Annotated in this window: 56 protein-coding genes and 2 riboswitches (2 of these 58 running past the window's edge); of the genes, 30 read left to right on the forward strand and 26 right to left on the reverse strand. The window is 59.7% G+C overall.

Going from position 1 to position 55,839, the window contains the following annotated elements; genetic code table 11:
- The 3 genes in view from UB48_RS14885 to UB48_RS14895 are tightly spaced (at most 11 nt apart) and all read right to left on the reverse strand, a layout consistent with a single transcriptional unit that may run on beyond the window.
- Window positions 1-325, reverse strand: partial view of a cobalamin biosynthesis protein gene (locus tag UB48_RS14885; RefSeq protein WP_045198322.1) — the 5' portion only. It extends 74 nt beyond the left edge of the window; only the first 325 of its 399 coding nucleotides appear in the window; it begins with the start codon at window positions 323-325; its stop codon lies off the left edge, out of view.
- Between the two features lie 2 nt (window positions 326-327).
- The gene (locus tag UB48_RS14890; RefSeq protein ID WP_045198325.1) at window positions 328-1,020 is read right to left on the reverse strand and encodes a CbtA family protein; all 693 of its coding nucleotides are present in this window, start codon (window positions 1,018-1,020) and stop codon (window positions 328-330) included.
- 11 nt (window positions 1,021-1,031) lie between these two features.
- Window positions 1,032-1,217 (reverse strand): CbtB domain-containing protein, encoded by a 186-nt coding sequence (locus UB48_RS14895; protein WP_036995824.1) that lies wholly within the window; start codon window positions 1,215-1,217, stop codon window positions 1,032-1,034.
- Between the two features lie 97 nt (window positions 1,218-1,314).
- Window positions 1,315-1,541, reverse strand: a riboswitch (cobalamin riboswitch).
- Window positions 1,542-1,601: 60 nt separating this feature from the next.
- A riboswitch (cobalamin riboswitch) is annotated at window positions 1,602-1,801 on the forward strand.
- Window positions 1,802-1,896: 95 nt separating this feature from the next.
- Here UB48_RS14895 and cobW point away from each other — a divergent pair.
- From cobW to UB48_RS14915, 4 genes are read left to right on the forward strand one after another with little or no spacing between them, the layout of a single operon-like run.
- Window positions 1,897-2,964, forward strand: a complete 1,068-nt coding sequence (gene cobW / locus UB48_RS14900) for a cobalamin biosynthesis protein CobW (RefSeq protein ID WP_045198466.1) — start codon at window positions 1,897-1,899, stop codon at window positions 2,962-2,964.
- Window positions 2,965-2,967: 3 nt separating this feature from the next.
- Window positions 2,968-6,726 carry a cobaltochelatase subunit CobN gene (gene cobN, locus UB48_RS14905; RefSeq protein WP_045198327.1) on the forward strand — a complete coding sequence of 1,253 codons (3,759 nt, stop codon included), beginning with the start codon at window positions 2,968-2,970 and terminating at the stop codon, window positions 6,724-6,726.
- A gap of 1 nt (window position 6,727) precedes the next feature.
- A complete protein-coding gene (locus tag UB48_RS14910) occupies window positions 6,728-7,729 on the forward strand; it encodes an ATP-binding protein (protein ID WP_045198329.1) in 1,002 nt (333 codons plus the stop codon).
- A complete protein-coding gene (locus UB48_RS14915) occupies window positions 7,654-8,394 on the forward strand; it encodes a VWA domain-containing protein (RefSeq protein ID WP_082075448.1) in 741 nt (246 codons plus the stop codon). The genes UB48_RS14910 and UB48_RS14915 overlap by 76 nt, the downstream gene beginning before the upstream one ends.
- A 110-nt stretch (window positions 8,395-8,504) precedes the next feature.
- Here UB48_RS14915 and UB48_RS14920 read toward each other — a convergent pair whose 3' ends face one another.
- Window positions 8,505-8,771, reverse strand: coding sequence for a hypothetical protein (locus UB48_RS14920; RefSeq protein WP_045198333.1), 267 nt, complete (start codon window positions 8,769-8,771; stop codon window positions 8,505-8,507).
- A gap of 280 nt (window positions 8,772-9,051) precedes the next feature.
- On the opposite strand from UB48_RS14920, the gene UB48_RS14925 reads away from it, so the two are divergent.
- The 4 genes from UB48_RS14925 (at window position 9,052) to UB48_RS14935 (ending at window position 17,464) form a co-directional block, all read left to right on the forward strand.
- Window positions 9,052-12,240 carry a hypothetical protein gene (locus UB48_RS14925; protein ID WP_045198336.1) on the forward strand — a complete coding sequence of 1,063 codons (3,189 nt, stop codon included), beginning with the start codon at window positions 9,052-9,054 and terminating at the stop codon, window positions 12,238-12,240.
- A gap of 138 nt (window positions 12,241-12,378) precedes the next feature.
- Window positions 12,379-15,501, forward strand: a complete 3,123-nt coding sequence (locus tag UB48_RS14930; protein ID WP_045198337.1) for a hypothetical protein — start codon at window positions 12,379-12,381, stop codon at window positions 15,499-15,501.
- 43 nt (window positions 15,502-15,544) lie between these two features.
- Window positions 15,545-15,904 (forward strand): chitin binding peritrophin-A domain-containing protein, encoded by a 360-nt coding sequence (locus UB48_RS28445; RefSeq protein ID WP_082075449.1) that lies wholly within the window; start codon window positions 15,545-15,547, stop codon window positions 15,902-15,904.
- Window positions 15,905-16,138: 234 nt separating this feature from the next.
- Complete coding sequence (locus tag UB48_RS14935; RefSeq protein ID WP_045198338.1) at window positions 16,139-17,464, forward strand: sigma-54 dependent transcriptional regulator; 1,326 nt, start codon at window positions 16,139-16,141, stop codon at window positions 17,462-17,464.
- 59 nt (window positions 17,465-17,523) lie between these two features.
- Here the strand turns inward: UB48_RS14935 and UB48_RS14940 are convergent, their stop codons facing one another.
- From UB48_RS14940 to UB48_RS14965, 6 genes are all read right to left on the reverse strand, one after another.
- Window positions 17,524-18,804 (reverse strand): hypothetical protein, encoded by a 1,281-nt coding sequence (locus UB48_RS14940; RefSeq protein ID WP_045198339.1) that lies wholly within the window; start codon window positions 18,802-18,804, stop codon window positions 17,524-17,526.
- A 46-nt stretch (window positions 18,805-18,850) separates the two neighbouring features.
- Window positions 18,851-19,603, reverse strand: a complete 753-nt coding sequence (locus tag UB48_RS14945; protein ID WP_045198340.1) for a hypothetical protein — start codon at window positions 19,601-19,603, stop codon at window positions 18,851-18,853.
- A gap of 33 nt (window positions 19,604-19,636) precedes the next feature.
- The gene (locus tag UB48_RS14950; RefSeq protein ID WP_045198341.1) at window positions 19,637-20,317 is read right to left on the reverse strand and encodes a C39 family peptidase; all 681 of its coding nucleotides are present in this window, start codon (window positions 20,315-20,317) and stop codon (window positions 19,637-19,639) included.
- A gap of 63 nt (window positions 20,318-20,380) precedes the next feature.
- The gene (locus UB48_RS14955) at window positions 20,381-21,697 is read right to left on the reverse strand and encodes a hypothetical protein (RefSeq protein ID WP_045198342.1); all 1,317 of its coding nucleotides are present in this window, start codon (window positions 21,695-21,697) and stop codon (window positions 20,381-20,383) included.
- Between the two features lie 52 nt (window positions 21,698-21,749).
- The gene (locus tag UB48_RS14960; protein WP_045198343.1) at window positions 21,750-22,322 is read right to left on the reverse strand and encodes a hypothetical protein; all 573 of its coding nucleotides are present in this window, start codon (window positions 22,320-22,322) and stop codon (window positions 21,750-21,752) included.
- A 1-nt stretch (window position 22,323) separates the two neighbouring features.
- Window positions 22,324-22,767, reverse strand: a complete 444-nt coding sequence (locus tag UB48_RS14965) for a hypothetical protein (RefSeq protein ID WP_045198345.1) — start codon at window positions 22,765-22,767, stop codon at window positions 22,324-22,326.
- Here UB48_RS14965 and UB48_RS27705 point away from each other — a divergent pair.
- Window positions 22,745-22,939 (forward strand): hypothetical protein, encoded by a 195-nt coding sequence (locus tag UB48_RS27705; RefSeq protein WP_156160209.1) that lies wholly within the window; start codon window positions 22,745-22,747, stop codon window positions 22,937-22,939. The two genes, UB48_RS14965 and UB48_RS27705, sit on opposite strands and share 23 nt — an antisense overlap.
- Before the next feature lie 151 nt (window positions 22,940-23,090).
- Here the strand turns inward: UB48_RS27705 and UB48_RS14970 are convergent, their stop codons facing one another.
- The 3 genes from UB48_RS14970 to UB48_RS14980 all read right to left on the reverse strand — a co-directional run bounded on the left by UB48_RS14970 (window position 23,091) and on the right by UB48_RS14980 (window position 25,925).
- Entirely contained in the window at window positions 23,091-23,615 is a 525-nt protein-coding gene (locus tag UB48_RS14970) for an AAA family ATPase (protein ID WP_045198351.1), read from the reverse strand.
- Window positions 23,612-24,178 (reverse strand): nicotinamide riboside transporter PnuC, encoded by a 567-nt coding sequence (gene pnuC, locus UB48_RS14975; RefSeq protein WP_045198353.1) that lies wholly within the window; start codon window positions 24,176-24,178, stop codon window positions 23,612-23,614. The genes UB48_RS14970 and pnuC overlap by 4 nt, the downstream gene beginning before the upstream one ends.
- Window positions 24,179-24,290: 112 nt before the next feature.
- On the reverse strand, window positions 24,291-25,925 hold the full coding sequence (locus tag UB48_RS14980) for a methyl-accepting chemotaxis protein (RefSeq protein WP_045198354.1): 1,635 nt from the start codon (window positions 25,923-25,925) through the stop codon (window positions 24,291-24,293).
- A 302-nt stretch (window positions 25,926-26,227) separates the two neighbouring features.
- On the opposite strand from UB48_RS14980, the gene UB48_RS14985 reads away from it, so the two are divergent.
- Both UB48_RS14985 and UB48_RS14990 read left to right on the forward strand, forming a co-directional pair.
- A complete protein-coding gene (locus UB48_RS14985; RefSeq protein ID WP_045198355.1) occupies window positions 26,228-27,058 on the forward strand; it encodes an undecaprenyl-diphosphate phosphatase in 831 nt (276 codons plus the stop codon).
- Window position 27,059: 1 nt separating this feature from the next.
- Complete coding sequence (locus tag UB48_RS14990) at window positions 27,060-27,506, forward strand: DUF1294 domain-containing protein (protein ID WP_045198356.1); 447 nt, start codon at window positions 27,060-27,062, stop codon at window positions 27,504-27,506.
- Here UB48_RS14990 and UB48_RS14995 read toward each other — a convergent pair.
- The gene (locus UB48_RS14995) at window positions 27,499-27,858 is read right to left on the reverse strand and encodes an MmcQ/YjbR family DNA-binding protein (protein WP_045198357.1); all 360 of its coding nucleotides are present in this window, start codon (window positions 27,856-27,858) and stop codon (window positions 27,499-27,501) included. The two genes, UB48_RS14990 and UB48_RS14995, sit on opposite strands and share 8 nt — an antisense overlap.
- Entirely contained in the window at window positions 27,851-28,759 is a 909-nt protein-coding gene (locus tag UB48_RS15000; protein WP_045198359.1) for a LysR substrate-binding domain-containing protein, read from the reverse strand. Before UB48_RS15000 ends, UB48_RS14995 begins: the two co-directional genes overlap by 8 nt.
- A gap of 128 nt (window positions 28,760-28,887) precedes the next feature.
- Here UB48_RS15000 and UB48_RS15005 point away from each other — a divergent pair, with 128 nt between their 5' ends.
- Both UB48_RS15005 and UB48_RS15010 read left to right on the forward strand, forming a co-directional pair.
- Entirely contained in the window at window positions 28,888-29,499 is a 612-nt protein-coding gene (locus tag UB48_RS15005) for an FMN-dependent NADH-azoreductase (protein WP_045198361.1), read from the forward strand.
- Between the two features lie 140 nt (window positions 29,500-29,639).
- Window positions 29,640-30,671, forward strand: a complete 1,032-nt coding sequence (locus tag UB48_RS15010; protein WP_045198363.1) for a dienelactone hydrolase — start codon at window positions 29,640-29,642, stop codon at window positions 30,669-30,671.
- On the opposite strand, the gene UB48_RS15015 is transcribed toward UB48_RS15010, so the two are convergent.
- The 3 genes from UB48_RS15015 to UB48_RS15025 all read right to left on the reverse strand — a co-directional run bounded on the left by UB48_RS15015 (window position 30,665) and on the right by UB48_RS15025 (window position 34,806).
- Window positions 30,665-31,855, reverse strand: coding sequence for an MFS transporter (locus tag UB48_RS15015; RefSeq protein ID WP_045198366.1), 1,191 nt, complete (start codon window positions 31,853-31,855; stop codon window positions 30,665-30,667). The two genes, UB48_RS15010 and UB48_RS15015, sit on opposite strands and share 7 nt — an antisense overlap.
- A gap of 150 nt (window positions 31,856-32,005) precedes the next feature.
- Entirely contained in the window at window positions 32,006-33,592 is a 1,587-nt protein-coding gene (locus UB48_RS15020; protein WP_010226270.1) for an ABC-F family ATPase, read from the reverse strand.
- A gap of 20 nt (window positions 33,593-33,612) precedes the next feature.
- Window positions 33,613-34,806: a tyrosine-type recombinase/integrase gene (locus UB48_RS15025; protein WP_045198367.1), complete on the reverse strand. Its 1,194-nt coding sequence runs from the start codon at window positions 34,804-34,806 to the stop codon at window positions 33,613-33,615.
- A 588-nt stretch (window positions 34,807-35,394) separates the two neighbouring features.
- Between UB48_RS15025 and UB48_RS15030 the strand changes: the two genes are divergently transcribed.
- The 3 genes from UB48_RS15030 to UB48_RS15035 all read left to right on the forward strand — a co-directional run bounded on the left by UB48_RS15030 (window position 35,395) and on the right by UB48_RS15035 (window position 37,988).
- Window positions 35,395-36,657 (forward strand): ATP-binding protein, encoded by a 1,263-nt coding sequence (locus UB48_RS15030; RefSeq protein ID WP_045198372.1) that lies wholly within the window; start codon window positions 35,395-35,397, stop codon window positions 36,655-36,657.
- Complete coding sequence (locus UB48_RS27315) at window positions 36,644-37,489, forward strand: DUF4435 domain-containing protein (protein ID WP_082075450.1); 846 nt, start codon at window positions 36,644-36,646, stop codon at window positions 37,487-37,489. The genes UB48_RS15030 and UB48_RS27315 overlap by 14 nt, the downstream gene beginning before the upstream one ends.
- 244 nt (window positions 37,490-37,733) lie before the next feature.
- The gene (locus UB48_RS15035; protein WP_045198374.1) at window positions 37,734-37,988 is read left to right on the forward strand and encodes a hypothetical protein; all 255 of its coding nucleotides are present in this window, start codon (window positions 37,734-37,736) and stop codon (window positions 37,986-37,988) included.
- Between the two features lie 100 nt (window positions 37,989-38,088).
- Here UB48_RS15035 and UB48_RS15040 read toward each other — a convergent pair whose 3' ends face one another.
- The 7 genes from UB48_RS15040 to UB48_RS15070 form a co-directional block, all read right to left on the reverse strand.
- A complete protein-coding gene (locus tag UB48_RS15040) occupies window positions 38,089-38,904 on the reverse strand; it encodes a DUF2303 family protein (RefSeq protein WP_045198376.1) in 816 nt (271 codons plus the stop codon).
- A gap of 21 nt (window positions 38,905-38,925) precedes the next feature.
- The gene (locus UB48_RS15045) at window positions 38,926-39,273 is read right to left on the reverse strand and encodes a hypothetical protein (RefSeq protein ID WP_045198378.1); all 348 of its coding nucleotides are present in this window, start codon (window positions 39,271-39,273) and stop codon (window positions 38,926-38,928) included.
- Between the two features lie 88 nt (window positions 39,274-39,361).
- Window positions 39,362-39,823 (reverse strand): hypothetical protein, encoded by a 462-nt coding sequence (locus UB48_RS15050; protein ID WP_045198380.1) that lies wholly within the window; start codon window positions 39,821-39,823, stop codon window positions 39,362-39,364.
- Window positions 39,820-40,089: a hypothetical protein gene (locus tag UB48_RS15055; RefSeq protein WP_045198381.1), complete on the reverse strand. Its 270-nt coding sequence runs from the start codon at window positions 40,087-40,089 to the stop codon at window positions 39,820-39,822. The genes UB48_RS15050 and UB48_RS15055 overlap by 4 nt, the downstream gene beginning before the upstream one ends.
- 22 nt (window positions 40,090-40,111) lie before the next feature.
- Entirely contained in the window at window positions 40,112-40,498 is a 387-nt protein-coding gene (locus UB48_RS15060; RefSeq protein WP_045198383.1) for a response regulator transcription factor, read from the reverse strand.
- A gap of 158 nt (window positions 40,499-40,656) precedes the next feature.
- Window positions 40,657-40,845: a carbon storage regulator CsrA gene (csrA, locus tag UB48_RS15065; protein ID WP_045198385.1), complete on the reverse strand. Its 189-nt coding sequence runs from the start codon at window positions 40,843-40,845 to the stop codon at window positions 40,657-40,659.
- A gap of 361 nt (window positions 40,846-41,206) precedes the next feature.
- Window positions 41,207-41,935, reverse strand: coding sequence for a helix-turn-helix transcriptional regulator (locus tag UB48_RS15070; protein WP_045198469.1), 729 nt, complete (start codon window positions 41,933-41,935; stop codon window positions 41,207-41,209).
- Window positions 41,936-42,039: 104 nt separating this feature from the next.
- Between UB48_RS15070 and UB48_RS15075 the strand changes: the two genes are divergently transcribed.
- From UB48_RS15075 to UB48_RS15110, 7 genes are all read left to right on the forward strand, one after another.
- Window positions 42,040-42,264: a helix-turn-helix transcriptional regulator gene (locus tag UB48_RS15075; RefSeq protein WP_045198387.1), complete on the forward strand. Its 225-nt coding sequence runs from the start codon at window positions 42,040-42,042 to the stop codon at window positions 42,262-42,264.
- Between the two features lie 561 nt (window positions 42,265-42,825).
- Window positions 42,826-43,545 carry a helix-turn-helix domain-containing protein gene (locus tag UB48_RS27320; RefSeq protein ID WP_275559862.1) on the forward strand — a complete coding sequence of 240 codons (720 nt, stop codon included), beginning with the start codon at window positions 42,826-42,828 and terminating at the stop codon, window positions 43,543-43,545.
- Window positions 43,538-44,917 (forward strand): replicative DNA helicase, encoded by a 1,380-nt coding sequence (dnaB, locus tag UB48_RS15090; RefSeq protein ID WP_045198390.1) that lies wholly within the window; start codon window positions 43,538-43,540, stop codon window positions 44,915-44,917. Before UB48_RS27320 ends, dnaB begins: the two co-directional genes overlap by 8 nt.
- Complete coding sequence (locus tag UB48_RS15095) at window positions 44,917-45,150, forward strand: hypothetical protein (protein WP_045198391.1); 234 nt, start codon at window positions 44,917-44,919, stop codon at window positions 45,148-45,150. Before dnaB ends, UB48_RS15095 begins: the two co-directional genes overlap by 1 nt.
- Window positions 45,147-46,472 (forward strand): site-specific integrase, encoded by a 1,326-nt coding sequence (locus tag UB48_RS15100; RefSeq protein WP_045198392.1) that lies wholly within the window; start codon window positions 45,147-45,149, stop codon window positions 46,470-46,472. Before UB48_RS15095 ends, UB48_RS15100 begins: the two co-directional genes overlap by 4 nt.
- A complete protein-coding gene (locus tag UB48_RS28215; protein WP_045198472.1) occupies window positions 46,435-46,764 on the forward strand; it encodes a hypothetical protein in 330 nt (109 codons plus the stop codon). Before UB48_RS15100 ends, UB48_RS28215 begins: the two co-directional genes overlap by 38 nt.
- A gap of 4 nt (window positions 46,765-46,768) precedes the next feature.
- Window positions 46,769-47,158: an antiterminator Q family protein gene (locus UB48_RS15110; protein ID WP_177329163.1), complete on the forward strand. Its 390-nt coding sequence runs from the start codon at window positions 46,769-46,771 to the stop codon at window positions 47,156-47,158.
- A gap of 45 nt (window positions 47,159-47,203) precedes the next feature.
- On the opposite strand, the gene UB48_RS15115 is transcribed toward UB48_RS15110, so the two are convergent.
- A complete protein-coding gene (locus tag UB48_RS15115; protein WP_045198394.1) occupies window positions 47,204-48,808 on the reverse strand; it encodes an ATP-dependent endonuclease in 1,605 nt (534 codons plus the stop codon).
- A gap of 363 nt (window positions 48,809-49,171) precedes the next feature.
- On the opposite strand from UB48_RS15115, the gene UB48_RS15120 reads away from it, so the two are divergent.
- The 7 genes from UB48_RS15120 to UB48_RS15150 all read left to right on the forward strand — a co-directional run.
- Window positions 49,172-49,492: a phage holin family protein gene (locus UB48_RS15120; RefSeq protein WP_045198396.1), complete on the forward strand. Its 321-nt coding sequence runs from the start codon at window positions 49,172-49,174 to the stop codon at window positions 49,490-49,492.
- A gap of 12 nt (window positions 49,493-49,504) precedes the next feature.
- Complete coding sequence (locus UB48_RS15125; RefSeq protein ID WP_045198398.1) at window positions 49,505-50,248, forward strand: hypothetical protein; 744 nt, start codon at window positions 49,505-49,507, stop codon at window positions 50,246-50,248.
- Between the two features lie 141 nt (window positions 50,249-50,389).
- Window positions 50,390-50,935 (forward strand): terminase small subunit, encoded by a 546-nt coding sequence (locus tag UB48_RS15130; protein WP_045198400.1) that lies wholly within the window; start codon window positions 50,390-50,392, stop codon window positions 50,933-50,935.
- The gene (locus tag UB48_RS15135) at window positions 50,898-52,988 is read left to right on the forward strand and encodes a phage terminase large subunit family protein (RefSeq protein WP_045198402.1); all 2,091 of its coding nucleotides are present in this window, start codon (window positions 50,898-50,900) and stop codon (window positions 52,986-52,988) included. The genes UB48_RS15130 and UB48_RS15135 overlap by 38 nt, the downstream gene beginning before the upstream one ends.
- Window positions 52,979-53,179: a hypothetical protein gene (locus UB48_RS15140; RefSeq protein WP_045198404.1), complete on the forward strand. Its 201-nt coding sequence runs from the start codon at window positions 52,979-52,981 to the stop codon at window positions 53,177-53,179. Before UB48_RS15135 ends, UB48_RS15140 begins: the two co-directional genes overlap by 10 nt.
- The gene (locus UB48_RS15145) at window positions 53,176-54,714 is read left to right on the forward strand and encodes a phage portal protein (protein ID WP_045198405.1); all 1,539 of its coding nucleotides are present in this window, start codon (window positions 53,176-53,178) and stop codon (window positions 54,712-54,714) included. The genes UB48_RS15140 and UB48_RS15145 overlap by 4 nt, the downstream gene beginning before the upstream one ends.
- Window positions 54,650-55,839: the 5' portion of a ClpP-like prohead protease/major capsid protein fusion protein gene (locus tag UB48_RS15150; RefSeq protein ID WP_275559880.1), read on the forward strand. Its footprint extends 868 nt past the window's final position; 1,190 of the gene's 2,058 nt are visible here — the first part of the coding sequence; its start codon is at window positions 54,650-54,652; its stop codon lies off the right edge, out of view. The genes UB48_RS15145 and UB48_RS15150 overlap by 65 nt, the downstream gene beginning before the upstream one ends.

Raw genomic sequence — 55,839 nt, forward strand, 5'->3', positions numbered from 1 at the left:
CCGGGCCGCCGAGCTGCTCGGCCAGGGCCAGGGCGGCGCTTTCGGCCACGCCATAACAGCCGCTGTGCTGGAAGGCTAGCGCAGAGCGATGGCTGAGCTGTGATTCGAAAGCGGCCAGCTGCGCCGCACTGTAGAACCGCAGCGGCACGCCCAGGCGCCGGGCCAGTTCATGCAGGCCGGGTTCGTCGTGCTTGAGGTCGATGCTGGCAAGGCCCATGACCGCGCCGGGCGGCAGATCATGGGCGAGCAGGGTACGGGTAAGCAGCTCGTTCAGGGCATCGGCCGGGCAGCCGCGACGGCAACCCAGGCCGAGGTACAACTGCATCCTCAGGCCTGACTCGAACGGCGGTACAGCCAGGCGCTGATCAGCCCCAGGGCCAGCCAGAACGCGGCGTTGGTCAGCAGCGAGGCGACCTTGAACTCGGCTTCCAGGGCTTCTGGGGCGAGCATCTGGTGCACTTCCGGCTGTGGCGCGCCAATTACATGCGGCACTACCAGCAAGACTGCGCCGACTATCTTCAGCAGCCAGTTGTGGGCAAACACGATCAAGGCCAGGCCCACGGCGGTGGCAGCAGCAGTACCGACCCACCAGGCCTGGCGCTGGGCCAGATCGGCGGCTGCGGTGCCCGGCAGTTCCGGTGGCAGGCCCAGGGTCGGCGCCAGGCAGAACACGGCAAAGCCGCCCAGGCCCCAGAGCGCGCCGCTGATCACGGTCTTCGGTGCGCGCAGGGTGTAGAGCGCGGCGAGGATCAGGGCGAAACCGACCGCCACCACCAGGTTGCCGCCGGTGGTCGACAGCACCCGCTGCCAGCCGTCTTGCGGCGACCAGGCTTCGCTGTCGTGATGATGCTCGGCGGTACCGGCGGCATGTTCATGGGGCGCTTCGAGCGCAGGCGCGGCGCTTTCATAGGTTTCCGCCTGGAGAATCAGCGGCGCGACCCAGAAGCTTTGCAGCAGGGTCAGCAGCAGGGCGGCCAGCAGGCCGGTAAAGCCTGCGGTACTGGCAATACGCTTGATCATCGGGGCAGCACTCAGTGGCAAGGGAAGGCGGCGCTGTGGCGGGTATCGTGGGCAGCGTTGTGCACTGCTTCGATGTGCGAGAAACCGGCGAAGTACACCAGGCACAGGCCCAGTAGCGAGGCGCCGACAGCCACCAGCAGACGCTGGCTGAGGCTTGACGGGGTAACGGCTTGGTTAATGGCGGTACTGGTACGCATGGCGCTTTCCTCTTGGTGTTGTCGGCAACAGGCAAGCGCAGCGAACCCCTGCGCGGCGTTCGCCCAGGGGTTGTAACAGCGCCCGCCCACCGCGGGTTTGTTCGGTCAAGCGTTGGGCCGGTCTCCGGGCTGGTGAGGGTTGGCCGCTGGCCACACCACAGGCGTCACCTTCCCATGCCAGACAGCGGGCACAGTGGCTCTGACGCTTTTCTCACTTACCGTTGCGGGGGCAGCACCGGACTTGCCATACACCCTATAAAGAGCGTACGACGCACCGGTTTCCCAGTTTCACCCTCAAGGGGCACCCAAACGAATGGCGTTAGCAAATCACGGGCGCGGGCAGGCGTCAATCGTGACAGCAGTTGACCGCTCACCGGGCACTGCGTAGCCTAGCCGCTTCGAGGTTCTTCGGCGCTGGCCGAAGCTAAGACGGGAACGCGGTTCAAGCCGCGGCTGCCCCCGCAACTGTAAGCATTGAAGGGTTCGACACAGCCACTGCAGCACGTGCGGGAAGGCGTCGTTCGACTGGCCACGGCGCCGGTGCAATGCAAGCCAGGAGACCTGCCTCGAACAGTTTCCGACATTCAACCGGGCGGGGTGATCCGGTGGCGAACAGGCCAGGTGCGCAACACCTTTGGCGCTCGTCCCGCATGCCCGCCATCCTGCCAAGGGCATCGAAATGAAAACACTGGCCAAACTCCCCGTCACCATCGTTACCGGCTTCCTCGGCTCGGGCAAGACCACGCTGCTGCGGCACATGCTCGACAACGCCCAGGGGCGGCGCATCGCGGTGATCGTCAACGAGTTTGGCGAGCTGGGCATCGACGGCGAAATCCTCAAGCAATGCAGCATCGGCTGCACTGAAGAAGAGGCCAGCGGCCGCGTCTATGAGCTGGCCAACGGCTGCCTGTGCTGCACCGTGCAGGAAGAGTTCTTCCCGGTGATGCGCGAGCTGGTGGCGCGTCGCGGCGACCTCGACCATATCCTCATCGAAACCAGCGGCCTGGCCCTGCCCAAGCCCCTGGTACAAGCCTTCCAGTGGCCAGAAATCCGTAACGCCTGCACCGTTGATGCGGTGATCACCGTGGTCGACAGCCCGGCCGTCGCCGCCGGCACCTTTGCCGCCTACCCGGAGCAGGTCGATGCGCAGCGCAAGCTCGACCCCAACCTTGACCACGAATCGCCACTGCACGAGCTGTTCGCCGACCAGCTGGCCAGCGCCGACCTGGTGGTGCTGAACAAGGCCGACCTGATCGCCGCCGACGACCTGGCCAAGGTTCGCGCTGAAGTCGAAGAAGAGCTGCCGCCGGCGGTCAAGGTGATCGAAGCCAGCAGCGGTCGCCTGCCGCTGGAAGTGTTGCTGGGCCTGGGCGCCGAATCCGAGGCGCACATCGATGGCCGCCGCACCCACCACGACTCGCACCACGACGGTGACGATCACGACGACCATGACCACGACGCCTTCGACTCGATCTCCATCGAGCTGCCGCAAGCCGACGAAAGCCTGCTGCTCGACGCCCTGACCCAACTGGTGGTGCAACACGGCATCCTGCGGGTCAAAGGTTTTGCGGCGATCCCGGGCAAGCCGATGCGCCTGCTGATCCAGGGCGTAGGCACCCGTTTCGACAAGCACTTCGACCGCGCCTGGCGCAGCGAAGAGCCGCGCACCACGCGCCTGGTGCTGATCGGCCAGGAGCTGGATGCGCCGCAGTTGCAAGCGAGCCTGCGCGCCGCCCTGGGCGCCTGACCCATGCACCTGCTGCGGACCCAGCCCGGTGGTTTTGTACCGGACGACAGCATTGCCGACCTCGGCCAGACCCCGGCCGAGCTGGTAATCCTCTGCAGCGGTGACTCGCACCTGGCGCTGCTGGCCGAAACCGCCCAGCAGCTGCCCGAGGATTTCCCCAGCCTGCGTCTGGCCAACCCCATGCAGGTACAGAATCATGCCTCGGTCGACCTGTATGTCGACCAGGTGCTGCGCCATGCCAAGGTTATCCTGGTGTCGCTGCACGGCGGCGTCGGTTACTGGCGCTATGGTGTGGAGCAACTGCTGGAACTGGCCGCCCGTGGCGTGCAGTTGATCCTGGTGCCCGGCGACGACCGCCCCGACCCGGAACTGACCGGCCTGAGTACGGTGCCGGCCGAGCAGGCCGAACGGCTCTGGCACTTCTTGCGCCAGGGCGGCAAGGCCAATGCCCTGAACCTGTTCAACTGCCTGGCCAGCCAGTACCTGCAGCGCGACTACCCGTGGAGCGCGCCGCAGCAACTGCCGCGCACCGCGGTGTACCACCCGCGCAAGGCCGCTGCGGCGCTGCAGGACTGGTTCGGCGAATGGCAGGTCGAGCAACCGGTGGTGCCGATTCTGTTCTACCGCTCGCACCTGCAGGCGGCCAACACGGCCTTTATCGACACCTTTTGCGAGCGTTTGCAGCTGGCTGGGCTCAACCCCTTGCCGATTGCCGTGGCCAGCCTCAAGGAGGTTGCGTGCCTGCAGCAGGTCGAAGACTGGCTGGACCAGGTCGACGCTGCGCTGATCATCAACACCACAGGCTTTGCCCAGTCCAGCCCCGAGCAGCCGCACCTGCGCCCGTTTCGCCGTGACATCCCGGTGTTACAAGCGATCTGCGCCCAGGACAACGAACCGGCCTGGCAGGCCAGCGAGCAGGGCCTGGGTGCCCGTGACCTGGCCATGCACATCGCCTTGCCGGAGCTGGACGGGCGCATCATCACCCGCCCGGTCAGCTTCAAGGACCTGGCCTGGCGCAGCGAGCGCAGCCAGTCCGACGTGGTCTGCTACCGCGCCCAGCCCGAACGCATGGACTTTGTCGCCGAGCTGGCGCGGCGCTGGTGTGCGCTGGCGCAGATACCCAACGGGCAGAAGCGCGTGGCGCTGATCCTCGCCAACTACCCGACCCGCGATGGTCGCATCGGCAATGGCGTGGGCCTCGATACCCCGGCAGCGGCGCTGAACATCCTGCGCACCCTGCAGGCCCAGGGCTATCCGCTGGCGCCCTTGCCCGACAGCGGCACGGCGCTGATCCAGGCTTTGCTCGGTGGCGTCAGCAACGACCTGGACAGCCTCGACCTGCGCCCGTGCATGCAGAGCATGGCCCTGGAGGACTACCTGGCGGCCTTTGCTACCTTGCCCGAGGCCAATCAGCTCGCTGTGCGCGAGCGCTGGGGCGAACCGAGCCAGGACCCGATGTGGCGCAGCGGGCGGATGATGATCGCCGGCCTGCGCTACGGCCTGACTTTTGTCGGCATCCAGCCGGCACGGGGTTACCAGCTGGACCAGAGCGCGGTCTATCACGACCCGGACCTGGTGCCGCCGCATGGCTACCTGGCGTTCTACTTCTGGCTGCGCCATGGCTTTGCCGCCGATGCGCTGATCCATGTCGGCAAGCACGGCAACCTCGAATGGCTGCCGGGCAAGGGTGTCGGGCTGTCCGATAGCTGCTGGCCGGACGCCTTGCTCGGGCCGCTGCCGAACATTTATCCGTTTATCGTCAACGACCCGGGCGAGGGCGCCCAGGCCAAGCGCCGCACCCAGGCGGTGATCATCGACCACCTGATGCCGCCGCTGACCCGCGCCGAAACCTACGGGCCGTTGCGCCACCTGGAGCTGCTGGCCGACGAGTACTACGAGGCGCAGTTGCTCGATCCGCGCCGGGCCCGCGAGCTGCAGCGCGACATCCTGGCGCTGGTGCGCGACAACCATATCGATCGCGAACTGCAGATCGAAGGCGCCCTGGACGATGCCGCGATCTGGCTGCCACGCCTGGACACCTACCTGTGCGACCTCAAGGAGTCGCAGATCCGCGATGGCCTGCACGTGTTCGGCGAGTCGCCGGCCGGGCGCCTGCGTATCGACACCTTGCTGGCGCTATTGCGGGTGGAACGCGGTGATGGGCGCGGGGCCAACGGCAGTTTGTTGCGGGCCCTGGCCAAGGCGCTGAACCTGGGCTTCGACCCGCTCGATTGCGACCTCGGCCAGCCCTGGCAAGGCCCTCGGCCCGCACTCCTGGCGACATTGGACGAAGCCTGGCGCACCGCCGGCGATACCCGCGAGCGCCTTGAGCTGTACGCCAGCCAACTGATCGAACAGACCCTCGATGGCAGCGTGCAGCTGGTCGGCGGCCCTGAATGGGCACAGGTACAGGCGATTCTCGACGCGCTGGCGCAGCAGGTCGCGCCGCAACTGGACAACTGCGGCCCGGCAGAAATGCACGGCTTGCTGGCGGCTCTCGACGGTCGCTTCGTGCCTGCCGGCCCCAGTGGTGCACCAAGCCGCGGGCGCCTGGACGTACTGCCGACCGGGCGCAACTTCTATACCGTCGATGTGCGCAACCTGCCGACCACCACCGCCTGGCGCATCGGTTTTGCCTCGGCCAACCTGATCCTCGAACGTCACCTGCAAGACCATGGCGATCACCTGCGCCAGCTCGGCCTGTCGGTGTGGGGCACGGCGACCATGCGCACCGGCGGCGACGATATCGCCCAGGCCATGGCCCTGCTTGGCGTGCGGCCGGTGTGGGCCAGCGGCAGCCAGCGCGTCGACGACTTCGAAATCCTGCCCTTGAGCCTGCTCGACCGGCCACGGGTGGATGTCACCTTGCGCGTCTCGGGGTTCTTCCGCGATGCTTTTGGCAACCTGATCAAGCTGTTCGATGCGGCGGTGCAAGCGGTGGCGGCGCTGGATGAGCCGGATGAGCTCAATCCGCTGGCGGCCAAGGTCCGTAGCGAGCGCGCAGAACTGCTGGCCCAGGGCCTGGACGCCGAACAGGCCGCTCGCCAGGCCGGCTGGCGGGTGTTCGGGGCCAAACCGGGCGCTTATGGCGCCGGCGTGCAGAATGCTATCGACGGACGGTTGTGGAATGACCGCCAGGACCTCGCCGAGGTCTACTTGAATCACGGTGGCTATGCCTATGGCACCGCCGATGACGGCACACCGGCGCGCGCCGATTTTGCCCGGCGCCTGAGCCAGGTGCAGGCGGTGGTGCAAAATCAGGACAACCACGAGCACGACCTGCTCGATTCCAATGACTACTACCAGTTCCAGGGCGGCATGCTCGCCGCCGTGGAGAGCCTGGGCGGCAGCAGGGTGGCCAGTTATCACGGCGACCACAGCCAGCCGGACCGGCCGCGCATCCGCACCCTGAAAGAAGAGCTGAACCGGGTGATTCGCGCCCGGGCGCTGAACCCCAAGTGGATCGACGGGGTCAAGCGTCACGGCTATAAAGGTGCCTTCGAGCTGGCGGCCACCGTCGACAACCTGTTCGCTTTCGATGCCACCACGCAGCTGATCGACGACCACCATTACCAGTCGCTGGCCGACGCCTATGTGCTCGACGATGCGACCCGCGACTTTATCCGCCAGCACAACCCCGAGGCCTTGCGCGACATCACCGAGCGCCTGCTCGAAGCCCAGCAGCGCGGGCTCTGGCAGGAGCCGGGCGACTACCGTGAAGCGTTGGAAGAACAGCTGCTGGACGGCGAAGAAGAGAATTGACATGAGCGAACCTGCACATTTTCCCCTGGCCGCCGTGGTCGGCGCCGATGAGCTGAAACTGGCGCTGTGCCTGACCGCCATCGACCCGAAGATCGGCGGCGTGCTGATCGAAGGCCCGCGCGGCATGGCCAAAAGCACCCTGGCCCGGGGCCTGGCTGATTTGCTCGGCGAAGGGCCGTTCGTGACCTTGCCGCTGGGTGCCAGCGAAGAGCGCCTGGTCGGCACCCTCGACCTGGATGCGGCGCTGGGCCAGGGCAAGGCGCAGTTTTCCCCCGGGGTGCTGGCCAAGGCAGACGGTGGCGTGCTCTATGTGGATGAGGTCAACCTTCTGGCGGATCATCTGGTCGACCTGTTGCTGGACGTCGCTGCCAGTGGCACCAACCGGGTCGAGCGCGACGGTATTTCCCACCGCCACAGCGCCCGTTTTGTGCTGATCGGCACCATGAACCCGGAGGAAGGCGAGTTGCGCCCGCAATTGCTCGACCGCTTCGGCCTTAATGTGATGCTCGAAGGCCAGCCGCTGCCTGAAGCCCGTGGCCAGATCATTCGCCGCCGGCTGGATTTCGACAGTGATCCCGAGGCCTTTTGCGCCCAATGGGCGCCTGCTCAGGCGGCCCTGCGCGAGCGTTGCCATGGTGCTCGCGAGCGCTTGGCGCAGATTGCCCTGGACGACCAGGCCCTGGCGCAGATTACCCAGCGCTGTTTTGCTGCGGGCGTTGATGGCCTGCGTGCCGACCTGGTCTGGCTGCGCGCCGCCCGCGCCCATGCAGCCTGGCGCGGTGCTCAGGTAATCGAGGCTGAGGATATCGATGCGGTGGCCGAGTTCGCCTTGCGCCACCGGCGTCGCGAGGCGCCGGCGCCACAATCGCAAGCGCCAGATAACGGTGCCGCGCTGCCGCCTGCGGCCGGGCAGCAAGGCCAGGGCCAATGGGGCGAATTACCGCCGCAAGCCACACCGAGCGGCGCCCGGCGCGAGGTGCCGAGCTGGGCAAAAAAGCCCTGAGCATCCGCCGCCGCAGCAGCGCGGATGCCAGACCCCGGCCCGGAGCACTTGCCGCAGGCCCGCGTGGGCGCAGCAAACAGGCGGCATCTGGCGCGGTGGCCTGGCCGGCCACCTTGCTCAAGGGCCGGCCGCGCACGCGTAACGCGCTGTGCTGGCAACAGCGCACGGCCAGCGCCCATGAGCTTTGGCTGGTGATTGTCGATGCGTCGGCGTCGACCCGCCGACACCAGGCGCTGAGCCGGGCCAAGGGCATGCTGGCGAGTTTCTTCGACCAGGCCTACCGCAACCGCGCGCGCTTGACCCTGCTCACCGCCAGCGGCAATGCACCCCACTGGCAGCGACACGGGCTCAAGGCTTCGGCGAGCTTGCAGCCATGGCTTGAGGCGTTGGGGGCGGGGGGCGGAACGCCATTGCTGGCGGCACTGGCGCAGGCACGGGACTGGCTGCAGGAGCGTCAGCGGCGTTATCCGGCAGAACTGCAACGTTGCCTGATTGTCACCGATGGCCGGCTCAAGGCCTGGGAGGCGCTGCAGCCGCTGCCGTGCCAAGCGTTGCTGGTAGATATTGAAAGTTCGCCGGTAAAGCTCGGCAGGGCGCAGTTACTTGCACAACAACTGCACGCCGATTACCAGCACCTGGAAACGCTGGCAGTACTCGGCAAATAATCAGGCATCAATAAATATAACTGCGGCCAAGTGTCGCAGTTTATCGGCGAGTTATAACAACGTTACCAAAGACGGGCGCCTGGGCCGCGCCTTTGGTAATTAACCGGTCGTTACCTAGGCATCGACCAAGGCTGCAAGTCATAACCTTTTTCGCTCAGCTCGGCGCGCACTTGCTCGATCAGATCAGCCCACTGGGCGGGGTCGGAGTAGGTGCTGCTCGGCACCTGCTTGCTGCCAATGCGGGTACTGGTCCGGTCGATAACTGCCAGGCTTAGTTCACCGGTGCCATTGGGCGCATCCCAGGCAACACACTGGAACGGTTCGAAGGCGTGGTCGGCAATCAGCAGTGCTTCGTTGACACGGAGCGGGGCGTTCATGGGTTCGGTCTCTCTGTGGGCCCAAACATCGAATATAACCGCGCGCTTGTTTGCATAGCGGTAAGTTACTTGTACTGATGCCCCCGACCGGGGGACAAGTCACACTTCTTTTAAAAATATTTTAATGCCGTTCATCGGTTGATGCCGGGGTACCTGGCATTTTTGTCAGTAGCGGCCAGGGAGTGGGGGGTATTGAATAAGGACCGACCGCAGTTCCCGGTCGGTCCTGGTCTGTGGACGGTGCAGGGGGCTGCTTCATTGACCCACGCCAAGGTGCCCTATGAGCCAGGACCCGCAACTACCTGTACTACACGCTGCTGCACATCACTCGCAACAGGCGCACGATCCGAGGCCATGGTACTTGCGCTTCGGCCAGGTACGCTTGATCGAAAGCAGCGTTCTGATCATTCCCTACTGGAACCCCCTGACTGGTCACCCGGAGAACCTGGATGGCGGTATCACCGCGGCAGCGCTTGCCACTGACGCTGATGGCCTGTTGGTGATCATCGAGGCGTACCTGGGCATGGCGCTCAATGACCAGGTGCAGGTTTACTGGGGAGCAGGCCAAGCGGTCTTGCCATCGCCCATCATCATTACCGACAAGAATCTGAATCAGGCCCTGTTTGACAATGTGCCAGTAGACAGGATTACCAATGGCATCAGCGAGGTCTGGTTCGAAGTACGACCTGCCGTGGGGCCGGTCCGGTCTTCGGCACGGTTGCGAATCAAGGTCAAACGGGCACTGCCCGGTGGCCCGGATCCGCATCCAGGCGAACCTGGACACCAGGGGCTTGCAGCCCCGGTGGTACCGCCCCATCTGATTGATGAGCAATATGCGCAGTTGGGGGTGGAGGTGTACATCCTGCCGTGGGCCAATATGGCGGTAGGCGATGTCATCGAGCTGAGCTGGGGCTCAGTGATACTGCGTCAAGAGGTCAGGTTGGGCCAGGTCAATCAGACCATCGAAATGATCGTCGACTATGAGCGGATTATCGCCGCCGGGGACTCTGAGGCGCTGGAGGTCAAGTACCGCTTGTTTGATGATGTCGGTAACGTTTCTGCCGGTTGGTCACCTTCCAGTTACGCCCACGTCGAGGCCGGGGGCGGTCGCCTGTTGCCGCCTGTGGTGCGCGAGGCAGACGCCAATGGCTACATCGACCTTGAACAGCTCGACGGCCTCGATGTGACGGTGCAAGTGTATGCATCGCTTACGGGGGGGTTCAGGGTGTGGGACATCATTCAGGTGCAATGGCGCGGGTTTACCGCCACTGGCCTTGGGCCGCTGCTGTATGAGCCCGAACCTTTCGAGCTGCAGACGTTACCCTATATCGCAACCTTCACGGTCCCCAATCAACGGCTGCAGGACATACCCCAGGGTTATGCCGATGTCACTTATGAGCTGCGCAAGTTTGCCGGCGGTTCGGCGTTTTCGTCACGCAGGGTGGTTAGAATCCTGGGTGAATTGAGTGGGCTGCGGGCGCCAAGTGTTCTTGAAGCGTCAGACGGCCTTCTGCCCGATACGCTGCCTGAGGCAACCGTACGGATTGAGGCCTACCCGGGCATGGCCCGTAATCAGGTGGTACGCATGATCTGGGATGGCCGGCAGTCGAATAACCAGGCGTATCACCATGCCGAGGAGCGTCTGATCCTTGAGGACATGGTCGGGGACTATCTCGACTTTCGCGTGCCATCCAGGCATATCGCGCTGCTGAAGGGGGGGACGGTGAATGTACATTACCGGGTACTGGTCAGCGGTAACGAACCCCAGGATTCGGAACCTCTGTTCCTGCATGTCGGTGACGCGGTGCCGGAGCTGGTCCAGCCAACGGTCGACTTTGCCGAAAATGATGCCTTTGACCCCACAGGCCATTTGTTCGCAACTGTGCGGATTCGTATTTATGACGATATGCTGGCGGGGCAGACGGTCCATGTGGAGTGGTCGAGTACTGCAGCGGGAGGCACCTACAACCTCAGCATCCCGGTAACTGTCGCGGTGGAACTGACGGCCCGGGTGCCGATCGAGTTCATCACTCCAAGTCTGAACCGTGAGGTCTACGTACGTTACTGGGTAACCGAGCCTGGGCAACGTACGCGCTATTCCGACGATCTGGCCCTGTGGGTAGGTGTCATGCTGATAAACCCGCCCACGCCTTTCATCGAGCAAGCCGAGGGCAATCTGCTTGATCTGGCGCGGTTCACCGGCAATGCCACGGTAGCCGTCGAGGCGTGGCGCGGTATCAACACCCTGCAGCGTTTCTGGTTGCGGGCTGTGGGCAGGCTTGCTTCCGGGGCGGATAAAACCGTTATTTTGGCCAATGGCGTGCTGGTGCAGATCGGCGAAGTCGACCTGGGCATCCGCCGACCCCTGTTGCGCTCGGACCTGCATCAACTGAGGGACCTCAGTGAGCTGCGCATTGAAATGACCGTTACGCCCTATGGCAGCCAAAATGAAGCCGAGGGCATCGCCTTTCCTCAACCACGTTACGTGGTGCAACAGGTGCTGCTCACGACGCCAAGAATTAACCAGGCAAGTGGTAACGTGGTTGACCTTGCAAACTTCACTGGCGACGCAACCGTCAGCCTCGACCCATGGCGCAGTATCAGTACGGTGCAGCGGGTCTGGCTGCGCTGTCGAGGTCCTAACAACTGGCTGGTAACCCTGGCAAACGGCGTGTTGGTGCAGCCCTCAGAACTGCAGACCGGCATCATCCGAAGCCTGCCGCGCAACCGCCTGCTTGAGTTGGCCGACAATGCCAGCCTCACGGTGGAGGCCACCGTTACCCTGGACGGCAGCAGTAATGAAAATACCGGGACAGTGTTTCCGACGCGTACCTATACGTTCAGGTCATCACCGGTACGTCTTGTGGTGTCCAGTGGCGGCCTGACCACAGGGGCGTTGCCCCATGACTGGGCGCATGCGAGAGAAACCAACCACGTTGCTGTCGTGGGCCAGCCGGGGGCTGTGGTAACGCTTAGCCTGTCGGGCACGGCAAGGTTTACCGGTAACCTGCAAACCGTCCAGGTGACGCTAGATGGCGTTGGCGTCGCACGGCAGGCGATCAGCTGTACCGCCACCAGTACGACGTTGAGTGCAACCCAGGCAGGAAGACCCACCGTCACGGCGCAGATCGCCTTTCGCGGCAGCTTCCCGGCAGATGGCGCCAGTGGAAATTTTCAAGCCAAGGCCAATCTTGCCACCGGTGCGTTCGCTGACGGACATTCTCGCAACCGGATCAGTTACGACACGGTGACTATAACGGGTATAGGTTCCGTACGTGTGACCCTGACCGGGAGCGCGCGATTTACCAACTATCCAGGCCAAGTGGCCGACGTGCCTCTGCGCAACGGTACGTTTGATGCCATGATCGACGTGGTCAATACCCAAGCGGAGACGATCTCGGTTACCTTCCAACTGCTAACCCAAGGCAACTGGGCGCGCTTCACCAGGACCATGACATTTACCGCCTGAACACCTGACATTTTTGCCAGTAGCGAGGCAACAAAAGAGGGTATTGAATAAGGACCGACTGCAGTTTCCCAGTCGGTCCTTTTTTTCATGGGCAGGACCGGGTCATTGCTCCGATTGTCACGTCTGCAGAGGCGACCCATGAACCAAGACCTGCCTTTTTCAACACTCAAGCTGACGGATCTGTCCGGCCTGGACGACGCGGATCTGCTCCCTGATTACCTGCGCGGTGACGAAATTCACTCGGTGGAAGCCAGTCGTGTGCATGTTCCGTACATGACGCCGCTGGTCGACCATCCGGACAATCTTGACGGCGGTATCACCCAGGCGTTGTTGCAAACCAGCCCGCACGGCTTGCAAGTGGTGGTTGCACGCTATCTGCAAATGGCGCCTGGTGATGCGATCAGTGTGTATTGGGGGGATCCGGAGCAGCCGGCCAGCCCGTCGCCTTACATCGTGCGGCCTGAAGATCTCGACAAGCCGGATTTTTTGATTGTCCGGCTACTACCTGTCGAGCGGATACCGGAAGGTATCTCAGAGGTCTGGTATCAGGTCCGGCCGTTGAGCGGCAATATTCGCCGGTCGATGCGCTTGCGGGTCAAGGTCAGGCGTCTGCTGCCGGGTGGGCTCGACCCGGATCTCGGTACGCCGGGCCACCAGGGCTTGCAGCCACCGCGGGTGACCCCGGACTTGATCGGCGAGGAGCATGCCCACCTGGGTGTAGAGGTATACATTTTCCCTTGGGAGAACATGGCCTGGGGCGACGTCATTGAATTGAGTTGGGGCGGTGTGTTTGTTCGCCATCGGGTGCAGGGCCACGAGGTCGATCAACGTATCCAGATCATTGTCGATTACGACACCATCGTCGAGGCAGGTGACGCCGACCAGCTGGTGCTGATCTATCGCTTGATCGACGACGTCGGCAACTACTCCGCGGACTGGTCACCGGTGAGCCACGCCTGGGTCGAGATCGGTGGAGATTTACCGGCGCCGTTTGTCGCTGACGCCGACGCCAATGGTTTGATCGACCTGGACAAACTCGCTGGCAAGGATGTGACCGTACAGGTTTTCGCCGACCTTTCGTTTGGCTTTCGAGTCGGTGATGTCATCCACCTGAAATGGCGCGGGTTCACCGAGCAAGGGGTAGGGCCGATCGTCTACCTGCCGCAACCCTTCGAGATTCCGTTCCTGCCGTATTTTGCCAGTTTCAGCATTCCGAACGCCGAGGTGCAGGGGATCGCGCGCGGGCGGGCCGCGGTGTCTTACGAGGTGCAGAGAATAAACGGCAGCGTGTTGCGCTCCAAGAGCAAATCGGTCGGGATTGTCGGCGAGCCGCAAAAGCTGCAACGGCCAATCGTGGATGAAGCGCCAGACCAGTACCTGCCAGATGACGCGGCTCAAGCGACCGTGAGGGTTCCACCTTATTCATGGATGGCAAAGGATCAGCGCCTGGTGCTGGTGTGGGACGGCACGCGTGCCGACCATGAACCCTACCTTCATGAGGAACATCGCATCATCAGGGATGAGCATATAGGCGAGGAAATCATCATCGTGGTGGCAGCGCAACATATCATTGCGCTCGCTGGCGGCACGCTGGAGCTTTACTACCGGGTGATACATGACAATGGACCCAGCGTTGACTCCGAACGCTTGCTCTTGCACGTGGGCGAGGCCGCACCCGAACTGCAGCAAGCCAGTGTGGATGGCGCCCAGAATGGCGTGTTTGATCCGACCGGACTCACCAGCGCGACTGTACGCATCCCCAGCTACACCAATATGCGGCAGGGGCAGACCGTGCACCTTGAGTGGCTGGGCAGTGCGCAAGGTGGTCATTTCACCACCAGCGTCGAGGTGACAGCGCCAGGGGCGTTTACCATTAGCGTCCCTATAGGCTTTATTACACCGAGCCTCAATCGCGAGGTATACGTCCGCTACTGGGTGGTCGAAGCAGGGGTAAGGACACGCTATTCGTTTACGCTGACGCTGCTGATCAGCCAGGCAGATCTCGAACTGCTGGCGCCTACCGTGCTACAAGCGCCTGGCGGCCTGCTTGACCCGCTGCAGGCAACATCGGGCGCGACGGTACTGATCCATTACACCGGTATGTCGACACAAGACCGCATCACCCTGTCCTGGACCGGCACGCCCTTGGGGTCAACCTCGGTGGGACCGCTTGTTGGCAATGCCAACGGTGAGCTATCGGTGCCCATACCGCCCTTGTACATTGGTGCGAATATCGGTGCGCTCCAGCGTCAGGTGCAGGTTCGTTACTCCGTGTTGCGTCAAGGAGCCAGCCAGCCGCAGGAGTCGCAACTGCTGAACCTGAGGGTGCAGCCGTTGACAGGGTTGACGCAGCTACAGGTCGACTATGCGGTTGGTCTGGTGCTGGACCTGGATAGCTTTAGCGGCAACACCCGAGTGTCGGTGGCTGCCTGGAATTTTGCCAGGGCAGGCCAACGTATCTGGCTGCGCTGCTATGGCACCAAATTGAACGGTGACCCGGATATCATCGATCTGATCGTCGGCGAAGCGCTTGACCCCGGTGAAGTCAGTGCGGGTATAAGCAGAGCTTTGACCCGCGACCGCCTGCTGATGTTACGAGACAATAGCGAACTGCGGGTTGAACTGAAGGTCAATTTCGCGCAAGCCCAGAATGAAGCCGATACGCTGATCTTTCCGGTTCTGCGCCTGACCCTGCGAGCCGGCTTTTCCATCGCCCCGGAGCCGTTGGTGCTTAATGGCTCGGCGATCAGGGTGCAAAAGAACTGGCAGCTGATTCGCGACTTCCCGGCCAATACGGCGGTGCGCCAAGCAACCGGCGGACGTCCTCCTTACACCTACCACTCCGCCAATACCGGTATTGCTGTTGTCGATACGCAAGGCAAAGTCACCGGGGCGCGCAATGGCAGCACGGTGATTACCGTGCGCGATGCGGACCAGCGCTCTGCCTCCTACAGCGTTCAGGTCAACAATGTCAGGTGGCTGAATATCGATGAGAGCTCAACCTCCTATGCCACCGGCTACGCAGTGATGCAACGCAATGGCGGCAACCCGCTATCGGCGGCTGATGAAGCGCTGTTGCAGCAGCATTATGGGCACCCTTTCCCTGATTTGCTACGCCGCTACTTCTTCCTGTTCACCAACGGTCAATGCCCTGGCGCCGAGCGTATTTACGAGGTGGGTTCGGCTCACACATTTCGCTGTATTTCCCAGAATACCAATGCTGGCGGCTGGTACCTGACCGTAGGCAATCCGTCGCCATGAGCGGCAGCTTGATTCGAGCATTCACACCACCAAGAGGTGCATCATGTCATACCGTTCACGTTTTACCGCAAGTCGTACCTTGGGGCGTCTGGTAGTCGCATCAGCATTTACCTTGTTAGCAGGCTGCAGCTCATCCGGGGGCGTCAGCAACGACGAGGTTCAGGTGAGCTGCGCGGCGGTCGGGGCGGGTTACCATCCAGACCCCAGCGACTGCACGCGCTATTTCCAGTGTCAGCTAATAGGTGGGAAGTGGCATCGCTTTTCCTACAGTTGCCCGGCCGGCAGCTTCTATTCCCCGTCGGCCCAGCGATGCGTAGTGGCCAGCAGTTGCCCGAGTGCCGGTCAACCCGCCACCGGCCAGCTCGACCCGGGCTTGCCCGAACGCCGCCAGCTGGTACGCTGAATACTGAGGATCCAGGCGTTCTAGCGTCAGCAAAATTTCAAGGTTGCCGCAGGGGTACCGACCCGGTATCCAGCTCGTTGCGGCGCCGCCTTTGACCGCAATTGCTCGACAAATACTCCCTTCCAGCAGACAGACGGTAGTGGGCGATTGACGCATCGTTGCTACTGTTAAAACGGGCCTGCCAACACACTGTTTCTATTTAAAATTCCAACTATTGGCGCCAAGGAATAGGTCATGCTAGAGCCTGCATCCAACCGCCGCCTGCTGATCGTCGATCCTTGCGATGACTGCCATCGTCTATTGCCTGGCTTGCGCAGTGTGGGCTGGGATGTACACAGCTGCACCTTGAACTCGGCCCTGGAACATCCCTGCGACGTCGGGCTGCTGCGTTTGCAGGCTTCGCACCTGCAGCACCCGGATGCGGTCAAGGATTTGATCAGCCGCAGCAATACCGAATGGATCGCCGTACTCAGTCCGCAGGAGCTGCGGGCGCAGAATGTCGGCGATTTTGTCTGCGAATGGTTTTTTGACTTTCATACCTTGCCCTTTGATGTCTCGCGGGTACAGGTCACCCTTGGCCGCGCGTTCGGCATGGCGCGCCTGCGCGGCAAGGGCTATGTGCATGTCGATGAACCGGAGCACGAACTGCTCGGTGACAGCCGGCCGATTCGCGAACTGCGCAAGCTGCTGAGCAAGCTGGCGCCCACCGAGTCGCCGGTGCTGATTCGCGGCGAGAGCGGCACCGGCAAGGAGCTGGTGGCGCGCACCTTGCATCGCCAGTCTCAGCGCCGTGACAAACCCTTCGTGCCGATCAACTGCGGCGCCATCCCCGAGCACCTGATCCAATCCGAGTTGTTCGGCCACGAGAAAGGCGCCTTCACCGGCGCCCATCAACGCAAGATCGGCCGTATCGAAGCCGCCCACGGTGGCACGCTGTTTCTCGATGAAATTGGTGACCTGCCGCTGGAGCTGCAGGCCAATCTGCTGCGCTTTTTGCAGGAAAAACACATCGAGCGGGTCGGCGGCAGCCAGCCGATAGCCGTCGATGTGCGGGTACTGGCAGCGACCCACGTCGACCTGGAAAAAGCCATCGACAGCGGGCGCTTTCGCGAAGACCTGTATTACCGCCTGAATGTCCTGCAGGTGGTCACCGCGCCGCTGCGCGACCGCCATGGTGACCTGTCGATGCTGGCCAGTCATTTCTCGCACTTCTACAGCCTGGAAACCGGCCGCCGGCCCCGCTCCTTCAGCGAAGACGCCCTGGTGGCCATGGGCAAGCACGACTGGCCCGGCAACGTCCGTGAGCTGGCCAACCGCGTGCGTCGCGGCCTGGTTCTGGCCGAAGGCCGGCAGATCGAGGCCCAGGATTTGGGCTTGCTGGGCCAGCACGAGTTCGCCCCGAGCATGGGCACCCTTGAAGACTACAAGCACCGGGCCGAGCGTCAGGCGTTGTGCGACGTGCTCAACCGCCACAGCGATAACCTGAGCATCGCCGCCAAGGTGCTGGGGGTGTCCCGGCCGACCTTTTACCGGCTGCTGCACAAGCACCAGATTCGTTGAGTCGTGACCAATGCGCATGAAAAAGCCCGCTGAAGCGGGCTTTTTCATGGCTGTGAACCTTAGAAGTAGTAAGGGAATTTCAGACTGAAGGAGAAATCCGGCGAGTCGTCGGTCAGACCGATGGACAGGTTGGGGACGATGGTCAGGTTGTCGGTGGCGGCCAGGGTCATGCCGATGTTGAAGTTGGCCGCGTTGTAGTCGCTGCTGGGCACCGATTGCCAGTCACCGCCATCGGGTTTGATCTTGCTCTTGCTGGCAAACTGGTCAGTGAACGAGAACGACATACTCATCTTCTCGTTAAGGGCAAAGGCGATACCGGCGCCAATCTGCCAGGAGTCGCCCAGTTTCACGTCACCTGCGACCTTGGTGTTGATCGTCGGGCTGATGTCGCTGAACGAGTCCTGCATGTTGTAGGTATACGACAGGCTGCCGAACAGCACCGCCGGGTCGAAGGTCTTGACCAGCGAGATACCCGGTGTAATCGCCCAGACGCCGTTGCCGGTGGGCAAGCTCTCAGGCACCGAGAGGTTGTCGTTGGTCGGGTCGTTGACCAGCTTGATGCCGTAGGGGTCTTTGCCGGTGGGGGCCTTGACCCGCAGGGTGGCGACCGCGTCGGGCCAGTTTTCCGACTCATCGAGGAACTTGTAGGCAATGCCGACGTTGACATCGCCAATGGTTGGATCGCGCCTGACGGTCGCATCGGAAGTAACCGGGCCGGCACCGCCGGCACCGCCGGAGGAATAGGTGGATTCACGGTAGATCACCGGGACGTTGATATCGAACTGCCAACGCTGATCGAGGTTGTAGCGGGCGGTCAGGTCCAGGGTCCAGTTGTCGGCCTTGATGCGGTCGAGGTTGATGTTGCCGAGGAAGATCGAGTCCAGCGCCAGAAAACCGTTGAGGACCAGGGCGCGGGTGTCGTAGTGGGTGTAGGTCAGGCCGGTTTCGACGCTGAACCTGCCGCCACCAAAAAAGCCGCTGGCTTCGTCATACAGGTTGGAAACGCTTTGCGCCGGTTCCGAGTCGTCTTTGAGCGACTGCCCATAAGAGCTGCCGGTGGTTCCCGGCGCACCGGTGGCCACGGTCTGGCCGCCCTTGACGGTTTCGGCGGGGGATTTGGTCAGGCGTCTGGGCGCGGGTGCTGCCGGTGCTGTTTCGACCTGGCGAACGCGCTGTTCAAGGACCATCAACGCGTTCTGCTGGGCTTCGTAGCGTTGTTTCAACTCCATGAGTTCTTGTTTTAGTGCTTCGACCTGGGGGTCGGCTGCTGCGTAGAGCAATGTGGCCGGGGTCAGGCTACTCAAACAGACAATAGCTCTGAAGGTTAACGATCGGTGCATGGGTTAGCCGTCCCTTCTGACTACAAGTGATGAGACAGAGCGTAGATCAGAAACCGAGAGTGCGAAGGCCTTTGAGCTGGTCCAGGTTACCGTTCAGCGCCCCGGCGCTCGGCACGTTGTCACGCAGCACGACGTTCAGGGAGGTGAGGTTGCTGACCTTGTTGCCAGCGCCGAGCAAGGTGGTGTTCTGCATCAGCCCACCCTGGGCCAGGCGCTGCACGGTGCTGCCCTGGTTGTTGTTGGCGATGATGTTGAATTGCACGCCGCTGCCGGTTGAGGACACACTCAGCGAACCCGCGCCGTTGGCGCCGACCAGGGTGGAACCTGCGGCCAGGGCCTCGCCCTGTGGCTGCGTGGCTGCTGCGGGCGCCTGGTTGGCCTTGGTGACGTTGATATCGACGTTGTTGTAGGCGCTGTTGTTGTCGCCGGCGGCGCGCACCACCTGGGTCACGCCCTCGGTGCTGTTGAGGCCACTGCCACCGGTGACGCTACCGCTGCCGACACTCTGCGAGCGCGCCGCGCCGCTGCCTTTTTCGTCGATCATCGACACGTAGAACTGCGGCTTGATCGTCGTTTGCTGGATTTGCATCGAAGACCTGGCGCCAATCACTTCGCCATTGGCGTTTTGCCAGGTGCTGCTCATGACAATGCCAAAGCTGATGATCCGCCCGGGCATGACAAAGCGGCCGCGCAGGTTGGCCAGCTCCTGATCCTTCAGTTCAATGGGCTTGAGCGTCTGTGCCTGGGTTGGCAGGCTGGCGGCCAGGCAAAGCACGGCGAGCCAGATAGAAGTCTTCATGGGATGCTCCCGGAGCCTCATGCTCCCTTGTCATTAGAAGAAGTCGCTTTGGATGAAGCCGAAATCCATCAACTCAGCGTCTTGCACCGGGGTGAAGGTATTGATGCGGTTCTTGGCCGTGAGCGGCAGTGGTGGGTCGAGCAAGGCGTTGGCCTTGTCGTAGCCCCGGCCGATGACGGCGAAGAGAATGCCGTTCCAGCCTTTGACGAAGTCTTCGATCTTGTAGCGTTTATGGCCGAGCACCGGGTCGCCGATGTACACCCAGCCGTTGTGGACTTTCTGCATGACCACGAAGTGCTTGTAGCCGCGCACGTCCATCAGCACCACCACCGGAATGCGTACGCTCTGCAAGGCATCGAGCTGTACCCGGTAACCGCGGGCGCGCATCCCGAGGCTTTCGACGTAGCGCTTCATGTCGAGCATGGAAAAGCCCTGGACCCGCACCACATCATGGTCGGAGTGGGCGAGCATGCCTTCGATGATCTGTTCTTCGCTGACGTCCAGCCAGTAGGCCTGGCGCAAGATGGTCGCCAATGCCGCGGCGCCACAGCTGAAATCGGTTTTCTGTTGCACCAGGTCGGCGAATTTGCGTTCACGCACGCTCTGGATGGGCTTGAACACCACCGCACCACCCGGTAATACCGAAAGCGGCAATTGCGCCGCTTCGCTGATGCTGCTCAGGCAGAGCAAAAATGCCAAGGCGATAACGCGCATGTCCGACGCCCCCCTGATGGTGTTGAAAAAGGCCCCCCGAAGGGGGCCTCCAGATCACAGCATTTACATCGAGGTGTTGGAGATGGCCAGCGAGTTGCTTTGCTGGTTGCCCACACCGGCTGCTACGTTGACGCCCAGGTTGCCGCTGCCGCCGTTCACCGAACCGCTCAGGGTTGCAGTGTTGGTTACAGGGTTGGCCCAGCCGGTTGGAGTCAGCACTTGATAAGAGAAAGTATTGCTCAAATCATAAGAGCTGCTTTCACTGTAGCTTTTCGCTTTGTTGTACTCAGACTCGGAGGATTTGCTGCCCGATTTTTCGAACGAAGAATCGAAGGCTTTTTCGAACGAAGAGCTCTTGGACTTATCGTACGAAGAGCTGGACTCTTTGTTCCACGACTTGTCGATATCAACATCCAGCGAGGCAGTCAGCGAAGCATCGGCCGACTGCGAGCTGCTGCCGCTGTGATGACGGCCATAGTCATAGGACGAGTTTCTGCTGGCTTCAACCGATGCATCCAGCGAAGCGGTCAGAGAAGCACTGCTCGAGCCGCTGGCTTCATGGTTTTTAGAGCCGCTAGCTTCGGAGTTGTGCGAGCCGCTGGCATTGAAGCTGTTGGCGCCGGCGAGCTCGAAGCTCGAAGAGTTGCTCTTGCTGCCGCTGGCTTCCATGGACTTATCGTAATTGGCGCTACCACTGGCGGTTTTGGTCACCGTCAGGGTGTCGACACGATAGGTACGGTCAGCGTTGTTGTTGACGGTCAGGCCAGGGCCGCTTTGCTCGGCGGAGGCGGTGGCGGTTGCGTTACCCAGTGCAGCGTTGGTATTGGCAATTGCCATGGTGTTTTTCTGTTGGTTCAGGTCGCCACCGGCAATGTTGATGCCCATGTTGCCGCTGCCGTTGTTGCCCGAACCGCCCATGACCGCCGAGTTGGTGCTGCCGTAGTTGTCGACCCGGTTGTTGTTGCTGTATTGCGAGACCTTGGCGGTCGCCGTTGCGTTGCCGAACACGAAGGTGTTGTCGATTTCCGAGTTGTCGGTGGCGGCGTTGGCGATGGCGGCGGCGTTGTCTTGCTGGTTGCCGGCACCGGCAGCCACGTTGACGCCGACGTTACCGCTGGTGCCGGTGGCCGAGCTGCTCATTTCGGCTTCGTTCACCGTGCCTTCGTTGCGGATGCGGTTGTTGGTGCTGCTTTGCTTGTCCCACGCGTTGGCGGTCGCGTTGATCGAGATTTTGGTGGGAGGAGGAGGGGTGTGGTGGCCATTGTTGTGATGACCGTTATGGCCATGGCCACGTGGTTCGTTCTGCCCAGCTTGTACAGCAACAGCCATGACCGCAGCAATTGCGAAAACCAGAGGCTTGAGTGCCATCGAAGGTTTCATGGTGATTCTCCGTACTTTATTTTAGGTTAAGTGTTGTTCCTAACTATTTGGGTCAGTCCGCGACCCGGATGCTCAGGGTGTTGGCCGTTCGGTTTCCCACCCCGGCACTCTGATTCAGCTGAATCACCCCACGGCTACCGGTGAAGGCCTGGTCACTGGTAGTGACCTGGCGAAAGCCGGGTGCGGAGTCAGCTGAGTCGGAGTTGTTGAGCAGCGCCACGTTCTGTTGCATGAGGACGCTGTCGTCGATACTTTGCGGACCGGAACTGATGCTGATCCGCATGGCGTTGGCTTGCTGGTTGCTGGCCCCGGCACTCTGGTTGACGCCGAGGGCGCCGCTGCCGTGGCTGAAAGAGTTGCCCTGGATGTTCGACTGGGCATCGATGCTCGGGTCTACCGTTGTGCGCAGGCGCTGGCGGATCTGGGTGCTGGCGCTGGCGCCATGGCCCACCGCGATGGCCCGGGCGTTGGCCTGTTGCTGCTGATCGCCGGCAGCCTGGTTGACCGTGAGGTTGCCCTGGTACTGGGCACCGGAATTGTCGATGTTGGCGTTATTGACGACGGGGGGCTGGGCGAAGGCCGGTACACTGCAGAACATGGCCAGAATCAGCAGCGAGTGCTTCATCTCACTTGCCTCCGGTGAGGATCTGCAGGGGCGCGAGGCCTTTCTGCACGCTGGAATTGACCATGTTGGAGATGCCGTTGCCGGAGTTGCCGGAACGTCCACCGGCCAGGTTCGGCAGCTGGGTCTGATTGCTGATGTTGCTGCCCAGGTTGTTGGTCTGTTGGGTGACCAGGGCACCGATACCTGAACCGCTGGTGATTGAGGCGAAGTCGCCGTCGCTCAGCTCGTTGGTTTGCTTGAGGATCTGCGCCGACGGGTTGGTATTGACGGTGGTCGGGTAGGGGTCAGGCGCCAGCGGCGGGCGCATGGCGTTGCGCGGTTGCACATCGCGGGTGATGACGACGATGCCGTTTTCGGCCTGGGCCGGCAGGCTCAAGCTCAGGCTTGAACTCACTGCACAGGCAAGCAGCAGGAGGCGGTAGATGCCTTTATCAATCTTTCCCACGATGGCAATTCCTTCTTATGGTGCGCTGGCCCTGTTCAGCGTTGCGAAGAAGAGAGCAGAAGGTGTGCCGGTTTTTATTTATCAAGCGAAAACAATGGCTTGGTTTTATGCTTGGCCAGGGTCAAAAAAATGTTGTAACGCCGCTGAGACACCGGCGCTGTTCAGCGCCTGATACTGCGGGCGCCACGGCCCGGCAACAGGCGTGCCCGGGGATTGTTTCAGCGGCTTAACACTTTTCTCCGGGCGCGGGCTGGCCGCTTTAGCTCGCGGCTTTGCGCAGGTGAGAGTGTTTCAGGAATGGACACTGTGCAGCGCGCAGCTGCTCAGGTCTTGAGCAACTGCGCAACTGCGGCAAAGGCTGCGCGCCGGCGCTGCGCCCAGTCGCCTTGCACGACCTGGAACGCTTGCTGGTGCTGCGCCAGCCACTCGCCCGTGGCATTGAAAAACGCCATACGTTCGGCCAGCAGCGGCTGGCAACGCTGGCCATCGTCGTGCCAGGCAACGGCCTCGGGGCTGAGCAGCAAGTGCAGGTCGTAGTGACGGGCCAGCAGCGCCTGTTCCAGCCACGCCGGGCAATCGCCGAACAGCGTGCGGCTCCAGAGCATGTTGCTCAGCAGGTGGGTGTCGAGGATCAGCAGCGCCGGTTGCCGCGCTCGTGCGGCGTCTTCCCAGGCCAACTGCCCGCGGGCAATGGCCGGGATGTCGGCATAGCAGGTGTCACGCGCCTGCTCGTCAATGAAGTGGCGCACGTACTCGCCCACCCGTTCGCCACCGAAGTGCGCCTGGATTTCGGCGCTGAGCCAGCTTTTACCGCTGGATTCAGGGCCGGTGAGTACCACTACCTTCATGCGTAGGTCAACGCCGGATCGCGTCGCCAGTCGCGCCAGCCCTGTACCGCGATCAAGGTGAACAGGGCATAGAGCGCGGCGGTCAGGTACATGGCCTTGGACAGGAACAGGCCGACGAAAATAACATCAAGCACCACCCACAGCGGCCAGCACTGCAGGCGCTTTTGCGCCATCCACCATTGCGCCACCAGGCTGAAACCGGTCAGCGCAGCGTCCAGCCAGGGGTGGGCGGCGTCTGTCCAGGTGGCCATGGCCGCGCCCAGGCCGAGGCTGCCGAGCAAGCCAATGCCCAGGCCAAAGGCAACCGAATGTGCCGGCAACAGGCTGACCTGGCGAGCTTCGCGCGTGCTGCCCGGCCGCGTCCATTGCCACCAGCCATAAAGTTGCAGCACGGCATACACCAGTTGCAGGAGCATGTCCGAATACAGCTTCACGTCATAGAAAACCCAGGTGTACAGCAACACCATCACCAGGCCGATCGGCCAGCACCAGGGGTTCTGTTTGGTCGTGAGCCACACGGCGATAACGCCGAGCACGGCGGCGAACAGTTCGAGGCCGGACATCGGCGTTCCTTGGCAGGTTCGAGGGTAGGGCGGGGATTGTACCTTGTGGCACGCCAAGCGCCACTAGTGCGCTGGCGAAGTAGCCGCAGGTACGCTCCCCGGGGCCCAACCGTCAGACCCGGAACTGACTGAGGGTTCGATCCAGATGCTCGCTCAGGCGGTTCAAGGCCACGCCGGCACTGCTCGACTGCTGTGCGGCCGTTGCCGTCTGACGCGACAGGTCGGCCGTCTCGGTAACGTTGCGGTTGATCTCCTCGACCACATGGGACTGCTGCAAGGTGGCACTGGCAATCGAGGCGTTAAGCGCGGTCAGGTTGTGCAGCGCCTGGCTGATGGCATTCAGGCTCACCCCGGCTTCGCTGGCTTGTTCGACGGTCTGGCGCGAGGCTTCGCTGCTGGCGTCGATGGCTTTCACGGCCGCCTCGGACTGGCCTTGCAGGTGTTCGATCATGCTCTGGATTTCGGCGGTGGACTGTTGGGTGCGCTGGGCCAGCAGGCGCACTTCGTCGGCCACCACGGCAAAACCGCGGCCCTGTTCACCGGCCCGCGCCGCTTCAATGGCGGCGTTCAAGGCCAGCAGGTTGGTCTGTTCGGCAATCGAGCGGATCACTTCCAGTACGCTGCCGATGCGCGTGCTCTGACCGGCCAGGGCGCGGATCACCTGCACCGCTTCATCGATGGTCGTCGATAGTTGGTCGATGCGCTGCAGGCTGCCGTGGATGCTGTGTTGCCCCTGTTCGGCGCGCAACTGGGCGTCATGCATTTCGCTGGACGCCTGTTCGGCATTCTTCGCCACATCCTGCACGGCGTAGGTCACTTCGTTGATGGCCGTGGCCACCTGCTCCATTTGCAGGGACTGCTGTTCGCTGCGCTGCTGGGCCTGGCCGGCGTTGTTGCCGACATCGCTGGCCGATTGCGCCAGGGCATGCACCGCGCCCTGCAATTGGCTGATCACGCCCTGCAACTTACCGGTAAAGCTGTTGAAGTGGATGCCCAGCTGGGTGACTTCATCGTTGCCGTGGGTATCCAGGCGCCGGGTCAGGTCGCTCTCGCCACTGGCAATGGTGGCCATGGCATCGACCGCTTCCTGCAGCGGCCGGGCGATACTGCGGGCAATCAGCACCACCAGCAGGGTCATGACCAGGGCGATGCCCAGGCCGAGGATCGAGGCATCGCGCAACTGGCGCAAAAACTCGTCCTGCATGTCATCGATGTAAACGCCCGAACCGATCACCCAGCCCCAGGGCTTGAACAGCTGCACGTAGGAGGTCTTTTTCACCGGCTCGCTGGCGCCGGGCTTGGGCCAGCGGTAGTCGATGCTGCCGGCGCCCTTGGCCTTGGCCAGGGCGGCCATTTCGTTGAACAGGGCAAAGCCGTCCGGGTCGCGGATTGCCGAAAGGTCCTGGCCGTCGAGCTTGGGGTTGGCCGGATGCATGATCATCTTCGGCCCCAGGTCGTTGATCCAGAAATAGTCGTTCTGGTCGTAACGCAGGCCGCGCACCGCACTCAAGGCCTGCTGTTGGGCGGCGTCGCGGCTCAATGTGCCGGCTGCTTCCAGGGTCTGGTAATAGGCCAGCACGCCGGCGGCGGTTTCTACCACATGGCGGGTTTTTTCCGCCTTGGCCTGGTACAGGTCGCCATGAATCTGGCGCAGCATCAGCAAACCGAGGGTTACCAGCATCACCACTGCCACTACCAGGATCAGCCACAAACGCCGGCTGATCGACATACTGCGAAGAGTCTTCATGGAATGCTTACCTCGAGTTCTTTTTTATTGTTGCCCACATCCAAGCATGCTTTGCCTCCCGCCACCTACTCGACCAAGGACTAAGTGCTTGATTCGTTGAGGTCTGTTGCGTCGTCCCAGCAGCGTTTATCCGAGAGGTCTGATAGGATTTCGGCCTCGACGGGATAAACCTGAAGGCCGCGTGAACTTTTCTGCTGGCTTTGCGACCAACTGTCGCTGTAAAACGGCCAGGCGCTGAACAGCCATTGGCAACTAAAAGACTATAAAGGGGCATGCCACAGGCATTGCCCCACGGGGGAAGCATGGATCTTTGGACCGGCCTGCAGGCTGTCATTCTAGGTATTGTCGAAGGCTTGACGGAGTTCTTGCCGATCTCCAGTACCGGCCACCAGATTGTCGTGGCCGACCTGATCAATTTCGGTGGTGAGCGGGCCATGGCCTTCAACATCATCATCCAGCTGGGCGCGATCCTGGCGGTGGTCTGGGAATTTCGCCGCAAGATCTTCGAGGTGGTGGTGGGGCTGCCGCGTCAGCGTGAGGCCCAGCGCTTTACGGTCAACCTGCTGATCGCCTTCATGCCGGCGGTGGTGCTAGGGGTGCTGTTTGCCGACCTGATCCATGAGTACCTGTTCAACCCCATCACCGTGGCCGCCGCCCTGGTGGTTGGTGGCGTGATCATGCTCTGGGCCGAGCGCCGCGAGCATGTGATCCGCGTTGACCAGGTCGACGACATGCGCTGGTCCGACGCCCTGAAGATTGGTTGCGCTCAGTGCCTGGCGATGATTCCGGGTACTTCGCGCTCCGGCTCGACCATCATTGGCGGCCTGCTGTTCGGCCTGTCGCGCAAAGCGGCCACTGAGTTCTCGTTCTTCCTGGCCATGCCGACCATGGTCGGTGCGGCGGTGTATTCGGGCTACAAGTACCGCGATCTGTTCCAGCCAGACGACTTCCCGGTATTTGCCATCGGCTTTGTGGTCTCGTTCATCTTTGCCATGATCGCGGTACGCGGCCTGCTCAAGTTCATCGCCAACCACAGTTACGCGGCCTTTGCCTGGTACCGCATCGGGTTCGGCCTGATCATTCTCGGCACCTGGCTGTTCGGTTGGGTCGACTGGACCACGGCGCACGGTTGAGATGAGCCGTAGCCAGAGCCAACAGCGCCGCGCAGCCTCTGCCAGCGGCGCCATGCAAAACCCGCGCAGCAAGCTGCTGGTTTTTGTCGCCCTGTGCCTGCTGCCCGTGGGCGGGGCCCTGCAGATGCTGTTGAGCGGGCAATCCTGGCTACCGGCCGTGGCCTACCCGTTGGCCAGCCTGGTGAGTTTCGTGCTGTATTGGCGCGACAAGCAGCAGGCCCGCAACCAGGCCTGGCGCACGCCAGAGAAAGTCCTTCACGCCAGTGAGCTGTGCGGCGGCTGGCCGGGCGCCTTGCTGGCCCAGCAACGCTTTCGGCACAAGACCCGCAAACTGTCGTTTCAGTTCAGTTTCTGGACCATTGTCGGCGTGCATCAGTTGTTCTGGATCGACCACCTGCTGCTCGGCGGCCGCTGGCTTGGCGCTGCCCTGGCGCCAATCCTCAGATAAGCAAGCCTGGCTGCAGGCGCTTGGGCAGGCGCCGGACCACCAGTTGGTGGGAGCGTTGCAGCAATTCGGTCAGCTCGGCGCGGCCCATGGGGTAGGGTGCTGCCATGCTGACCCAGTGCGCGCGCGCAAGGTAAGGCGCCGGGCGCACGCCGGGGCGGTCGACGTAGCCGAGAAACAGCTCGCTATCGACCTTGAACGACAACCCGGCGCCGCCCAGGTCAAGCACGGCAAACATCTTGTTGCCGGCCACCGAGAACACCCGGATGCCGCCCCATTTGTAGTCTTCGCGCGCACCCGGGAGGCTCAGGCAGAAGGCCGCGACCTGTTCTTCGCTGATTTTCTTGTCAGACATAACGCTCCCCGCATTGGGCAAATTCCGCGACCAGGTGTTCGATCCATACCCGCACCGCCGGCAGCAGCCCGCGCCGATGGGGGTAGACCGCCTGCAGATAACCGCCGGGCAGCGACCAGTCTGGCAGCAGGCGCACCAGCTCGCCACGTTCGAGTTCTTCTTCGCAGTGCATGATCGGCAGCGTGGTAAAGCCAAGGCCGGCGACAGCGGCGGCTTTGCGCACGACAAAGTCGTCGATCGCCAGGCGTGCCTCCAGGGCCAGTTCGTGCTTGTGGCCCTGGCCATCGAGCAGGCGCAGATGCACCAGGCGGTCGGCATCCACCGCACCGAGTACCGGCAGGCTGGCCAGGTCTTGCGGGTGGTTGAGCGCCTGCGCGGCAGCAAACTGCGGGGCGGCCACCAGCAGCATCTGCGCCTGACGCAGGCGCCGGGTGACCAGCGCCGGGTCTTCATCGCCCAGGTCGCGCACTCGCAGGGCAACGTCGACACCTTCGGTGATCAGGTCGACGCGACGGTTGAGGAGGATCATGTCCAGTTGCACCTGCGGGTATTGCTGCAGGAAGCGGCTGATCACGTTCGGTAAAAATTCATGGGCCAGGCCCACCGGGCACGACACCCGCAAGCGCCCGCGCGGTTCGCTGGTCATGCTCGCCACCGCTTCGTCGGCCATTTCCGCCTCCAGCAGCATGGCCTGGCAGTGGCGCAAATAACGTTCACCCACGGCCGTCAGCTTCAACTGGCGTGTGGTGCGTTGCAGCAGGCGCGTGCCCAGGCGCTCTTCGAGTTCGGCGATACGTCGCGACAGGCGTGATTTGGGAATCCCGAGCACACGGCCAGCGGCGGCAAAACCACCGGCTTCGACCACCCGGGCGAAGTAGAACAGATCATTGAGGTCTTGCATGTGCGTCACCATTGTCCTGCCAGCAGGACAAACTAACGCATTTTTGCTGACTTATCAGCTATTCGCCACCCAAGTAGGATTCTCCCCATCGTGATCGCCCACTCGCGGTCTTCATTCAGGAGAGTCCCATGAAACTGTTGCATATCGATTCGAGCATCCTGGGCGATAATTCCGCCTCCCGTCAGCTGAGCCGCAGCGTGGTTGAAGCCTGGAAAACCGCCGAGCCGTCGCTGCAAGTGACTTACCGTGACCTGGCCGGCGACGCCATCAGCCACTTCTCGGCCGCAACCCTGGTCGCCGCCGGCACCCCGGAAGAACTGCGCGACGCCGCCCAGCAGCATGAAGCCAAACTCAGCGCCGAAACCCTGCAGGAGTTTCTCGACGCCGACGCCGTGGTACTGGCCGCGCCGATGTACAACTTCACCGTGCCGACCCAGCTCAAGGCCTGGATTGACCGCGTCGCAGTGGCCGGCAAGACCTTCCGCTACACCGAAGCCGGCCCTGAAGGCCTGTGCGGCAACAAGAAGGTGATCCTGGTATCGACCGCAGGCGGCCTGCACGCCGGCCAGCCTACCGCGGTCGGCCATGAAGAGTTCCTCAAGGTGTTCCTTGGTTTCATCGGCATCACCGACCTGGAAATCGTCCGTGCCCACGGCCTGGCCTATGGCGATGAGCACCGGGCCAAGGCCCTGAACGCCGCGCAAGTGCAGATCAGCACCGACCTGTTCGTCGCCGCCTGATCGCTGGGCCAGTAATCAAACCGACTGCCGGCAGCGCCTGCAGTCGGTTTTTTCATTGAGGTTTCATCTGCGCCGGGCTGGCCCGTTCTATGCTGCGCACTATCAGCATTGATCGATAGCGTTGCTTAAGGTGCAAAACGATGCGGCGTCTTGGCGCATTACTCCTGTTAGTCCTGTTGGGCAGCCCGCTGATGGTGCAGGCCGAGCCGGCTGCGCACTGGAGTGTCGGCGTGCACCGCCTCAGTTTCGCCGACCCGCTCGATGCGCAGCCGGTGCAGGCCCTGGCGTTCTATCCCTCCACTGCACCTGAGCGCAGCAGCCGCATCGACGGCTACCGGGTCCAGGCTTGGGAAGGTGCGCCGATGGTTATCGGCCGTTATCCGCTGTTGATGCTGTCCCACGGCAACACTGGCACGCCGTTGGCCTTGCACGACCTGGCCACCGCCCTGGCGCGCCGTGGCTTCATCGTCGTTGCCGTGACCCACCCGGGCGACAATGCCCGCGACCACAGCCGCCTGGGCACCTTGAGCAACCTTTACGGGCGGCCGTTGCAGATCAGTGCAGCGATCACCGCCAGCCTCGGCGATAGCTTTCTGGCCCCGTACATCAATGGCCCGCAGGTGGGCGTGATCGGCTATTCGGCTGGCGGTGAGACCGCCTTGATCCTGTCTGGGGCGCAACCGGACCTGGAGCGTTTGCAGCGTTACTGCCAGGAGCGGCCGCTGGATGCCGACGCCTGCAAGACCAAGGGCGTGCTGATCGCCGACCGCGCCGACCTGCGTGCCGCGCCCGATCCGCGGGTCAAGGCGCTGATGTTGATGGCGCCGCTGAGCCTGATGTTCGGCCGTCATGCGTTGGCCGAGGTCAAGGTCCCGGCGTTGATCTACAGCGGCGACAAGGACCAGTTGCTGGCCATCGACAAGAATGCCCAGGCCCTGGCGCGCAAGCTGCCGGTCACGCCCAACTACAAGCTGCTGGCCGGTGCCGGGCATTTCGTGTTCATGGCGCCGTGCGACGACGAGCAGCGCCAGAAAATGGCCGCCTTGTGCAACGACCCGGACGGCGTCGACCGTGAGGATATTCACCTGACGTTGCAGGCTGAGGCTGCGCGGTTTTTCAACCACACCCTGGCTGACCGCCATCAGGGCGGCCTGCACATGGCCGATCAGTAGTTGCCGGCACGCCGTGACAGCAGGAGGGTGAGGCCGACGCCAAGCAGCGAAAGCAAAGCAGCCAGGCAAAAAATCCAGGCATAGCCCAGGTGCAGGGCCACCGCACCCATCATTGGCCCGGCAATCGCCAGGGCCAGGTCGAAGAACACCGCATAGGCGCCCAGGCCTGCACCGCGGCTGGAACTGGGCACCTGTTTGATCGCCTCGACACCCAACGCCGGATACACCAGCGACAGGCCGAAACCGGCAAAGCCTGCGCCAATCAATGCCAGCAGCGGGCTGGGGGCCAGCCACAATAAGGCCAGGCCCAGGGCTTCGGTGGCCATGCAGGCCATCGCCACCGGGTAGCCGCCAAAGCGGTTGACTGCGTTGACGAACAATAGCCGTGAAAGGATGAAACACACGCCGAATGCGCTGAGGCACCAGGCTGCGCCACTCCAGCCCTGCTCGAGGTAGAACAGGGTGACGAAAGTGGTCAGGGTGCCGTAGCCGATCGACGCCAGAGTCAGGCTGACCCCGCACGGCGCAACCCGGCCGAATGCGGCGCAGAACGGCAGGCGCTCGCCACGTACCACCGGCGTCGACGGTTTGTTGCGGATTACCAGCAGGGCCAGCACTGCCAGGACGCTCAAGGCCAGGCCCAGGGTGGCGAAATTGACTCGGTCGACCAGTGCCACGCCCAGCGGCGCACCGATGGCGATGGCCCCGTAGGAGGCAATGCCGTTCCAGGAAATCACCCGCGCGGTGTGCTCGGCGCCCACCGCACCGATGCCCCAGCTCAAGGTGCCGACGCCGATCAGACCCTGGGCGATGCCCAGCAGCACGCGCCCGCCCAGCAGCGCCAGCAGGCTCAGCAACGGCACATCGACTGTCAGTGCTGAAGCAAAGGTCAGCACACCGCTGGCGGCAATACCGATCAGGCCGTAAATGATTGCCCGCTTGGTACCCAGGCTGTCTGCCGCGCGTCCGGCCAGCGGCCGGCTGAGCAGGGTGGCCAGGTATTGCAGGCCGATGGTGATACCGGCGATCACCGCACTGAAGCCTAACTGGTCATGCACATAGCTGGGCAGCACCGCGATCGGCAAACCGATGCAGAGGAAGGCGATAAAGGTATAAAAGACAATCGAAAGGATTTGCCGGGTGATCGACCCGGTATCGACGGGGGCGGGTGCTTGCGCGGACATGAGCTCGTTCGCTGGCGGGCGGTGGGAGAGGGCCCATGATCGCCGGGTGCGAAGAGAAAAGGAAGCAGGCTAACGGATTTTCCAGCATCGCGGGGCAAGCCCGCTCCTACAGGATTATAGGAGCGGGCTTGCCCCGCGATCAGATCTGGATCAGATCACCACACCTTGGCTGCGCAGGTAGTCATCGTAGGTGCCGCTGAAGTCCACCACACCGCTCGGGCTCAGCTCGATGATGCGGGTGGCCAGCGACGATACGAACTCACGGTCGTGGCTGACGAAGATCAGCGTGCCCGGGTAGTTCTCCAGCGCCAGGTTGAGCGCCTCGATCGATTCCATGTCCAGGTGGTTGGTCGGTTCGTCCATCACCAGTACGTTGGGCTTTTGCAGGATCAGCTTGCCGAACAGCATGCGGCCTTGCTCACCACCGGAGATCACCTTGACCGACTTGAGGATCTCGTCGTTGGAGAACAGCATACGCCCCAGGGTGCCACGGATTACCTGCTCGCCTTGAGTCCACTGGCCCATCCAGTCGAACAGGCTCAGGTCCTCTTCGAAGTCGTGGGCGTGGTCCTGGGCGTAGTAGCCCAGTTCAGCGCTTTCGGTCCATTTCACCGCGCCGGCATCCGGGCTCAGTTCACCGACCAGGGTACGCAGCAGGGTGGTCTTGCCGATACCGTTGGGGCCGATGATCGCTACGCGCTCGCCGGCTTCGACGGTGAAGCTGAAGTTTTCGAACAGGGTCTTGCCGTCGAAGCCCTTGGACATCTTCTCGATGGTCACGGCCTGGCGGTGCAGCTTTTTGGTCTGCTCAAAGCGGATGAACGGGCTGACCCGGCTCGATGGCTTGACCTCGGCCAGCTGGATCTTGTCGATCTGCTTGGCGCGCGAGGTGGCCTGCTTGGCTTTCGAGGCGTTGGCCGAGAAGCGGCTGACGAAGGTCTGCAGTTCGGCGATCTGGGCTTTCTTCTTGGCGTTGTCCGACAGCAGCTGCTCGCGCGACTGGGTCGCGGCGGTCATATACTCGTCGTAGTTGCCCGGGAACAGGCGCAGTTCGCCGTAGTCCAGGTCGGCCATGTGGGTACAGACGCTGTTGAGGAAGTGGCGGTCGTGGGAAATGATGATCATGGTGCTGTTACGCGCCGTGAGAATGTTTTCCAGCCAGCGGATGGTGTTGATGTCCAGGTGGTTGGTTGGCTCGTCGAGCAGCAACACTTCCGGGTCCGAGAACAGCGCCTGGGCCAGCAATACACGCAGCTTCCAGCCGGGTGCGACTTCGGTCATCGGGCCGAAATGCTGTTCCAGCGGGATACCCAGGCCCAGCAGCAGCTCACCGGCGCGGGATTCGGCGGTGTAGCCGTCCATCTCGGCGAACTCGGTTTCCAGCTCGGCGACGGCCATGCCGTCTTCTTCGGTCATTTCCGGCAGCGAATAGATGCGATCGCGCTCGGCCTTGACCTTCCACAGCTCTTCGTGGCCCATGATCACGGTGTCGATCACGGTGAACTCTTCGTAGGCGAACTGATCCTGGCGCAATTTACCCAGGCGCACGTTCGGCTCGAGCATGACCTGGCCGGCGGACGGCTCCAGATCGTTGCCGAGGATTTTCATGAAGGTCGACTTGCCGCAGCCGTTGGCGCCGATCAGGCCGTAGCGGTTGCCGTTGTTGAACTTGACCGAGACGTTCTCGAACAAGGGCTTGGCGCCGAACTGCATGGTGATGTTAGCGGTGGAGATCAAAGGGCTTACCTATCAATAACTTATGTGACGCTTTCACAGCCTGAGACCAATTTGAGACCAATCTGGAGCTTTTCAAGCTCCTGCCAATCCGAGGTCGAGTTGATCCAACGTGCATAAGTCGATAAGAGCATCTGCACGCTATGCCCGAGCTGTTGGGCGATAAATGCGGGGTTGAGGCCAGACATTAAGCATATTGTCGCATAGGTGTGACGGCAGTTGTATGGTCGCCGGTAGACGATCCCCAATTCCTTGAGGATTGGCCGCCATTGGTGGTGGAGATCCGACGTTTGCTGGACGAACTCGGCGTTTTTCGACGGCGGAAAGATGTAAGGCGTCTCAGTCACTTTTCCTTTGCCCAGCTTGCGCCGCTCCGCGTACTGCCTGGCAAACTCCAGCGCGTGCAGCGCACGTTCATTCAGCAGTACGAAACGATCCTTTCCTGTCTTGGTGCGTTCCACCACCTTTCCTAACGCAACGGTGCGCTTCACGTGCGCCGTTCGCTTCTCAATGTCTACGGCGTCCCATCGTAGGGCCAGCGCCTCAGATAATCTCATTCCCGTAAAAAAGACGAACTCATAAAACGCGGCGTAGATCGAGCTGGGCCAGTGTTTGCCGGCGTACATCCTTGCGACGATGCGGTTTGCCTCGTCCAGGGTGAACGGCTCGATCTCCTTTTTGCTTCGCTTGGGCAGCTGTACTGACTCTGCCGGGTTACGCAGTATTAAGCCGTCACCGACTGCTGCCTTGAGGATGGTCGACAGCTTCACCAGCGCGTTGCGCTTGACGGAAGGTGAGGTCCATTTCGTTGTGCTGACGATTTGGCGAATCCGCGTCGTCGACAGCAGGTCGATTCGGACTAGTGCGAGGTGTGGCATCCAGTAAAGGTTGAGCGCGCTCTTGTAGCCTTTGCGCGTGCCGTCAACGATCTCGCGACTATCCAGCCACAGCTGAGCGTACTCACCAAATACCGGCACCCCGCCTACGACGGTAGCGGAGTTTGGAAACAGTTCCGCGTATTTATCCTGGTCAAGTAGCCCGTACTTGATGAGGCTTATTACCTGATCGCGAAGCTGGGATGCAGCCTTGAGGCCTTTCGATGTCGCGGGGTAGGGAAGGGTTTCGGTGCGTCGAGTACCTTCCCACATGAACCGGAGGCGGAGCGATCCGTGGTTGATGTCGATCCCTGGGGGTAAATCCATTGGCTTTCGAGCCATTCGTCGTACCTCTTCTTGCTATAAATGATGCGGCCGTGGTGCTTCATCCAGACGCCTTCGGGCAATACGCCGCGCAGGCGTCGCCCTTCAAGTGCTCGTTTGGTGCAACCGAGTAGTTCAGCCATTCTTTGCTCGGTGACTTTGTCGACGTCTCCGGGCGCAATGTCGTTGTTCATGGCAATAGCTCTCCATGCCCGCCGCCGGCAGGCTTGAATTGTTGTGGGGAGAATGCTCGGAGTACGGATGTACTCTTTGGGTCAAAAGCTAATATGACAGCGTCAATTTGCGGATGGTTGGATCGGTTTTCTTTGGGCACGGGGATAGCTCACCGAGGTTGGCTACAAATTTGTGATAAGTGGTTGAGATGAGCGATCGAGGGTGCCTGAAGAGGGTGTCAACATCGCTCACAGGGGTAGCAGAGACGGATGCTCCAGCCGTTTATTAGAGGGCTCCGCTGTACCGTCACAAAATTGATTCATTTGTGGTGGCATTTTGCAAAGGCTAGGCTTAACCTCTCGCTGAACACCGGTTCAGTCAGTAGAGGTAGGGCCAAGTTCGGGCCTACTAGAAAAGTTTAGGGGACATGGATTGTATAAACTTGTTGAAATTTCTATAGATGGATTCTGGGGTAAGTACCATGCCAGGTGCGGATTTAATCAAGATGTAAATATCATCATTGGTAAAAACGGCACTGGCAAGACTACGTTCATGAACATACTGAATGCTGTCTTGTCTGTGGATACAGTCGCGTTGCTGGATAACGACTTCACAGAAGTAGTTATCCGGCTCGGATTTGATGGAAGCAGTAGGACTATCAAGGTTACGAAGTCCGAAGATATGCCGTTCACTGCGGTGAGATACCATATAGCTCAGAGAAAATTTGCACTTCCTTTAATTGGTGAGGACCTTAGAAGTGCTTCGCTTTATAGGCGAAGGGCAGCTGAGGCAGCGCAGAAGATTAAAGATGAGCTGAGTGGGATTGTATCGTTAGCTTCGTTGTCCGTTTATCGTTTTCGAAGTAATACTGATCCCGACGCTCAAGATAGAGGCACATATCGAAAAGTATTAGGGCCAGTCGACATGCGCTTGAATGAGCTAATGCACAGCCTGTCGAATTATCAACTTTCATTGGCGCAGCGCTCTAGAAATATTTCGGTAGACCTCCAACGAGATGTTTTGATGTCGTTGCTGTACAAAAATGAAGCTAACCAAGTTGGTTATGCACTAGATTTTGATGCGGATCAAGAAAAACAAAACCTTGTTGCTGCCTATAAGCAGTTGGGTATTTATGGGTCCTCAATAAATAAAAGAATTGCTGAGCATGTTAGCTCTATTGAATCCACCGTTCAGGAAATTAAAGCTGCTATAAAACGCCAGGAAAAATCTTTTGAACATGTTGACTTTGCTCCGCTGGAAGCATCCAAGCGTGCTCATAAAGTATTTGATATGTCGTTAGAGGCAGAGAAAAAAATCAAGTCTGTGTACAGCCAGGTTGATTTGTTTCTCGCTATTCTAAAGGAGTTCATTGAAGGGAAAGAGTTTGGGTTTGAATCTGGCGAGCTTGTAGTTAAATCGCCATCGTCTATTCCGATCTCCAAACTATCTTCTGGTGAGAAGCAGTTGCTTATTATTTTTGCAGAGGCCCTATTGCAACGCCAAGAACCTTACATTTTCCTGGCTGACGAGCCTGAATTGTCTTTGCATATCGCTTGGCAAAGAAAAATTATACCGGCTATAAAAAAACTGAATCCGAATGCTCAGGTTTTAGTTGCTACTCACTCTCCTGAAATCGCCGGTAAATACAGAGGGTGTATGGTCGATATGGAGGATATTCTTCATGTCGGGAATTGAGTATTCTTCAGATGCAACGAATGTTCTTGACCTTTTTTATCGTTGTGATGCCGTGGTCTACGTTGAAGGCGATGATGATGTTCCATTTTGGAGTATCGCGTTTAAGGTATTTGCGGATGCCAATGTAGAGGTGCAAAGCGTCGGTGGGGCAGTCGAACTTGATAAAATAATCGATCGTATTGTTGATGAAGATCTAAAGCTGATAGCGGCTCGTGACTCTGATTTTATAAGGTTGACAGGTGCCGATAAGAAGGAAGAGAGGGTGCTTTATACCTACGGCTACTCTATTGAGAATACGCTTTACTGTCATAGGTCGTTATCGCAAATATCATCGGTTTGGTGTCGCCAGTATCGAGCTGATGCGCAGGTATGCCGTGAATGGCTTGAGGGCTTCTTTGAGCGTTTCAAAGTGTTGATAGCATATGACGTCGCCTGCCATGTTTTTGAAAAGACATTTTCTGCTTTGGGTGATAACTGCACAAGATTTATGGATGGCGAAAAATCGATATTCATCGATGCAAAAAAGCTTGAAAGTAAAATTTCTGAAATGGAAGGAAAAATGAACCAGCAGGAGCTAGCTTATGCTCAATCGCTGATAGATGGTCATGGTGTGAATTACTCGTTTCATATGAAAGGGCATTTTCTTGCTAGTGCCGCCCAAAAATATCTTTCAGCGAAATTAAAAGATCATGGTCGTGGGAATAGTATCTCTTTTGAGTCTATGTACTCGAGCGCTATAGAATTTGTTCGTGGGAATTTTAAAAAGTTGCCAGGAGCAGACTATTACAGTAGTCAAATCAAATCAGCTATGCAAAAGCTTGATGCTTTGTGAGTAATTAGTTTTCGAGACCGCAGAAATATTTGACCCAATTTCTCCTACTCGGAATTCTGTGCGGCAGCCTTCTTCTCGCATAGAGGCGTACGGTGGTCAGAGCAGTCAGCGATTCGGTTTTGCGGAGGTGCTGCATGGCTTTCTCCACGCATGCGCCGCCTTCCGTGTTGGTGGCGGCATGGTGGCAGTTTGGGGTGGGATGGGGTACGGGTGACCGGCATGGGGCCGGGAATTGGAGGATTGGATGGCCACTGATTTCAGCAAGGGGCGGTACAACGTATTCAAAGGGCGCATGCCCGGACAACTTCCAATGGGGAGGATCGACGAAGACGAGTTCGTGCGATCTATTTCAGGGCCTGAGCTTTTGTACAGATTCGATGGGGATGAGTTTTACAGCCTTGATGGCAAGTATCTTGGCTCTATCGTCGAGACCGAGGCTGGAAGAGCAATGGTTGTCGATGGTGCGCACAACTGCCTATTCGTGATTGCACCCGAGTGAAAGCTGCTCGCGGTTGTGGTGCAGGTCTTCCCTTGCGCTGAACTGCTGAGGCTTCCGCGCCACAGGCGGCGAAACCGTGATTTCGTGGCGCGGGCCTAAATTACTTCGCGTCGAAAGTACCCAAAGAGAGCACCGCCGACGCGCCTACCTTGACATGAAGCACCGCCTTGAACTCTTGGGCGATGGCTTCGCGCTGTGATTCTTCACCGATCCAACGCAGTTTCAGCACCGGCTGCGAGCCGCCAGTAAGGACAGATACGCGCAGGCGAATCACCTGCTCGCCCAAGCCTTCGAACGGGATAACCTTGAAGTCCAGCCAGGCTGGGAGAGTCTCTTTGCTGCTGGCCTCGATCTGATCCATGGTGCTGCGGCTGGCGCGGGTCTCGCCCACGGCATGATCGCTTTCCGACGAAGCCTTGACCGTGATGGTGCGCACCGCAGCGATAGCCTTGGCAATCGACATGACAGTACCATTTTCGTCCGTGACCGTCAGATGTTGGATCCAGTCTTCGATCCAATCGCTCATGGCCTTCTGGTTCAGGCCCTGCCCGCACACCGCTTGGACTGCCGCGAAGGCGGCCGAGGCCTTCAGGCGTAGCACGGCACGGTCGTCAGCGTGGCCTGGTAAATCCGGGGTGCCGATGTTGAACAGCACGATGCAGCTCATGTTGTCCTGATCGATGAAGCCTCGGGCGGCTGGCTCTGCGCGTTCGACCACATAGGCGCTGTAGTCCGCCAGAGAGTGAGTTGAGTAAGTGCCACGGAATCGGCTACGACCTAACTGAAAACGCTCCAGGTCGACAACAGTGGTGCTATCCGCCACCAGTACGGTGGGCGTGTTGGTGGCCAGGGCTTTGCCAGCAGCGGCCAGGGCGTTGTCAGTGATGAGTTGAATTGCTTCTTTACTAAGGGACATGCTGCTTTTCCTTGGTGGGTATCAGGTGCGGGGAGTGATAGGGGCTTCATCTCGACTGAAGAGCTGATCGTGCTTTTCCTGAAAGAGGGTGATTTTGCCGCCGGTGCCGACATGCATCGGCGTGTCCAGGCTGGTGTTCTCACTACGAGTGCCGCGCTTGGTCGGCACCTTGTAGTCGAGCTTGTGCTTGATCTTTACTTGGCTGGACTCGCCGATACGGCTGAAGTCCAGCGTGATGACCACTTTCCCGGCCTTGTCGTAATCAACGACCCCGGCGGCTACTTCGGAAAGGGCATGGCCGATCTGGCTGGCGAATGCGCCGCCGTTCAGTTCTTCAAGGAACTCGGCCGTATTGGTTGGGGTTGGCATGGCTTCTTCTCCGTGGGCAAGATGCCGCTCGGCGGCAATGTGATTTGGTGCTGACGTCGGCCGTGCCGTACGCGGTGATTGATCCGTTTCATGCCGCGAGCTTCACTTGTCTCCAGGCGCCGACGGCTTCGAACACTGCGGCGGCCTGCGCCTCTTCAAGCGTCAGGTCCGCCGGAATCGCGATCCATCCGGCGGCCACGACGTGTTGCGGGTTGCACTGGGCGAGCAGATCCGTGTAGGTGGCCTCGATCACGTCAGTGAGGTGCGAGGCCAAGTAGTTACCCTGGGGCGCCACCTCGACGGACTTGCAGTACTGCTCGCCATTGACCTTCTGGCACATCACGCTCAGGTAGATGGTCCAGCGGTGTGCGATGTCGCAGACGGCGTTGACGATCTGTTGCTGCCGTATCTGCTTGTAGTTCTTCCAGTTGACCAGCACCTGCTTCCCGCTGGGATCGATGTTCACCACTGCCGCGTGATTGGATGCGACCAAGGCTCTGCAAGAGCGCTCCAGGCGGGCACGCATGCTGTGCGGCTTGCGCCTAATCATTGCAGCCCAACCAGCTTGCGCGTTGCTGCTGCCTCCAGCACATCAACAAACCGTATGGCGGCTTTGTAGCTGAAGCAGAAGCAGCGGGTCTTGCCGGTCTTTACTTCGACAATGTGCCAGGCGTTGCACTTGGCTACAGCCTTGTAGTGCGGCCCCTCGGCTGGAGCAGGCCGCCAGATCTTGGCGTAGAAGTCAGCGGTGGCCAGTACGGTTCGTTCGCGCAGGGCCGCCAGGCCTTCCACGCGCTGCTGCATGGTTGGATGCATGGTCAATTCCTTGAGGTAGGTATCAGGCGTGCAGGTCGAACGACTCTGCCTTGCGAATGATTCGAATTTCAGCTGTTCGCCGCTCCGGCGCGCGCCGGTCACGACGTACTGTGTCGGTATCACCCAAAGCGGCGTGCATGGACATCAATCCGGCAAGTACGATGCACAACGGGCTGATGATTTGGCGTTTCATCGCCTCGGCCACCAGGGCCGCCCGGCGGTTGACGCCGAGCTTGAACATGGCGGCAGTAATTCTCTTCGCCACCGAACACGGAGCAATGCCGATGGCTTGGGCAATCTCCTTAGCCGTTTTTCCCTGGGCTACAGATAGGACGCATTCAAGTTCTCGCGGAGCAAGGCCACGGCCAAGGTGGCCCTTCCATGCGCCATTGATGATTGTCGATTCCATGCGGAGTTCTCGGTAGATGTGGCTGCATTGGTAGAGCGCCGTCCGGCCTGCTGGAGTCTGAATTCCTGGTAAGTGATGGAAAGGGCTCTACCGATGCAGCCTGGTGCTAGGTGATCGGGCAGTTAACGTCAGGCTGACGTGGCGCTGGTTGTTCTACGTCAGGCTGGGGGGGCTGCCTCCGGCTGTTCGGCTCGGATTCGCTGGTAAATCTCTTCGCGATGGACGGCCACTCGCTCAGGAGCTTCAACCCCCAACCTTACCTGGCGGCCATTGACGTTAAGCACGGTCACGCTGATGTCATCGTTGATGCGGATGGTTTCGCCCACGCGGCGGGTGAGTATCAACATGGTCCTTCTCCTTGGTTGTCATCCCAAAGCGCCCGGAAGACCAGGCGCTTCAGTGATGCTTCCCGCACTGGGCCCGCCACTGGCGGCAACCCGAGAGCACACCTCTAATTGTTCCTCCGGCCGCGACCCTGGTCCGCCGGAAAACTGAATTCGCGCTTTACGCTGCACGCCTGGGTCAGTTGCCAACCCTCTGAACTGTTTAGGCCAGTCCATCGCTGCCTTCGTTGCTGACCGGTGGTGATCCGGCACAGCGCAAATATCACGCAATGTGTTTATTGGTGTCAACACGAAATGTGATTTATTTTTCTGGAGGCAATAAAAAACCCGGCGAGTGCCGGGTTATTTGAAGCGCAGTAAGTGGTTACCAGAGAGCGGAGGACCAGAACACCCTGCCGAGAACGAAGACTTCCTTGGTCTCCATATCTCTAGCGGTGTACTCCTCGTCTGGGTGTTCATCGCGATTGAAGCTGCGCATGCGTATGCCACCGCCAGGAAGGCGATACAGCGTCTTCACGCGGAGCTGCCCTCCGTGATTGATAGCGTACATTTTCCCATCGACTACTGTAGTGGAGCCTTGATCAACAGCTACAGTGCTACCGTCGGGAAGCACTGGCTCCATGCTATTGCCACTGACGGTTACGCACACGGCGTCGCTTGGTTCAACATTTTGCTTCTGCAGCATCGCTTTCCCAAGTCGCAGCTTGCGTGTTTGAGACTGTTCAATAGTTGTCCTGCCTTGGCCGACAGATAGCTCGACCTCTTTTAGGTACGGCACGTACACCTCATCTCCATCCAGTGGCGTGTCATCGTCCCAGACATCAATCGGTCCGAGGGGCGTTGCGTTCGCCACAACCTTAGCTTTGCTCTGGTCTAGAGCGCCTGGCTTAAAGTCGAGGATGATTTCCGAGGCATCCACACCTATCGCCTTCGCGATCAGTTGAAGGTCTGCGAGCGTGGGTTCGCGAGTATTAGTCTCGTAGTTGCCAACCCGTGACTGTGATCTCCAGCCGCACGCAGCCGCCAGGGCCGCCTGTGAGAGCCCAGCTGCCTTTCGATGCCGTTTGATGCGTTGTCCAAGAGTCTCTTTCATGGTCGTGATTGTAATCACGTTATGAAATACCTCGCTTTCACTATTTGTGATTGTAAATAACACGCAACGTGTTTATTCTTGGTTCAGGCTCATAGGAAACCCATATGAACAACGTTCGAAAAATCCGAGAGGAGGCGTGTATTACCCAGGCCGATCTTCGGCGGAAGCTCAATTGGCACCAGTCGCGCCTTGCTAACTATGAAGCGGGGCGACGCATTCCTGGGCTCGAGGAAGCCCGCTTGATTGTTATCGCCCTGAACGAATTGGGAGCCAGCTGCAGTCTAGATGAAGCGTTCCCACCTACAGAACAGGGCAACAACGCTGCCTGAATAGGGCTAATTATCTCCGGTCCGGTATCGCTTCAGTAGGGACTCGGAGTAGCTGTGAATTTAACCAGTAAGGAGGATGGAGGAGTGAAATTCGAACCTGGGGTTATCTACTCTGAAGCAGAGATTCGGCGGTTGCTCGGCTGGCGTGAGTTGCTTCGACGAAGACTTCGACGATGTCTCCACTGGTGTGGTTTGTCAGCACAGCCCGACCAAGCTCCCAAAGGTTCCCGCTCACATGATCGCCAACCTTCAGTTGGCCAATCATCACATCAACAATCGAAAAGCCCTCCGCAGTATTAACGGCGAAACGCGGAAGCCGGGCGTGATACCCGCAAATAGTCCCTTGAGTACTCATGTCGCTTTCCTAGCTAGAAATGGTGAGGTCGCGAACAAGTAAGTGTTCTTGCAGGCGAAAAAAAACCGGGTGGCAGCCCGGCTTCTTCAACAAACAACAGGATCAATTATGCACACCGGGATCTATTCAATCAAGGGCGGTGCTGACGCGTCAGCTTTTCCCAAAAACAAGAGTCTGACGCGTCGGGTCGGTGTGAGGGGGCATCTGTGAGTACCATCATCATGAGCGCTTGCTGGCCGTTGCAGGGCATGAGCCCAGCACAAAAGGCAGTGCTAATTTCTCTGGCGGACAATGCCAACGACGAAGGTGTCTGCTGGCCTTCCGTCGCGCGCATCGCGGAGCGCACCTGCCTTACAGAACGTACTGTCCGCTATGCCTTGCGCTGGCTGGAAGAGTCGAGAATCCTGACTGCGCACATGCGTTCCGGCCGCTCGACCTGGTACACCATCAGCCCTTTTTCCTACTACCCCGGCATTTCGTGCCCCCCTGCAACAGATGCCCCCCAACCCCGGCAAGAAATGCCCCCCACCCCGGCACCAGATGCCCCCCACCCCGGCAACAAATGCCCCCAGAACCGTAAGGGAACCATCAAGGAACCGTCAGGATCATCCGCGAGCACTCCCGACGACTCGAAAACGGTATCGGTTGATCAGGTCGTGGAGTTGTTCAACGAGTTGCTGCCTGAGCTGCCGCGTGTTGTCTTGGTCAACAAGGACCGTAAGTCGAAGGTGCAGGCTCGACTGACAGAGAGCCCTGTTCACCAAGATCTGGATTTCTGGCGTGACTTCTTCGGCATGGTCCAGGCCAGTGACTGGCTGATGGGCCGGGTAGGGGGCCGAGACAACAAACCTTTCCGCTGCAACTTCGACTGGCTCATTGCGCCGACCAACTTCGTGAAAGTCGTAGAGGGTAATTACAATGCGTGACCCGTATAGCATCGAGGCTGAACATGGTCTGCTGGGCTCGATGATGAGTCGCCCTGAGCTGATCGACACCCTCAGCGACGATCTGACAGCCGAGGCGTTTTACTTCGCTGAGAACGCCGATGTGTTTCGCGGGATCATGGCCGTGCGGGCTGCTGGCAAGGCTGTCGACTTCTTGACCGTCGCCGAACAGGTCGGCACGTTGCCAACCGGTGACCGCGCTCTGGCTTATTGTGCCGAGATCGTGAAGAACACCCCAAGTGTCGCCAATGCCAAAACCTACGCAGCGATTGTGCGAGAGAGGGCTATCGAACGCTCTCTGTTCGACCTGGGAAGTCACGCTCTAGAGATCGCGCACAGTGAACAGGACGTGCAAACCAAAATTGCCACCTTGCAAGCTGCTGCAATGGCGCTCGACTGTGGAGCAGGCGATGACGACATTTCGAAGGTCGGCGACGTTCTCGCGGATCAGCTGGAAGTCTGGCAGGAACGCCATGATCGACACGCTCGCGGCGAGACGCTTATCGGGCTGTCGACTGGCCTGAAAGACCTGGACGAGAAGCTCGGTGGCTTGCAGCCTGATCACCTGTACGTGGTCGCTGGACGCCCAGCTATGGGAAAGACCACGCTCGCCATGGGCTTTGCCGTTGATGCGGCTGTACGCCAGAGCAAGTCGTCTCTCGTCATCAGCCTGGAGATGAATAAGGGGCAGCTGTTGGATCGCGCCGTAGCTTCGGAGGGGCGCATTCCGCTTGCGCAGGTGAAGAACGGAACCGCCTGCCAGAACCATGGCGCTGAACTCGCTGCAGCGGCAGGTCTGCTGCGTAGTGCGCCTCTGTACATCGCTGACCGGGCTGGCTCGACTATCGGGCGCATTCGCTCGTTGGCTCGGCGGCACAAGATGCGCTATGGCCTTGACCTGCTGATGATCGATTACCTGCAACTGGTCGAGGGAGACGGTGGCAACCGCACCGAAGAGGTGAGCAGCATCAGCCGCGGCTGCAAGTTGTTGGCCAAAGAGCTGGGCATTCCGGTGGTATTGCTCAGCCAGCTTTCCCGCAAGTGTGAAGAGCGCCCCAACAAACGACCTGTCCCGTCTGACCTGCGCGAATCAGGCGCTATCGAGCAAGACGCCGATGTGATCCTGTTCGTGTACCGCGACGAGGTGTATCACGAAAACACCGAAGCCAAGGGCATTGCTGAAATCATCATCGGTAAGGGCCGCGATATCGAAATGGGTACTGTTCGTGCCGCTTTCCTGGGTCAATACAACCGTTTTGAGAACTTGGCTGCCGGTTGGGCTCCGGCGCCGAAAACTCAGCCGGAGAAGGTGACCAGCCTGGCTGGCCGTTATGCAAACAAGGATAGGTTCTGATGGCCGAAATCGTTGCTGTTGACCGCCTGCTGGCTGTTCCTGATCCGAGAAACTACCGTTTTGTCGTGTTCTGCTGCTCATTCAAGTGGGAACTTGGCTGCACCCCTGATCATGCGTTGGCATTGTTCGTTGATCGGGCGATGGCCGAACGTTACGGCGCGCTGATGTGGCCTAGCACCTTTGAGGTGGTCGATATCGCGGCCTGGAAGGCTCAAAAGGTGGTTTCTGCATGAAGGCTACTGCCGAGGTGAAGTTGTCCGATGCTGAAATCCGTCGTCAGGCTGCCAACTTGGAGGTTCGCGATCTGCGAGATCCTCGGCACCCGGGCTTGCGGTTTCGGTTTGACCAAAGTCGAAATGCTGGGACCTGGTTCTTGGTTGTCCGTCGCAAATGGAACCGCCTCGCTCGCTTTCCAGAGTACGGCCCGGCTGCGATTTTCGCGGAGCTGCCCAACCTTCGCCAGCGTTTGCTCAGTCGGCCAGGCGAAGCTGTCGCCTTGGCCGGTCTGGTGACGTTCAATGACTTGCTGACCTGGTTCAAGGAGCGAGTGGCGAATGACGCCGCGCTATCAGATTCGTGGAAGCGCACTGTTAGGACGGTAATCGACAGGCACCTACTGCCGCGTCTGGGTGAGTTTCCAATCAGTGCATTGACCGCAGCCACTCTCGATAAGTCCCTGATGTGGCCTGTCCAAGCTGAGTGCTCGACGTCCTACGTTCGCCAGATTTTCCGGGTGCTGAGCCTGGCCACTGGGAAGGCTCGCGAGTTAGGCCTGATCGCCGGTAACCCCATGGCAGAAATGAAGTTCAACCACTTCATCAAGACCAAAATCCTACCCAAAGATGGCCGGCTTCGGGCAGATCACCTGGAGGAGGTCGTCCCAGCACTCGGCGCGCTGTTTGAGCAGGCCCCGACTGACGCGATGTTGGCGCTGCTGATGATCTGTCATGGCACGCGCCTGGGGGAAACTCGCCGTGCTGAATGGGCCGACTTCGCCCTCAGCCATGCCGAATGGTTCATACCTTCCGAGCGCACCAAGACCCGGACCGAGCACCGTCTACCGTTGACTCCGCAAGTGTGCGCTCTGTTGCGGCGCTATCGTGCTGCGCAGCTCGCAAGCGGTTACAGCGGGCAATACCTGTTTCCCGGGCGAAAAGGGCAGGCGATCAGTCCTAGCCAGGCATCGGCCGTATTCCGCCGCCTGGCCATTCGCACCTGGTCCAGCCACGACCTGCGCAAGGTCGCCCGAACTGCCTGGCTCGACATGGGCGTCGACGGGTTCATTGGCGAAATGCTGCTGAATCACTCACTGGGAAAGGTTGCTGATACCTACATCAAAACCAAGGGCAACGGCCTGCGCCGAGAAGCGCTTGAGCTGTGGCACGGATGGTTAGATGGGATCGGCTTTGCAGCCATTCACGGGTTGACGGGCGTGCAATCCGCAATTTCTCACAATGGGCCACAGGCCAAGTCACGCAAGGCGCGGAGCCCAATCGACGAATTTGTTACAGGGGAGAATGCAGAACGTGAAAAAGGGCATGGACCATGGCTTTAGCAGGCCGCGCCTGGACCTCGTTCAGTGCACGGTATGCAGGGGGAGGGCGGTTGTAAAAGGGGTTTTCTTTGAGTTGGTCTGCACTGATTGCAATGGGTCAGGTTGGGTTGTTGAGGGTTCTAGGTTGGTGCTTCCGCTTGAGGAGCTGGTGACGCAGTTGAGTTTCAAATTGCAGCAGGCTCAGAGGCAAATCGAAGTGCTGAAAGGGCCGGCCAAAGTAGTCGGCCCGCAGCAGCAATACCAAGAATCGAACCGCCTGGGGGCGGGCGGCACAAATTACACAGGGGATTGAGAGCATGATGATTCGAAAGCCGGCAGGTCGGCCGTTGGGCGATACCGAGTATCTGCTGGAGCAGTGGGGGTGGTGGCGGATGGATGGGGCAGGCCTACCCATCTACACTTCGCCAACCTTTGCGCTGATGCGCCAGGCAGTGCCGCAGCCATCGGCGAGCAAGAACTATTGCATTAGCGACGACTGGGCACTTGCCATCGACAATGCAGTAGCTCGGCTTGCAGCTCGCGATCAGCAGATGGGCGATATTATCTGGCTTTACTACGGGGCCAAATGGCCAATGATGCGTGTAGGCAAGCACTACAGGATCAGCGAAGGAAAGACCAGAGAGTTGGCTAGGGCTGGGGCTGCATGGATAGACTGTGCAATTAGCGGGATGCGCGAGGCTGCCTGAAATGCAAAGTAGCAAGGAGGGCATATGCCCTCCTTGTAAATCAAACTAGAACGCGTTCGCCCACGACCTTGATAGAGCTTCCTTAAGTGCGGGCATATGCTGCTCAAAAGCCTCTTTTGTGATGTTGTCACCAACTGTTTTAGCAAGTTGCTTCTTTTGGTGCCCGGTCATGCCCTTCGTAGCATCTTCGCTTCTTCTCCACTCATTTTCATCTGGATAGCATTCCTCCAAACTTCCGAATGGCAGAACCAGAATCTGACCGCGCTTGTGAAGGATTTCGTGATTCCCAATAAATTGGTCAAATCCAGGTTTTGCTTTTTCTGTTGGCTGATCGCACAAAATTATAGTTCGTTCGCTATATATGCTGTGTCCCATTGGTGAGTAAGCTTTAACTATGGCATTGATTGATCGCTTCGCCTGGTGAGTGTCGCCTTCGGCAGAGATAATTTGAATTGGCGGTTTTTCATTGTAGTGACGCTTGATGACCCTGGTGAGCAACTCAAATTCGCTAGGGCCTTCTACTATTAAAAAGTTTCTTGGTAGCAGTAGGTCTGCCGGGCTTCCGCCTAGAAGTTCGTAAATGATATACGGCTTATCGGTGTCCTCAGTTTTGAATATGTCTGTTCTGCAATCGTTTTTTTCTGTTTTGAATACAGACTCGTTTTCGCTGGAGTCGGCTACGAAAACTGAAGAGTGCGTGCTTATTACAACCTGGTCTAAACTTTTGCTTAGCTCAAGCAGAACATTCTTAAGCTTTCGTTGTGCCGTCGGATGCAAGTGAAGTTCTGCCTCATCAATAAAGAACAGGAATGATTTGCCCGCGTCTTCCCTGGCCTTTCGATAATCAGCATATGCCTGGATGATCGCGAGCATTAAGGCCCGCTGCATACCATCCCCTTTTTCGCTAGCGTAAGTTTCAATGCCATCATCGACAACAGTTTCGAATTTTTTTAAGAGATCGTTGAATTCAGGTGATTGAACTTCAAAAAATACTTTTGTGCATTCTGAGAATTGCTTTTCAAGATGATTTTTTACTGACCCGCCAAGTGCTTTGAAATGTCCGTTAACTGCAGAATCCTCTGAATTAAATAGATCCTCAAATGTGCTTCTAAAGGCTCGATATTTTGGGTCGTCGCTTAAAATTTCTTCTATGACAGACGAGAGCATGATTCCTACTGCGCTTTTTTGGTTGTATTTGGTGAATTCCTCATAATATTGGCGCGTGTGTATGTACTCAAATTTCGGTAAGAAATCGTTCAAGGCTGTATCGAAACCAGTGGGGTTTTTCTTGACTTCTCCATTGACGGTTACTGTGCGCTTTTTAGGGTCGGAACTTTGTCTGGTTATGGTTATTGAATCAGCGCCTGAAAGAATGTTCAGGATTTTTGTCCTGTTTGCTTCGTTTACCATATTTTCGGCACCATGCTGTGCCCCGGAAAATTCAACGCTAACAATGATTTCTCTGTTAGGGTCTCGTTGAAATTTTATGTCACCAGTAGAGCCTGAGCCAGTGTAAAACCAGTTGATGGCTTCGAAAAGATTAGTCTTACCTGTATTGTTTTGACCAATTAGGGTGTTGAAGTCTGACAAAGTTAAGCTCGCATGCTCGATCGATCTAAAGTTATCAATAGTAACGTTAGCGATTTTCATATGGCCTCCATGCGGAAGTGACAGAAAAAGGAAAGACGCAGCGTTGAATAGTAGCTTGTTGCTACCAGATTGCTCGCTTAACGGGTCTACAGGAATGTGCATCAACTGGCCGACCGGCGTGAGGGGGAGGGCTGCCTTTTTAAAAAGCTATTTTCCGCGCGGAATAGATCTGTTTTCATAGCAGCGTGTGTTGCTGTGCACGCAGCGAGACGCCTTCAAGAACCCGGCCAATGAGCTGGGTTTTTTGTGCCCATTTGCAAGCCCCGCCTTCGTGCGGGGCTTTTTCGTTTTCGGCCCTATGCCTGCTCTTTGCTTCCAGCGGATGACAGGGCCATGGAGGCCGGACTTATTTGAGGACTACAGATGAACACTGAGCATCAAGCTCTTGCCGATGTTCCCCTTTGGCTTTTGGTGTTGTTGAGCATGGCCGGGCTGTCTGGAGAAATGCTTAGGGCATCAGGTACTGACCTTGGCATTCGGCAGATTTTACAGCGTGTAGCCCTTCGTTTTCTTGCGTCTGGCCTGCTTGGCATGGCGACGCTACTGCTCGCGATGGCTCTGTGGAACAACCTCTACCTTGCCGCTGGACTGGGCATTGTCATTGCAGTGATCGGCGCCGATGTCGCCGGAGGCTTGTATACCCAGTTTCTGGCCAAGAAAGCCGGAATCAACGACCGCAGCTAAGAGGGGTAGGAAGTGTTCAGCCTCACGATCAATGCCGACAGCGCCCCGCTTTATCGGGAAATTTCGGACCTTCGGAACAAGCAAATCCCGTTCGCCCTGGTACTGACTCAAACGCGCCTGGCCAAGGACTGGGTAAAGCCCGGCATGCTCAAGGTGATGCGGCAGCGCCTCGACCGGCCAACCCCTACCACGATGAATAGCCTGTTTGTTCAGTCGGCCACCAAGGCCCGGCCGGCAAAGGTGTATTTCAAGGATGCTTGGACCACGGGCATTCCAGCTGATACCTACCTGCAGCAAGCGGTACAGGGCGGTCAGCGACCCCATAAGCGCTTTGAAAAGTCGTTGATTGCTCAAGGACTGATGAAGTCGGGGCAGTTCGCCCTGCCGGCCAAGGACCTGCTCAATCAATACGGCAACGTCTCGCGCGGCACCATGATCCGTATCCTTTCGGGTCTCGGGGCTGCTGAGTCTGGGCGCGGGCATCAGGCCAACGCCACGGGAAGCAAGCGCAGTCAGCGCAAGGGCAATGCCAATCGCTATTTCGTCGGCTCGGTCGAGGGTTCACAAGGCGTATGGGAGCGCAAGGCTTCGGCCTTTGGCGACGCGGTGCGCCCGGTCTTCATCTACAGCGACGGCGCGCCGGGCTATCGGGTGATCTTCCCGTTCTTCAAGGTCGCCGAGAACATCGTTAAGGCGCATGAGCAGGCCGTGTTCACTGCGGCGCTTGGCCAAGCCATTGCCACCGCGCGGTCGTAATGGGTAGGGTGGGGAGGGGCTGCCGCCACCCCCTCCCCCCGGCAATGGGTCCTCCCAGGCCCCCCGGCGGTAGGGGGTAATTCGGGCCCCGCTCTTTCGCTATGTATGACCCTTTTTCGGAGGTTGGTTGTTGTTTCGACTATGGCTAATCAAACCATCACCCGTCAGCCGTACTGGCTAAACAAAACACGCATGGCCGCAAGTCTCGGGATTTCGGTTCAAGCCTTTGATAACTGGGGTGTCACGCCGGTCGCAAAGATCGGTAGGGAGAACTTCTATGACACCCGTGTTGTGCTGGACAACCGCCTGCAGCACCAGAGTGGAAAACACCAACCTGGCGCAGATGAGATCGATCCGCTCATTGAATACAAGATCGCCTGCGAGCGTTTGCGCCTTACCAAGGGGCAAGCAGATGCCCAGGAAAGCAAAAACAAGGTCTCCGACAAGGAGCTTGTGCCGGTCGGTTTCATGGTCTTCGCGCTCGCAAGCCTGTCAGCGCAATTGGCCTCGACCCTCAACACCGTGCACAAAAACGTCAAGCGTAAGCACCCCGATATCAATGTGCGCCACTTAGAGGCGGTCGAAAGCGAGATTGCCGTTACGCGTAACGAGGCCGTTGCGTTGGCGGATCGCATACCGGAGCTTTTGAATGAGTACATCAACTCCCTGGCTGAAGGGGCTAGTTGAAGCGGTCCGGCGCGGGCTCAAAAACCTAGAAGTAGACCCGCCCATGACGGGCGTCGAATGGGCCGACAAATACTTCTATATGTCCTCCGAATCGTCCTATGGCGAGGGCAAGTGGACCACCGAATGGTTTCAAGTGGCGTTGCTCAACGCCATGGGCAATGACCTGATTCATGAGCTGAACCTGCTGAAGTCGGCGCGGGTTGGCTACACCAAGATGCTGATGGCCAATATCGCCTACAAGCTCAGGCACAAGAAGCGCAGCGTCTGCATGTGGAGCCCTACGGACGACGACGCCAAAGGCATCATGAAGAAGCACGTCGATCCGATGATTCGCGATGTGCCCGTTATCAAGGCCATGGCGCCCTGGTACGGCAAAAAGCACAAGGACAACACCGAGGATCAAAAGACCTTCGAGAACCGCAAGGTTTTGTGGTGGCTGGGTGGTACGGCGGCGGGCAACTACCGGGAGAAAAGCCCGGATGAGGTCGGCTACGACGAGTTGTCGAGCTTCAATGCCGACATTGGCAACGAGGGCTCGCCGACTTTTCTGGGTGATAAGCGTCTGGAAGGTGCGACCTTCCCGAAATCGATACGCGGGTCAACGCCCAAGCTGGCAGGCAGTTGCCAGATCACGCGGGCGGCCGGCGAGTCGGCCTACCTGCTGCGCTTCCATATCCGCTGCCCGCACTGCCAAACCGAGCAGACATTGAAGTTTGGCGGGCCTGATGAGCCTTATGGGCTCAAGTGGTCCAAGGACGAATTAGGCGAAGTAGATAAGGCCTGGTACCTGTGCGAATCGGGCAACGGCTGCACCTTTGAGCACCATGAAATGATGGCGGCCTCTCAATTCGGCCGTTACATCTGCGAGCGTACCGGCATTTGGACGCGCGACAGCATGGAGTGGTTTGGCCCTGACGATAAGCCACTTCGCACGCCACGCCGGCTTACCTTCCATATCTGGACCATCTATTCGACCTTCACCACCTGGGTAAAGATCGCCGACGAGCGGGTCAAGGCTGGCAACGACCGGGGCAAGCTCAAGACCTTTGTAAACACCACGCTCGGCGAGGCCTGGGAAGAGGATATTTCGGAAAAAGTCGATTGGGAGAAGTTGCGCGAACGCCGAGAGGTGTATGGGGCCGAAGTGCCGGCGCGTTGCGTCGTTCTGATGGGGGGCATCGATACCCAGGACGACCGTTACGAGCTGCGGGTATGGGGCTTCGGCGCCGATGAGGAGGCTTGGTTGATCTACCGGCGCGTATTGACCGGCGATCCTGCCAGCGTCCACCTGCTGCGCCAGGTCGCGCTGCAGCTGCGCAAACAGTTCACCCGTGCCGACGGCATGAAAATGGATGTGATGCGGTGGTGCTGGGACTCCGGTGGCCACCACTCGGAAACTGTACGGGCGCAGAGCCGAAAGCTCGGCCTGCATTGGGTGGTTCCGATTTTCGGGGCCAGTACCTACGGCAAGCCGATTGCCAGCTTCCCGCGCAAGAAAGAGAAAAAGTCAAAGACTTACCTGACCGAGGTTGGTACCGACAACGCCAAAGAGGTCATTTACAACCGCCTCAAGCTGCAGCCGGACGGCAATCGTCCGGTGCCGGGCCTGATTCACTTCCCGGCCGATGATTCAATTTGTGATGACGACGAGCTTAAGCAGCTGACCAGCGAAACCAAGAAATGGGTTTTGGCGAAAGGTCGGCGCGTGCTGCGCTGGGATGCCAGTAAGCGTCGCAACGAGGCACTCGACTGTTTTGTATACGCCCTGGCGGCGCTACGGATCAGCCAAGACAAGTTCGGGCTTGACCTTGAGTCATTGACTGAGGATCTGAGCCCAGAGGCTCGCGGGTGGGAGCCCTTGGTGGAAGACGACGAATCGGACGAGCAAGACGACGAGCCGGACGCGCAAGGCGAGCCGGACGAGTCCGAGGAATTAGACGAAGTAGACGAGCCGCCGGCCGAGCCGGAATCAGAACCCAACGAAACAACACTGCCCGAGCCAGTCGATGCCGACGGCTTCCTGGGCGTAGGAGAGGACAACCCATGGCTGTAAACCCCCAGGAAATGCTCGACCTGTACATGCAGGCTGAGCGCGACGTGTTGGCAGGCAAAGACACGCAATTCAACGGTCGGCGGGTGGTAATGGCGGACTTACCCCAGATCATCAAAGGGCGGCAGGAGTGGGAGCAGCGTGTAGCAGCCTCCCGAGGCGGCCCCGGCTATGCCGTGGCTGTCTTTGAATGAATCGCGTTGATCGGGTGCTTGAGCCGCTGTTTCCCCGCTGGGTAGCGCAGCGCATGGCCGCCCGTGACGTGATCCAGGCCTATGAGGCCGCTACCGTAACCCGCACGCATAAGGCTAAGCGACAGGGCCGCAGTGCCAACGCCTCGCTGCAGAAAGATGGCCGCTCGATGCGCGAGCAGTGCCGCAAGCTGGACGAAGACCACGACATTGTCATTGGTCTGCTCGACCGGCTGGAGGAACGGATTGTTGGCGGCCCTGGTATTTCTGTGGAGCCGCTGCCCCTGGACTACTCCGGCAACGTGCATACCGGCTTTGCCGGCCTGCTCAAAGCAGAATGGGCGGAATGGTCGCTTTGCCCGGAGGTATCGGGCGAGCTGACCCGGCCGCAGATGGAGCGCCTGGTGTGCCGCACTTGGCTGCGCGACGGCGAGGCCTTGGCCCAACAGGTGATCGGCAAGGTGGCTGGCTATGAGCACCTACATAAAGTGCCGTTTGCCTTGGAGCTGCTGGAGCCTGACTACCTGCCATGGGAATACAACGACCTGTCCAAAGGGATTGCCCAGGGCGTCGAGCGTAACGAGTGGCGGCGCGTTCGTGCCTACCACGTCTACAAGCGACACCCCGGCGACCTGATCGTGCATGGCTTGGCGCAGAACACTAAGTCGGTGCCGGCGGACCGGATGTTGCACATTGCCTACCGCAAGCGGATTGGGCAGAACCGTGGTGTTCCGCTGTTGCACGGGGTAATCACCCGCCTGGCGGATATTAAGGACTACGAGGAAAGCGAGCGCGTTGCCGCGCGGATCAGTGCGGCGCTGGGTATGTACATCAAGAAGGGCTCGCCCGACGAGTACACGCCCGTACAGAACGCCAAAGAGCGGTCGATTCCGATCAAGCCCGGCATGCTCTATGACGGCCTGAAGCCGGGCGAAGAGGTCGGCATGATCGAGAGTAACCGGCCTAATACTTTCCTTGAGCCGTTCCGTTCGGGGCAGTTGAAGGCGGTGGCAGCCGGCACGCGCAGCACGCATTCCAGCGTGGCGCGCAGCTACGACGGCACCTATTCGGCGCAACGCCAGGAGCTGGTCGAGGGGCAGTTGGGCTATGACCTGCTGCAGCATGAGTTTATTGACTACTGGTGTCGGCCGGTGTACCGCAGGTGGCTAGAGACGGCCATTGTCAGCGGGCAGATCAAGGTGCCGGCCGACGTTGACCCCGACACCGTGTTTTCGGCGGTGTACCAAGGTCCTGTAATGCCCTGGATCAACCCTGTTCATGAGGCGACGGCTTGGAATCTGTTAGTCGACGCCGGTTTTGCCGATGAGGCGGAGGTAGCGCGCTCGCGGGGGCGTAACCCTGCGGAACTCAAGAAATCCCGCATGGCGGAAATCTTGTTCAACCGGGCGAAAGGGCTGGTGTTCGGCTCGGACGCCTTCCACAAGTTCTACGGGAACAAAGGCAATGCAGACAATGCGAAAGACCCCGCTGATCCAGCCTCGGGCGGCAATCAGCCAAGCAAACAAGCCCGAGGATAGTTGGTACACCATCCACGCCGCCTCGCGTGGCGTGGCCGAGGTCATGTTGTACGACGATATCGGCGCCTGGGGTATCTCAGCGCGCCAGTTCGCGCGCGATTTGGCCGCGCTGGGTGACGTGTCACAGATCAACTTGCGTATTCACTCCGGCGGCGGCGACGTGATGGACGGGACCGCGATGTACAACATCCTGCGCGGTCATTCGGCGCGGGTAGAGGTGTACATCGACGGCATGGCCGCGTCGATGGCCAGCGTTGTGGCGATGGCAGGCGATGTGATCTACATCCCCGCCAACGCCATGATGATGATTCACAAGCCGTGGGGTGGGCAGGTCGGCGATGCTGACGACATGCGCGATTACGCCGACTTGCTGGATAAGGTCGAAGGCACGTTGATTCAGGCTTATGTGCGCAAGTCGGGCAAGAGCGTCGAGGAAATCGCGGCGATGCTCAAGCAAACCACCTGGATGGATGGCAACGAAGCGGTGGCGGCCGGCTTCGCGGATCAGGTGTTGGAACCGCTCAAGGCCGCCGCTCAACTCAGTTCGAAACGTTTAGAGGAATACACCAGCATGCCACCAGAAATGCGCGCCCTGATTCAGCCGCGGGCCTCTGCGCCTAACCCGGCCCCTGCCCCAGCGCCGGCCCCGGCACCTGCACCAGCCGCTGCGGCAGCTGACCAGCAAGCGGCCGCGATGCTCGCCCAGTTCCGGGCAGATGAAACCCAGCGCCGTGGCGACATTGCCGCTGTCTTTGTCGGCAACTTCGCGGTGGCGCATGCTGAGCTGCTGCAGTCCTGCCAAGCGGATATGACCTGCACCACTGCCGTGGCGCGTGAGCGTTTGCTGGCGGCCTTGGGGGCCGATACTGCGCCAGTGAATGCGCCAACTGCCCGTCACCCTGGCCACGTCGGTAACGGCAACCTTGTAGGCGACTCGGTGCGCGCATCGATCTATGGCCGCTTGGGTTTCGAGGATAACCAAGCCGACAACGCTTACAACTACATGACCTTGCGCGAGCTGGCCCGTGCCTCGTTGCAGGATCGCGGTATTGGCATAGCCACGCTGCGGCCGCTGGATATGGTCGGCATGGCCTTCACTCACAGCTCAAGCGACTTCGGCAACAT

Source organism: Pseudomonas sp. 2(2015), assembly GCF_000955865.1.
Lineage (GTDB): Bacteria > Pseudomonadota > Gammaproteobacteria > Pseudomonadales > Pseudomonadaceae > Aquipseudomonas.

Bases quoted from the DNA above. Each gene is read 5' to 3' on its own strand.
- UB48_RS14890 (WP_045198325.1), bottom strand. From the start codon at position 1,020: ATGATCAAGCGTATTGCCAGTACCGCAGGCTTTACCGGCCTGCTGGCC.
- UB48_RS15060 (WP_045198383.1), bottom strand. From the start codon at position 40,498: ATGGAATCGACAATCATCAATGGCGCATGGAAGGGCCACCTTGGCCGT.
- UB48_RS15140 (WP_045198404.1), top strand. From the start codon at position 52,979: ATGGCTGTAAACCCCCAGGAAATGCTCGACCTGTACATGCAGGCTGAG.
- UB48_RS15005 (WP_045198361.1), top strand. From the start codon at position 28,888: ATGAAACTGTTGCATATCGATTCGAGCATCCTGGGCGATAATTCCGCC.
- UB48_RS14995 (WP_045198357.1), bottom strand. From the start codon at position 27,858: ATGTCTGACAAGAAAATCAGCGAAGAACAGGTCGCGGCCTTCTGCCTG.
- UB48_RS14910 (WP_045198329.1), top strand. From the start codon at position 6,728: ATGAGCGAACCTGCACATTTTCCCCTGGCCGCCGTGGTCGGCGCCGAT.
- UB48_RS15145 (WP_045198405.1), top strand. From the start codon at position 53,176: ATGAATCGCGTTGATCGGGTGCTTGAGCCGCTGTTTCCCCGCTGGGTA.
- UB48_RS14940 (WP_045198339.1), bottom strand. From the start codon at position 18,804: ATGCACCGATCGTTAACCTTCAGAGCTATTGTCTGTTTGAGTAGCCTG.
- UB48_RS14935 (WP_045198338.1), top strand. From the start codon at position 16,139: ATGCTAGAGCCTGCATCCAACCGCCGCCTGCTGATCGTCGATCCTTGC.
- UB48_RS15025 (WP_045198367.1), bottom strand. From the start codon at position 34,806: ATGGCTCGAAAGCCAATGGATTTACCCCCAGGGATCGACATCAACCAC.
- UB48_RS15110 (WP_177329163.1), top strand. From the start codon at position 46,769: ATGATGATTCGAAAGCCGGCAGGTCGGCCGTTGGGCGATACCGAGTAT.
- UB48_RS14925 (WP_045198336.1), top strand. From the start codon at position 9,052: ATGAGCCAGGACCCGCAACTACCTGTACTACACGCTGCTGCACATCAC.
- UB48_RS15075 (WP_045198387.1), top strand. From the start codon at position 42,040: ATGAACAACGTTCGAAAAATCCGAGAGGAGGCGTGTATTACCCAGGCC.
- UB48_RS15115 (WP_045198394.1), bottom strand. From the start codon at position 48,808: ATGAAAATCGCTAACGTTACTATTGATAACTTTAGATCGATCGAGCAT.
- UB48_RS15070 (WP_045198469.1), bottom strand. From the start codon at position 41,935: ATGAAAGAGACTCTTGGACAACGCATCAAACGGCATCGAAAGGCAGCT.
- UB48_RS14985 (WP_045198355.1), top strand. From the start codon at position 26,228: ATGGATCTTTGGACCGGCCTGCAGGCTGTCATTCTAGGTATTGTCGAA.
- UB48_RS14955 (WP_045198342.1), bottom strand. From the start codon at position 21,697: ATGAAACCTTCGATGGCACTCAAGCCTCTGGTTTTCGCAATTGCTGCG.
- UB48_RS14930 (WP_045198337.1), top strand. From the start codon at position 12,379: ATGAACCAAGACCTGCCTTTTTCAACACTCAAGCTGACGGATCTGTCC.
- cobN (WP_045198327.1), top strand. From the start codon at position 2,968: ATGCACCTGCTGCGGACCCAGCCCGGTGGTTTTGTACCGGACGACAGC.
- UB48_RS14950 (WP_045198341.1), bottom strand. From the start codon at position 20,317: ATGCGCGTTATCGCCTTGGCATTTTTGCTCTGCCTGAGCAGCATCAGC.
- UB48_RS15045 (WP_045198378.1), bottom strand. From the start codon at position 39,273: ATGCCAACCCCAACCAATACGGCCGAGTTCCTTGAAGAACTGAACGGC.
- UB48_RS15130 (WP_045198400.1), top strand. From the start codon at position 50,390: ATGGCTAATCAAACCATCACCCGTCAGCCGTACTGGCTAAACAAAACA.
- UB48_RS28215 (WP_045198472.1), top strand. From the start codon at position 46,435: ATGCAGAACGTGAAAAAGGGCATGGACCATGGCTTTAGCAGGCCGCGC.
- UB48_RS14945 (WP_045198340.1), bottom strand. From the start codon at position 19,603: ATGAAGACTTCTATCTGGCTCGCCGTGCTTTGCCTGGCCGCCAGCCTG.
- UB48_RS14915 (WP_082075448.1), top strand. From the start codon at position 7,654: ATGGGGCGAATTACCGCCGCAAGCCACACCGAGCGGCGCCCGGCGCGA.
- UB48_RS15050 (WP_045198380.1), bottom strand. From the start codon at position 39,823: ATGATTAGGCGCAAGCCGCACAGCATGCGTGCCCGCCTGGAGCGCTCT.
- UB48_RS14980 (WP_045198354.1), bottom strand. From the start codon at position 25,925: ATGAAGACTCTTCGCAGTATGTCGATCAGCCGGCGTTTGTGGCTGATC.
- UB48_RS28445 (WP_082075449.1), top strand. From the start codon at position 15,545: ATGTCATACCGTTCACGTTTTACCGCAAGTCGTACCTTGGGGCGTCTG.
- UB48_RS15010 (WP_045198363.1), top strand. From the start codon at position 29,640: ATGCGGCGTCTTGGCGCATTACTCCTGTTAGTCCTGTTGGGCAGCCCG.
- UB48_RS14920 (WP_045198333.1), bottom strand. From the start codon at position 8,771: ATGAACGCCCCGCTCCGTGTCAACGAAGCACTGCTGATTGCCGACCAC.
- cobW (WP_045198466.1), top strand. From the start codon at position 1,897: ATGAAAACACTGGCCAAACTCCCCGTCACCATCGTTACCGGCTTCCTC.
- UB48_RS27315 (WP_082075450.1), top strand. From the start codon at position 36,644: ATGTCGGGAATTGAGTATTCTTCAGATGCAACGAATGTTCTTGACCTT.
- UB48_RS15015 (WP_045198366.1), bottom strand. From the start codon at position 31,855: ATGTCCGCGCAAGCACCCGCCCCCGTCGATACCGGGTCGATCACCCGG.
- UB48_RS15135 (WP_045198402.1), top strand. From the start codon at position 50,898: ATGAGTACATCAACTCCCTGGCTGAAGGGGCTAGTTGAAGCGGTCCGG.
- pnuC (WP_045198353.1), bottom strand. From the start codon at position 24,178: ATGTCCGGCCTCGAACTGTTCGCCGCCGTGCTCGGCGTTATCGCCGTG.
- dnaB (WP_045198390.1), top strand. From the start codon at position 43,538: ATGCGTGACCCGTATAGCATCGAGGCTGAACATGGTCTGCTGGGCTCG.
- UB48_RS15120 (WP_045198396.1), top strand. From the start codon at position 49,172: ATGAACACTGAGCATCAAGCTCTTGCCGATGTTCCCCTTTGGCTTTTG.
- UB48_RS14895 (WP_036995824.1), bottom strand. From the start codon at position 1,217: ATGCGTACCAGTACCGCCATTAACCAAGCCGTTACCCCGTCAAGCCTC.
- UB48_RS14990 (WP_045198356.1), top strand. From the start codon at position 27,060: ATGAGCCGTAGCCAGAGCCAACAGCGCCGCGCAGCCTCTGCCAGCGGC.
- UB48_RS15055 (WP_045198381.1), bottom strand. From the start codon at position 40,089: ATGCATCCAACCATGCAGCAGCGCGTGGAAGGCCTGGCGGCCCTGCGC.
- UB48_RS15100 (WP_045198392.1), top strand. From the start codon at position 45,147: ATGAAGGCTACTGCCGAGGTGAAGTTGTCCGATGCTGAAATCCGTCGT.
- UB48_RS27705 (WP_156160209.1), top strand. From the start codon at position 22,745: ATGCCTTTATCAATCTTTCCCACGATGGCAATTCCTTCTTATGGTGCG.
- UB48_RS15040 (WP_045198376.1), bottom strand. From the start codon at position 38,904: ATGTCCCTTAGTAAAGAAGCAATTCAACTCATCACTGACAACGCCCTG.
- UB48_RS15095 (WP_045198391.1), top strand. From the start codon at position 44,917: ATGGCCGAAATCGTTGCTGTTGACCGCCTGCTGGCTGTTCCTGATCCG.
- UB48_RS15000 (WP_045198359.1), bottom strand. From the start codon at position 28,759: ATGCAAGACCTCAATGATCTGTTCTACTTCGCCCGGGTGGTCGAAGCC.
- UB48_RS14960 (WP_045198343.1), bottom strand. From the start codon at position 22,322: ATGAAGCACTCGCTGCTGATTCTGGCCATGTTCTGCAGTGTACCGGCC.
- UB48_RS15035 (WP_045198374.1), top strand. From the start codon at position 37,734: ATGGCCACTGATTTCAGCAAGGGGCGGTACAACGTATTCAAAGGGCGC.
- UB48_RS14970 (WP_045198351.1), bottom strand. From the start codon at position 23,615: ATGAAGGTAGTGGTACTCACCGGCCCTGAATCCAGCGGTAAAAGCTGG.
- csrA (WP_045198385.1), bottom strand. From the start codon at position 40,845: ATGTTGATACTCACCCGCCGCGTGGGCGAAACCATCCGCATCAACGAT.